This is a genomic window from Mycobacterium gastri (assembly GCF_002102175.1).
In the GTDB taxonomy this organism is placed as follows: domain Bacteria; phylum Actinomycetota; class Actinomycetes; order Mycobacteriales; family Mycobacteriaceae; genus Mycobacterium; species Mycobacterium gastri.
The window spans coordinates 1-57,671 of record NZ_LQOX01000116.1; the positions used below are offsets into that span (position 1 = coordinate 1).

At 65.1% G+C, this 57,671-nt stretch carries 34 protein-coding genes, 1 other RNA gene and 3 pseudogenes (1 of these 38 running past the window's edge); 17 read left to right on the forward strand and 21 right to left on the reverse strand.

All coding sequences use genetic code 11. The features are described 5' to 3' along the window. Positions 1 to 82: 82 nt before the first annotated feature. The 5 genes and pseudogenes from AWC07_RS15560 to AWC07_RS15580 all read right to left on the reverse strand — a co-directional run. Positions 83 to 1,243: pseudogene (locus tag AWC07_RS15560) on the reverse strand (type II toxin-antitoxin system RelE family toxin); the annotation flags it as partial. A 112-nt stretch (positions 1,244 to 1,355) separates the two neighbouring features. Then, on the reverse strand, positions 1,356 to 4,817 hold the full coding sequence (locus AWC07_RS15565) for an SIR2 family protein (protein WP_167380086.1): 3,462 nt from the start codon (positions 4,815 to 4,817) through the stop codon (positions 1,356 to 1,358). Between the two features lie 102 nt (positions 4,818 to 4,919). After that, positions 4,920 to 9,032, reverse strand: coding sequence for an Eco57I restriction-modification methylase domain-containing protein (locus AWC07_RS15570; protein ID WP_036412889.1), 4,113 nt, complete (start codon positions 9,030 to 9,032; stop codon positions 4,920 to 4,922). Then, positions 9,029 to 11,908: a helicase-related protein gene (locus AWC07_RS15575; protein WP_085105132.1), complete on the reverse strand. Its 2,880-nt coding sequence runs from the start codon at positions 11,906 to 11,908 to the stop codon at positions 9,029 to 9,031. The genes AWC07_RS15570 and AWC07_RS15575 overlap by 4 nt, the downstream gene beginning before the upstream one ends. Further along, on the reverse strand, positions 11,905 to 17,058 hold the full coding sequence (locus AWC07_RS15580; protein ID WP_085105133.1) for a DEAD/DEAH box helicase: 5,154 nt from the start codon (positions 17,056 to 17,058) through the stop codon (positions 11,905 to 11,907). Before AWC07_RS15580 ends, AWC07_RS15575 begins: the two co-directional genes overlap by 4 nt. Positions 17,059 to 17,401: 343 nt before the next feature. Between AWC07_RS15580 and AWC07_RS15585 the strand changes: the two genes are divergently transcribed. From AWC07_RS15585 to AWC07_RS15595, 3 genes are read left to right on the forward strand one after another with little or no spacing between them, the layout of a single operon-like run. Continuing rightward, positions 17,402 to 18,127: a hypothetical protein gene (locus AWC07_RS15585; RefSeq protein ID WP_036412986.1), complete on the forward strand. Its 726-nt coding sequence runs from the start codon at positions 17,402 to 17,404 to the stop codon at positions 18,125 to 18,127. Continuing rightward, positions 18,120 to 19,256 carry an ImmA/IrrE family metallo-endopeptidase gene (locus AWC07_RS15590; RefSeq protein ID WP_036412988.1) on the forward strand — a complete coding sequence of 379 codons (1,137 nt, stop codon included), beginning with the start codon at positions 18,120 to 18,122 and terminating at the stop codon, positions 19,254 to 19,256. Before AWC07_RS15585 ends, AWC07_RS15590 begins: the two co-directional genes overlap by 8 nt. Continuing rightward, complete coding sequence (locus tag AWC07_RS15595) at positions 19,253 to 20,323, forward strand: DUF3644 domain-containing protein (protein ID WP_036412990.1); 1,071 nt, start codon at positions 19,253 to 19,255, stop codon at positions 20,321 to 20,323. The genes AWC07_RS15590 and AWC07_RS15595 overlap by 4 nt, the downstream gene beginning before the upstream one ends. Positions 20,324 to 20,552: 229 nt before the next feature. Here AWC07_RS15595 and AWC07_RS15600 read toward each other — a convergent pair whose 3' ends face one another. The 6 genes from AWC07_RS15600 to AWC07_RS15625 form a co-directional block, all read right to left on the reverse strand. Beyond that, positions 20,553 to 20,861 carry a helix-turn-helix domain-containing protein gene (locus tag AWC07_RS15600; RefSeq protein WP_036412992.1) on the reverse strand — a complete coding sequence of 103 codons (309 nt, stop codon included), beginning with the start codon at positions 20,859 to 20,861 and terminating at the stop codon, positions 20,553 to 20,555. Continuing rightward, complete coding sequence (locus AWC07_RS15605) at positions 20,858 to 21,268, reverse strand: type II toxin-antitoxin system RelE/ParE family toxin (RefSeq protein WP_036412996.1); 411 nt, start codon at positions 21,266 to 21,268, stop codon at positions 20,858 to 20,860. The genes AWC07_RS15600 and AWC07_RS15605 overlap by 4 nt, the downstream gene beginning before the upstream one ends. Before the next feature lie 579 nt (positions 21,269 to 21,847). Continuing rightward, complete coding sequence (locus tag AWC07_RS15610; protein ID WP_085105134.1) at positions 21,848 to 24,223, reverse strand: DEAD/DEAH box helicase; 2,376 nt, start codon at positions 24,221 to 24,223, stop codon at positions 21,848 to 21,850. A 280-nt stretch (positions 24,224 to 24,503) separates the two neighbouring features. After that, positions 24,504 to 24,944, reverse strand: a complete 441-nt coding sequence (locus AWC07_RS15615; RefSeq protein WP_244187602.1) for a DUF6036 family nucleotidyltransferase — start codon at positions 24,942 to 24,944, stop codon at positions 24,504 to 24,506. Continuing rightward, on the reverse strand, positions 24,944 to 25,462 hold the full coding sequence (locus tag AWC07_RS15620) for a helix-turn-helix domain-containing protein (RefSeq protein WP_244187603.1): 519 nt from the start codon (positions 25,460 to 25,462) through the stop codon (positions 24,944 to 24,946). The genes AWC07_RS15615 and AWC07_RS15620 overlap by 1 nt, the downstream gene beginning before the upstream one ends. Before the next feature lie 518 nt (positions 25,463 to 25,980). Continuing rightward, positions 25,981 to 27,024 (reverse strand): DUF732 domain-containing protein, encoded by a 1,044-nt coding sequence (locus AWC07_RS15625; protein ID WP_036416058.1) that lies wholly within the window; start codon positions 27,022 to 27,024, stop codon positions 25,981 to 25,983. Between the two features lie 500 nt (positions 27,025 to 27,524). Here AWC07_RS15625 and AWC07_RS15630 point away from each other — a divergent pair, with 500 nt between their 5' ends. Together AWC07_RS15630 and AWC07_RS26975 are read left to right on the forward strand one after the other, a co-directional pair. Beyond that, the gene (locus AWC07_RS15630; protein ID WP_036416056.1) at positions 27,525 to 27,986 is read left to right on the forward strand and encodes a heavy metal-responsive transcriptional regulator; all 462 of its coding nucleotides are present in this window, start codon (positions 27,525 to 27,527) and stop codon (positions 27,984 to 27,986) included. A 681-nt stretch (positions 27,987 to 28,667) separates the two neighbouring features. Beyond that, positions 28,668 to 29,684 (forward strand): annotated as a pseudogene (locus tag AWC07_RS26975) (IS3 family transposase); the annotation flags it as partial. Positions 29,685 to 29,772: 88 nt separating this feature from the next. Here AWC07_RS26975 and AWC07_RS15655 read toward each other — a convergent pair. Further along, positions 29,773 to 31,278 (reverse strand): aldehyde dehydrogenase family protein, encoded by a 1,506-nt coding sequence (locus AWC07_RS15655; RefSeq protein WP_051508109.1) that lies wholly within the window; start codon positions 31,276 to 31,278, stop codon positions 29,773 to 29,775. A 102-nt stretch (positions 31,279 to 31,380) separates the two neighbouring features. Between AWC07_RS15655 and AWC07_RS15660 the strand changes: the two genes are divergently transcribed. Together AWC07_RS15660 and AWC07_RS15665 are read left to right on the forward strand one after the other, a co-directional pair. Further along, positions 31,381 to 32,472, forward strand: coding sequence for a Zn-dependent alcohol dehydrogenase (locus tag AWC07_RS15660; RefSeq protein WP_036416052.1), 1,092 nt, complete (start codon positions 31,381 to 31,383; stop codon positions 32,470 to 32,472). Positions 32,473 to 32,630: 158 nt separating this feature from the next. Beyond that, entirely contained in the window at positions 32,631 to 33,284 is a 654-nt protein-coding gene (locus AWC07_RS15665; RefSeq protein WP_085105135.1) for a TetR/AcrR family transcriptional regulator, read from the forward strand. Positions 33,285 to 33,318: 34 nt separating this feature from the next. Here the strand turns inward: AWC07_RS15665 and AWC07_RS15670 are convergent, their stop codons facing one another. The 6 genes and pseudogenes from AWC07_RS15670 to AWC07_RS15695 all read right to left on the reverse strand — a co-directional run bounded on the left by AWC07_RS15670 (position 33,319) and on the right by AWC07_RS15695 (position 40,439). Further along, positions 33,319 to 34,368, reverse strand: coding sequence for an alpha/beta fold hydrolase (locus AWC07_RS15670; RefSeq protein ID WP_084293604.1), 1,050 nt, complete (start codon positions 34,366 to 34,368; stop codon positions 33,319 to 33,321). Then, positions 34,365 to 36,011, reverse strand: coding sequence for an MFS transporter (locus AWC07_RS15675; protein ID WP_051508081.1), 1,647 nt, complete (start codon positions 36,009 to 36,011; stop codon positions 34,365 to 34,367). The genes AWC07_RS15670 and AWC07_RS15675 overlap by 4 nt, the downstream gene beginning before the upstream one ends. Before the next feature lie 2 nt (positions 36,012 to 36,013). After that, positions 36,014 to 37,567: a bifunctional 3-(3-hydroxy-phenyl)propionate/3-hydroxycinnamic acid hydroxylase MhpA gene (gene mhpA, locus AWC07_RS15680; protein WP_051508084.1), complete on the reverse strand. Its 1,554-nt coding sequence runs from the start codon at positions 37,565 to 37,567 to the stop codon at positions 36,014 to 36,016. Further along, positions 37,567 to 38,505, reverse strand: coding sequence for a fumarylacetoacetate hydrolase family protein (locus AWC07_RS15685; protein ID WP_036415553.1), 939 nt, complete (start codon positions 38,503 to 38,505; stop codon positions 37,567 to 37,569). The genes mhpA and AWC07_RS15685 overlap by 1 nt, the downstream gene beginning before the upstream one ends. Then, complete coding sequence (locus tag AWC07_RS15690) at positions 38,502 to 39,632, reverse strand: VOC family protein (RefSeq protein WP_036415550.1); 1,131 nt, start codon at positions 39,630 to 39,632, stop codon at positions 38,502 to 38,504. Before AWC07_RS15690 ends, AWC07_RS15685 begins: the two co-directional genes overlap by 4 nt. 146 nt (positions 39,633 to 39,778) lie before the next feature. Further along, positions 39,779 to 40,439, reverse strand: a pseudogene (locus tag AWC07_RS15695) (2OG-Fe(II) oxygenase). An 82-nt stretch (positions 40,440 to 40,521) separates the two neighbouring features. Here AWC07_RS15695 and rnpB point away from each other — a divergent pair. Next, an RNA gene (gene rnpB / locus AWC07_RS15700) (RNase P RNA component class A) lies at positions 40,522 to 40,939 on the forward strand. A gap of 35 nt (positions 40,940 to 40,974) precedes the next feature. Here the strand turns inward: rnpB and AWC07_RS15705 are convergent. After that, complete coding sequence (locus AWC07_RS15705; protein WP_036415548.1) at positions 40,975 to 42,546, reverse strand: CYTH and CHAD domain-containing protein; 1,572 nt, start codon at positions 42,544 to 42,546, stop codon at positions 40,975 to 40,977. A gap of 223 nt (positions 42,547 to 42,769) precedes the next feature. Between AWC07_RS15705 and AWC07_RS15710 the strand changes: the two genes are divergently transcribed. After that, complete coding sequence (locus tag AWC07_RS15710; protein ID WP_051508083.1) at positions 42,770 to 43,135, forward strand: heme-binding protein; 366 nt, start codon at positions 42,770 to 42,772, stop codon at positions 43,133 to 43,135. Between the two features lie 22 nt (positions 43,136 to 43,157). On the opposite strand, the gene panB is transcribed toward AWC07_RS15710, so the two are convergent. Then, positions 43,158 to 44,012, reverse strand: a complete 855-nt coding sequence (gene panB, locus AWC07_RS15715; RefSeq protein WP_036415546.1) for a 3-methyl-2-oxobutanoate hydroxymethyltransferase — start codon at positions 44,010 to 44,012, stop codon at positions 43,158 to 43,160. Between the two features lie 194 nt (positions 44,013 to 44,206). Here panB and AWC07_RS15720 point away from each other — a divergent pair, with 194 nt between their 5' ends. The 8 genes from AWC07_RS15720 (at position 44,207) to AWC07_RS15755 (ending at position 56,670) form a co-directional block, all read left to right on the forward strand. Further along, entirely contained in the window at positions 44,207 to 45,538 is a 1,332-nt protein-coding gene (locus tag AWC07_RS15720) for a WS/DGAT/MGAT family O-acyltransferase (RefSeq protein WP_425271252.1), read from the forward strand. A gap of 59 nt (positions 45,539 to 45,597) precedes the next feature. Further along, positions 45,598 to 47,154, forward strand: coding sequence for an alpha/beta hydrolase (locus AWC07_RS15725; RefSeq protein WP_036418076.1), 1,557 nt, complete (start codon positions 45,598 to 45,600; stop codon positions 47,152 to 47,154). A 161-nt stretch (positions 47,155 to 47,315) separates the two neighbouring features. Further along, positions 47,316 to 49,043: an aa3-type cytochrome oxidase subunit I gene (gene ctaD, locus AWC07_RS15730; RefSeq protein WP_036418074.1), complete on the forward strand. Its 1,728-nt coding sequence runs from the start codon at positions 47,316 to 47,318 to the stop codon at positions 49,041 to 49,043. Between the two features lie 88 nt (positions 49,044 to 49,131). Continuing rightward, a complete protein-coding gene (locus AWC07_RS15735) occupies positions 49,132 to 50,691 on the forward strand; it encodes an alpha/beta hydrolase (RefSeq protein ID WP_139829725.1) in 1,560 nt (519 codons plus the stop codon). A gap of 71 nt (positions 50,692 to 50,762) precedes the next feature. Next, the gene (glnA, locus tag AWC07_RS15740) at positions 50,763 to 52,103 is read left to right on the forward strand and encodes a type I glutamate--ammonia ligase (protein ID WP_036418998.1); all 1,341 of its coding nucleotides are present in this window, start codon (positions 50,763 to 50,765) and stop codon (positions 52,101 to 52,103) included. A gap of 28 nt (positions 52,104 to 52,131) precedes the next feature. Next, positions 52,132 to 55,161 carry a bifunctional [glutamine synthetase] adenylyltransferase/[glutamine synthetase]-adenylyl-L-tyrosine phosphorylase gene (locus tag AWC07_RS15745; RefSeq protein ID WP_051508247.1) on the forward strand — a complete coding sequence of 1,010 codons (3,030 nt, stop codon included), beginning with the start codon at positions 52,132 to 52,134 and terminating at the stop codon, positions 55,159 to 55,161. 16 nt (positions 55,162 to 55,177) lie between these two features. Then, entirely contained in the window at positions 55,178 to 55,813 is a 636-nt protein-coding gene (locus AWC07_RS15750; protein WP_036419010.1) for a PaaI family thioesterase, read from the forward strand. Continuing rightward, positions 55,810 to 56,670 (forward strand): TIGR03619 family F420-dependent LLM class oxidoreductase, encoded by an 861-nt coding sequence (locus AWC07_RS15755; RefSeq protein ID WP_036419005.1) that lies wholly within the window; start codon positions 55,810 to 55,812, stop codon positions 56,668 to 56,670. The genes AWC07_RS15750 and AWC07_RS15755 overlap by 4 nt, the downstream gene beginning before the upstream one ends. A gap of 168 nt (positions 56,671 to 56,838) precedes the next feature. Here AWC07_RS15755 and glnA (AWC07_RS15760) read toward each other — a convergent pair whose 3' ends face one another. Continuing rightward, positions 56,839 to 57,671, reverse strand: partial view of a type I glutamate--ammonia ligase gene (glnA, locus tag AWC07_RS15760; protein WP_075512445.1) — the 3' portion only. It continues 604 nt past the right edge of the window; 833 of the gene's 1,437 nt are visible here — the last part of the coding sequence; the start codon falls outside the window, past its right edge; the stop codon is at positions 56,839 to 56,841.

Genomic DNA, 57,671 nt, shown 5'->3' on the forward strand with positions numbered 1-57,671 from the left:
CGTAATCCCTTGCACCACAACATCATCACACGCCACACCGCGCACAGCCGTCAGACACGACCAACAATGGACAGGTTATTCAGCGCGTTCCTAGGTAGGCATCGGCGGTGCTGATGCGCCGGGCAAGGACCACCTGTCGCCATTCTTCGGACAGAAAGACCGCGGTGAAGGTGAGCCCCAGTTCGTCGATCAGCCCAGCCCACAACACTTTCTCGTCTGCGGAGCCGAGCAGATGTGGTGCGCCGTGGGTTCTTCGGAAGACGCGGTGGGCGATCCGGTCGACGTGTGATACCTCGATGCGGCTTTCGGCTTCCTCGTCGTCGACGAGCATGTCGAGGCCGGATTGCAGAGTCTCGGACAGCGTTGAGGTGAAGGTGGTGACGAGCACCTTGCCGTCTCCGCGCTTGGCGAGCATGTGGGCACGGTGCAGGGCGACGACGGTCTTGCCGGTGCCCGGGCCGCCGGTGACGCGGGCCGGGCCTTTGTAGGCGGCGTCGACGACGGCTCGCTGGGTGGGGTGCAGATACACCCGCCAGGTGGCGAACGGGTAAGCGAAGACGTCCATCAGTTCGTCGGGGCCGCTGACGAGGACGACGCGGTCGCTGCTGCGCAGGATGGCGGCGTCGATATCCTCGGTGTCGACGGGGTCGTTCAGAATCTGCGCACCGAGATCTGCCCACACCTCCTCAGGGGAGAAACCCGCGGCGAGACCAAACAACACATCCCACTGTGTCTCGGGCAGAAAGGATTTCGCCGCGTCGAGTTGGGCGGCGTCGGTGACGGTCCGCGCGAACGCGAGCACTTTCTCGTCGATGCCGAGCATGGTTAGCTCGCCATCCTTGATTTGGGCGAAGATCGGGGTGCCCGCGTTCTTGGCGGCATGTTCCCGCTCGGGGATCTGGCGGTCGAGTTCGGCTTCATCGCGGATCTCGATGCCGCCCGTGGCCGAGTTCACTGACACATTGCTGCGCTGCGCCCACGCGTAGGCGTCGTCATGGTGCAACACTTTGAGCAGTGTGTAGACGTCGCCGGTGACGGGGGCGAGCACGATGCCCCGCCAGGCCTGGTCGATGCGGATGGACCGGAACCGCGGGTTGCGGGCGTTGGCGATCTTCTCCAAGTGCAGGCCGGTGTGTGTGGCAGTGTCGAACTCGTCGAAGACCTCGGTCACCCGCTTGACGACAGGCTTTTCCATTTTGGCTAGGTCGGTGATGAATCCCTTGTCGATGGCTAATGTTGGCATTCAGCACTCCCACACAGTTTCCGAGTTCGAAACTTGAGAAACCGGTCCGTCGACGCTGGCGTGGTCATGACGCACGTCATCGAGAACACCGACCCAAAGCGCCGACTCATTTTCACTCCACCTGAAATCCCAATGCCAAGGCAGCCTCGGCAATTTCCCGCAGGGCACCGGGTGAGATGCCGCAATCCTTGAGCTTTCGATAAACGCGCTGGACGTCAAGAGCGCCGTAGAATTGACCCGTCGTGGCCCCTAGTAGCGAACCGACCAACCGAGCAAGGCTCTCCGGCTCACATTCCATCAGCTCGTCTCGAAGTTCGTGCAGGAACAGATTGTGCATATCCAACCCAGCCGATGGCACTCGAAGGAGTAAGTCGATGGCGGCACCCATCGAGTCAGATAGGAACAACACCCAGACCGCAATAGCTGACACTTCTTCAGGTGCAAGCGCTTTAGGAATGCTGCTGATGCGATCAGTAAGGTAGTCGCGAATCCAGCGACCCCATTGGGCATCGGAAACAGCCGGGTAGAGCGCTCCGAGTTCATGGCCGACGTCTTGGGCCCATTCGACCAGGTCCGTGCGAGAACCGGCCGCGACGAAGCTGTTGATCCACGTACCAGGGTCGACACCAGATTCCACCGCAATCTTGGCAAGGAGCAGAGGCAGGTTGCGTGAGGCCCGAGGAATAAGTTCGTGACGATGACCGAGTGCCTGTATCAGTAGGTCAAGGAACCCATCCGCCAAGAGTTCATCGCTCCCTCGCCCATGCGAAAGGTAACCCGTCCAAGCCATCCGAGCGATGCTTGGGTCGCTCCAGTCCAGCATCGGCATCAAGAATTGCTTGCACCATTCTTTATCTGCGGCGTGGAAGAACGCCAAGTAGGCGCTGAAGACGGTTCTCACGGCTTCGCTTCGGCTGTCGCCGTGCGAACTCAGCTCCACGAGATAATCAGCCAAGTCGGGTGGGATGCCGTTCCAGCTATCGGCAGCATCTCGCCAGAGATGACTGACTCTGTCCACCCAGTATGTTGCCAACTGGCCTGCAGGGTGGTTGATCGCGTTGGTCAGGAAGTCATTGCCATCCGAAAATGCGCTGGCGGTTTGAGGATCAGTTGCTTCCCAGCACATCTGGGCGAGTTCGACACTCTCGTCGAATCGGTGCCAGCCGAGTGGTTGACTCTGAGAGCCGAAGCCGCCGAGCATTGCGGTAACCTGCCTGAGGATCGGCTCAAGTTCGAGATGCGATATTTGCGTGAGTATTTGGGGAGCGATGGACTCATCAGCTGTTTGAGCCCAACCACGGACAACCGCATTCGAAATCTCCTCGTGTCCCAATCCGATCGAATCAAGCAGCACGAAGCCATCTTCTGGGTATTGCTGGGTGAGAGCGCTAATCGCGCCAGCGAGCTGCTCCCAACGTCTCTGATTCTCCCACTTAGCAGTCTCTGCCTCGCAGGCGATCAACGCGCCCACCGTTGCGGCGGGCTCTTCACCGAGTTGTTGGTGCAGCTGTTCGGTCTCCATGGGCGGTGACATGTCCCATGCCGATGGTTCCTGCGAACTGCTGCCATCGTCTTGTTCGGCGATCTCAGGATGAGACGCCGCAAGGGTCGCTAGTGCTTCGTCTATCCCTGCCAGGCTTGGGTTGGCCTGCTTAATGGAGGTTAACAAGGCAGCAGCGCGCCACGGCCCATACATGTCATTCCCAGAATGTGCCAGAAGATCATCGATTAGTGCTGTCACGGATTGGTGATCCGCTGAACCGACTGCATCGGTGATAAGCGGGGACGCCTCGGAGCGTAGATCGAGAGAGTGTAGCCATCCAGTGCTGAGGAACCATTGCAGCTTCTCTGACGAAGTCTTGTCACTGCGGCACGTCCAGCCATGTATTGCTAAGCGGCGCAACAACACTACATCGCTGTCGGCCCACGATTCGAGGTATCTATCGGCTTCTGCATTCTGTGCTGCAAGAAGTGACTCAAGGGATTCTCGTGCGGCATCGATGAGAAACCCCAGCGGTGTGCCCGGTTGGTGGTCCTCCGCAATGGAAATGGCCGGACGCCATAGACTTGGGCGCTGACGATCAGACTCGCCTGCGAGGGTGAGTTGCAAATCTGCCCGGCGAAGGTGGCGATCCATAATCGCAAGAAACTGGCTAGCGTATTGATCGAGGAAGGGCCGGTACACCGTGTCCCAACTCAAGCGAAGTAGAGAGTGGTTCTCTCGGGTGGTTGCTTCGAAGGTCGCCCCAAAGTGTCTTCCGGAGGCTACAACCAGGGGTTCGGCCAGGTAGTCGAAGAGGAACAACGCTGTCTTTGGGTCGCTAGCCAGAGTTGTGTCGTCAAGTATCGATGCGAGAAGGGTTACCTGAGAACGGTTTTCGTGCCGTCCTGTGACGAGAAGGAGCCAGCGGCGCATACGTTGTGAGAGCGGGCCTTTGTGAAGTGAAAGCTGTCGGCATATCGCAAACACAAAGTCGTCAACTAGATGCGGGCCGGACTCGGCAACTAGATGGAACGCGACGTCCGATACGTCGTCGTCGTTGACGTAGTTGTCGGCGAACCACTTTGCAAGAGCGTGCGTGACATCCGGGTCCACGGTTGGTGCCGGCCAGAACAACGTAGCGAACTCAGGTCTCCCGGAAACCCATTGAAGCCACGATTGGCCTCGCGCGAACTCCGTAAAGAATCGTACGGTGTTCTTGTCTCCAAGCACTGTTTCGAGATATGAGACGGCATCGGGAATAGGTGATAGATCTTGTTCGGCCACCAGAGCTTTGACACGAGCGCGGTGACCCAGCAGCCCTTCCGAAGCCCGCGCAGCCCAGTCGTTGAGGACCACCGGCTGATCGTCGTAGGAACACTCGATTGGTGTGATGCCAAGTTGCTTCCAGAGTGGAGAATTCACGTCGGCGGTTAATGCGTAGCGATTGTGCGATCTGCCGCCGAGTCCTCGCGCGAGGTACTTCATGATTGTGTCGTTGTGGCTATAGCCCACGAACAGGACTGGGTGCTTAGCGAACATGCGGTCGAGGAATCGGGCAGCCCACGCGTCGGTCAAGTAGGCCTTTCCGAAATCCTCGTCGGTGGCGACCAAGCGGCGGCTGTCCTGATCTAACCGACCGTGGATATATACGATGCCGGTGAAGTCATCGCCCATGGGGAGTGCGGGAGCGAGGTACCCCGTCGCTTCGTCGCCTAGTTGCGTAGAAAGGTGATGGTCGTAGTTCGTCGTGACAATGCGGATGGTCGACGCGGATGCGAATCGAACAATCGCTTCGTGTAACGGGCTCGGCTGCGAGCCTGCTTTCGAAGTCAGTTCGTGTATGCGCTGGTGTACGTCGACCCCGTGGTCGTCGTTGATCTTGCCGAGGATTTCGTCGAGAGGTTGGTTGTCAAGATCCTCGTCGGTGAATCGGGTCTGGAGCTTGCTGGTGTCCCGGATTTCCCTGACCAAGTCTTTGAAGCTCGGCAATGCCGACGGCGGCGGGATCGATGCACCCGCCCCGACGAAGATGACTAACTCGCCCGACGCGTGCGCCTCGATGAGACCGGCCGGAAGATCAGTGCCACTCACGTACATCGTGCCCGACCTACATGCTCGACGCAGTTGAGGTCAAGTAAGAACTCGGTTCGCTCCGCCATATAACGGGCAGTCTGATGTCCTATCAAGCGCGTTTCACACATGATGTCGCGTACCTTGCCCTGCGGGGATTTCGGCCAGCGACTTCCAGCCCCTGCCCCCGTTGGTAATCGCCGTTGCCATGCGGTCGTAGGCTTCCAGAACAAGGCGTTTGGTGCGGAACTCGCCGAAGTCGCGCTCCTCGTACTTGCGGACGACCGGGAAGGAGTCCAGCACGTGTTCGGCTTCGTCGCGGCCAAGGCCGTAGATGTGGAGGAAGCCGGCATCGAGGTCGGCGCGGAGCAGAGCACGACGTTCGGGGTCCCAACGGAAAGGTGTGCCGTCGTCATCGAGGTCTTGGGCGTACGGCTTCAGGCGATGTGATGTGTAGGTCAGTTCGAGAACGTAGGGCTTCAACCATGTTTCGAGGTATTCACTGTGGCGCCAAGGGGCTCGCGTTTGGAATTGTTCAGGGGATGGGCATGCAATTTGCTTCACAATGTTGTAAGTCATGTGGGTTCCGCTGAGCTTTTGTCGTGCAACAAAGTCGAACACGTAACTCGACCAGACTCCGTGAAGTCGGAACGTGAGCGTGGAATCATGCGGGAACGCGACTGGAAATACATGGCCTACTGCTGAGACCGGAAACACCGTGGGCACAAACGTCCGTGAGTCACTGGCGCGCGCGATATCTCGCCATCCCAGTAGCCACTGGCGATCCCAGCGGTCTTCAAACTTGGCGTCCACTTCGGTTCGCTCAACCCAATACCGAGCCAGCGGCTCTTGCTCCGGATCGTCATGCTGCTCATCGGTCAGCCGTGGAAGAGAGCCAACGTTCAACTGCGCTTGCGTCGCCCCTTTGTACGTCGAGAATCGATAGTCGAAATGGCTGAGCATCTTCGCCTCGTACAGGGGCACATACTCCTTGTTGCCGCGTGTGTAGGACCAGCCATTGAACTTTGCGTCGGCGAGGTCGTCGGCTGTGTGGAACAGCCCTGAGTCGTTGGCCATGTGGAACAACGTCGCGAATGACAGCCCCCATGGGTTGCCCCCAGGGTCGTCGTCTCGGATAAGCACGGGATGGCGCGAGTAGATACCGAGGGTGATGTCCGCGTCCTTGCGGCTGCGGAACATCGGCAGCGTCCCGGTATTCGGATTGAGCGCGAGAACTTCCTTGGCCGCCAACTGGAATCGCTTCTCGGGCACATCGGAAATGTGGCGATTGAGGAACGCGAACTTGGTGCGCCGCACCGTGCGCTGCGTTCCCGTCATCGTCGTGACCGCGAACCGGTACGCGTGGTGCACGTCGCGGAAGATCTTGGCTTCGTTGTCGAAGTCGTAAAACCCATACAGCCGGTGGTTGCTCAAGGTGTCGGCGAAGAACGGTGCGGTGGTCTTGTCCGTGGCCAGTCCGGTGGGGGTGATGATCCCGGCCATACCGTCAGGGTTGATGACGGTGCGCATGGTCTCTGCGAACACGCTGTAGGTGTTGACGTCGCCTTGCCCGGTGAAGGGGGAGCGGCCGCTCTTCAGCAACAGGTGTGCGGTGCCGTCTGATTGTCGCAGTGCCGCGAGGTAGGCCTGATGCAGGTCGGGGTCGCCGTCGGCGAGCTTGGCGATCATCTTCTTGCGGATCGCAGCGGTGCCTGCGCCTTCAATGTCGGGGCGGCCGGCGTTGCCGAAGAATTCCTTGTCCTGGATCTTCACCCGCTCCCATGGCGGGTTGCCGACAACGCAGGAGAACCCGCCGGTCCATCCGGTTCCGGCGTCGGCGCTACCGTCGTCGGGCACGGTGAAGATGCCGGGAAACTCTAAGTGCCAGTGGAAGAACCGATACTGGCGGGCCAGCGTATTGACCTGTGTGATGATGGTGTCGGGCACCGACTCCGGGGCTTCGAATAAGGCGCGTACGGTCGAATAAGTGATGCCCTGGCCTGAGCTCGTTGCTCCGGTCTTCGGTTGCACGAACGCCGCGCACCACGCATCGGCCACCAGTTTGGCGGCCACCAAGTCGGGGTCGGCTTCCAGTCGTCGCCAGGCGTCGGCGCGGGCGCGCAGGGCGGCCACCGACGCCACGGTGCCGGTGTCGGCTTCGCGCGCCGCCTTTGTGAACTGGCTGGTTTCGACGTTGAGGGTTTCGGGGCCGAAGCTTAGCATCAGCTGGTCTTGGTCGGCTTGGCGTTCGGACTTGTTGCGGGCCTTGAGCTTGGATGTCCACGTCTTGTCGTCGTCACCCAGCGGCACGAATGCCGCGTCGGGGACATTGTGGCGCAACAGCTCCGGGCTGGTGCCCAGCAGTGCGTTGCCGACCCGGAAGTGCGCGTCGAGGAACGGGAACGGGCGGTCGGCGTCGAACGCCTCCAGCCACAACGCCACCTTGGTGATCTCGATGGCCAGATCGTTGAGGTCCACGCCGTAGACGCAGCGTTCAATGACATCGGCGGTGGCCGCCCTAAGCGCTGCGGGGGTGGGCTCGCTTTCCCCGGTGCGCACGGTGGCCAAGGCGGAGGCTATACGCCGGGCAGCGGCGACAACGAAATGGCCGCTGCCGCAGGCCGGATCGACGACAGTAAGATCCAGCAGCGCCTGCTCGGGGTCGGACTCCCGAATCGCCTCGTCGAGCAACGGGTCCAGCGCCTCGTCCAGCACCAACGCGATCAGATCCGAGGGGGTGTAGTAGGAGCCGGACTTCTTGCGTTCGTTGCCGGTGGACACGTCCAGGGTGAAGGCCCGTTCGTCGGCGTGGTAGCGCGGCGTGTACGCCAGCAGCCCCTCATACATGCCGCCGAGTTCTTCGCTGTCGAGGTTGCGGTAGTCGACCGGACGCGGCAGGCCGGTCACCGGGTCGTCGATCTGGGCGAGTGCGCGCACCGCGGCCAGCAGCGCCCGGTTGGGCAGCTGGGCGCCGTCGAGGATGCTCAGCGCATCGCGCGAAAACAGGCTGGCGCCAAGGCCGCTCAGGCCAAGTGCGGGCAGTCCGTCGCCGGCGAGTGCGTCGGTGACGATCTGATGCGCGTGCCACAGGTCGGTATGCCAGCCGCCGATCGGTTCGGTGGCCAGGCGGCGCAGCCGTGCGGTGGAGAAGTAGTCCGCATACAGGGTGCGGGCGCTTTCCGGGATGTCGGAGCGGTGCAGCAGATCGCGGTCCTCGACCACGAACAGCACGATCAGCCGGTAGGCGATGCGCAGTAGCGCGCGTTGCAGGTCGCGGTCGGCGTCGGTGGCCGCGGCCAGCGCTTCACGCAGCGCGATATTGGCCGGGTGCGCGACAAACCCGGTGCCGAGCTCCTGCAGGGCGGCCGCGATGCCGTGTTGCAGGTTCAGCAGGGCGCGGGCGCCGTCGTCGATGGCGGTGGTGCGCCAGCGTTCCAGCCAGCAGTTGTCGAGCTTGGTTTCGGCCTGCTCGACTTCGGCGTCCTCACCGGAATCCTCGCTGTCGGCAGTGGCTTTGGCGGCTTTGGCGACCTTGTCGTCCAGTCGGGGCGCGAAGCGGCTGGCGTGGACGGTCAGGAACAGGATGCGGAAGTCGGCGTAGAGCTGGTCGCTGAAAATCGCGTCGAGATCGAACTCGACGAAGGACTGCCGGGTGAGGCTGGAGGCGTCGCGCAGCAGCCGCAGCTGATGGCCGTTGGACAGGATCGCCCACAGCGCGTGGTCTTCGCGGTTGAGGTAGTCCTGCAGCATGGCCTGGGGGGCCCGGGCGGTCACCCCGGCGGTCTTGGTGTCCAGGTCGATGCCAGCGCCCACCAGGTGCAGCGGGACCCAGGCCGAGGCGTTCGCGGCGTCGGGCCAGGTGACGCGGTGGGAGACGGGGAAGTGCGGCGCCTCGGTCTCGCCGAGTCCGGGGGGTACGGCCAGCCCGGCGCTGACGACATCGGGCCGGCCCCAGCCGAGTTCGTAGAGCAGGGGCAGCAGCCACTTGTCCCTAGTGAGTTTGGTAGCGGCGTCACCTTCGGGTAGCCGCTCCAGCGCGGTGCGCCAGGCGCGGTGCGCGGCGAGCATGGCCTCCCACGCGCGGGCGATGGCACCGTTGACCGCCATTCCCGGTGACAGCTGGTAGGCGTCGGCGGTTTGGCCGGGCATGCGTAGTTCGTTGGCCCGCGGGACGGCTTCGGCGGGCAGCGCGGTGCCGACAGTGCGCACGGCGCGAAAGACGGTCAGCGCGCTCATCGGGCACCCGATTCCGGCAGGAACACGTACACGCCGAGCACGTCGGCCGGTGGCAGGAACCGAACGGTAGGTGCGCGTCCACCGGCCTTGGAGGCGCTGCGCACCGCCTGATGTTCGACCACCAGGTCCTTCGCCGCGTCCGTACCGGCGGTGGTCAGATGCTGGGCGAGCGCGTCCACGCGCCCCAGCGCTCGGCCTAACTGCATTCGGGCCAGCGCGTCGTCGACATTGCCCGACGGCGTCACGGACAGCAAGGCGTCTACCTCGGCCTGCGGCAACCAGGTCAGGGCGTCGCCGCTAGCGGCGAAGGCGAGGAACTTGGCTTCCTCGGCGACCTGCGTGACGGTGCCGGCCGAGCCGGGGATGGTGATCTCCAGCCGATGGCGCACCATGAGCAAGGTGGTCACCTTGCTGACCTCTCGGGTGCGCATCACGCCGGCGCGGCGTGCGGGCCGGGCCGCCGGGTCGAGCCGGGAATCCAGTGCCGCGTCAAGGACATAGCGTGACAGCGCGTCCACCGTGGCGTCGGTGCGGGTGAGCACGCTGTGCCCGGCCGGGACGGGCAGCGAGCGGTGAAACTGCAGTCGCCCGTTCTTGGTTGGCGGGAGTTGATCGCGCACCGCGGCGGGAAGCGCAGTGATGATCGCGGTGAACCCGTCGTCGGTGTCGCTGACCGGAGCACCCATAATGGATAGCGCAGTGCGGGTGAAGCTTTCGACATCAGCTGGCCCGCCGAGGGCGCGGCGCACTTCGGTCAGCGCGCGTTCGACGGTGTCGGGTTTGAGTCCGGCCTGTCTAAACCGGGTACGCGACGCCTTCTCCCGTTCGGCCGCGTTGATCCATTCGACCTCCACTTGTTCGGCCAGGGACTTGGAGGTGGCATCGGCGAAGTCGAGGGTCAACTGTTCGGCTTCCTTGCCGCGCAACAGCAGCGATTCCCAGATTGCCTTCATCACGGTGGTGGAATCGACCGGGATCGGAACCGAAACGCCGATGCTGCGTTTGATGTGCTCGTGGCGGCGGATGAGGACCTGCAGCACGATGCCGTCGATACCGTTGTCCTCGCCGTAGTAGGTCACGGTGCGAACTGTGTCGGCTTGTTGGCCAAACCGGTCGACCCGGCCTTCGCGTTGTTCGTGGCGGGTGGGGTTCCAGGCGAGATCGTAGTGGACGACGGCGGTGAAGCCGTCCTGCAGGTTGATGCCCTCCGACAGGCAGTCGGTCGCGATTAGCAGACGGGGGCCGTCGTGGGCGCTGAGGGTATCGACGCGGGATTCGCGTTCCTCCGGTGGGAGAGTTCCGGTGACCGCGTCGATTTTGAGGTCCTTGACCTTAGACAAGGCTGAACTCAGGTGTTCGGCGAGATAGTCGGCCGTGGGGATGTAGCGGCAGAAGACAATCGGATGGTAGCCCTCGTCGAGGAGTTCCTTCAGCAGCGGGATGAGCCGCTTGAGCTTCGCATCAGACCGCTGGCCCTTTAGTGCCGCCGCGGCAGACGCCAACTCGCGCAGGCGCTTTCGGCTCTTCGTGTCGGGTGTGTCGGACTCCCCGGTGTCGGCGCCGACGGTGACGTCCTCAGCCTCGAGGGTGTCGTCCAGATCGGTGTCCAGCACCCGGGATTCGGCGTAGGCGTCCACTTCGGCTTCGTCGTCGGCGGCTGCGACCGCAGAACGGTTGAGCAGGGTCTGTTCGGCCGCGGCCGGACTGGAGGCCAGGCACCGCAGCAGCGCGATCGCCGACCACCACCGGACGCGTTGCCGCACCGCACTGAGCTTGGGGTCGGCGACCTGTTCGCGGACGTAGTCCATCACGTCGTCGAACAGTTGGCGGTATCCCGCGGTGAGTTTGTATGCGGTCTCGGTGGTTTCGCGATCGGGGAATGGGGTGTCCTCCCGAAACTCGCCGCGAAGGTACTCGCGGATATCGGCGCGTTGGCGCTGGATCATGAACTTGGCCAGCAGTTTGCGGTCGTCTTCGCGGTCGCGGCCGGAAAGGTCGGCCGGCAGATCACCCAGGCGGTCGTCGAGCAAGCCGATCAGCGACTGCCAGGCGGTGTCGTCGCCGCTGTGCGGTGTCGCGGTCAGCAGCAGCAGGTGGCGCCGCTGGTCGTCGGCGAGTTTGCGCAGCAACGCATATCTCAGATGCGCCTGGGAGGACTTGCCGACGCCAGCAGGCGCTACGCAGGTATGCGCCTCATCCACGATCACCAATCCCGGGCACAGCAAGGCGAATTCGTCACGGCGCGACTTCTGCTTGATGAAATCGGTGGAGATCACCAGATACGGGTAGTGCTGATAGACGTTGGATCCGAACGGGACGCCGCGCATCAGCCGGTTGACCGTGGACGGCAACAGAAGTTGCGCGTCGATACCGAACTTATGCCGAAGCTCGCCCTGCCATTGCGGGGCCAGCTGGGGTGAGCACAGCACTGCCAGGCGCTGCGCTTCCCCGGTGGCCAGCAGTTCGGCGGCGATGAGTCCCGCCTCGACCGTCTTGCCGATACCTACACCGTCGGCGATCAGCAGCCGGGTGACATCCTGATTGGCCGCCATCATCAGCGGAACCAGTTGGTAGTTGCGGGGCGTGACAGCCAGGCGCGCGAATGAACGGAACGGGCCGCCGCTGGCGCGAAACGAGAGCCTGAGCGCGTCGCGAAGCAGACGGGCCCGGCCGGCGTCCCCACGGTCATCGACCGTCGGTGGTTCGAATGTGGCTGCCGCGAAGTCGTCGATCTCGGGCAGCAGCACGGTGGTCTCGTGCTCGTGCCCCCCGAGCGGGCGCACCAGCAGCGTGCCCTTGGGGGAGCCGGGGAGAACGAGCCAGTCCCGGCCGCGGGCATTGACCAGGCTGCCGGCGGGATAGTCGACCGTCGTCATGCGTGCGCCTTCGCCTTGCCGAACACACCGCTGTGTTCGGCGATGGTCTTGAGCCAGTTGGTCTCTGCTTCGTCATAGTGAAAGCGCAGTACCAGCCACCCCGCCTCATCTTCGAGCTTCGTGCGTGCCTGCTCGTCCTTCTCCTGCTGATGCGCGGTGTTGTGCACTGGGCCGTCGACAAAGATTGCCACGTCCATACCGTCGGTGTGGTACGCGAAATCCGGCCGGACGTAATATCCGTCGACTAGCTTCTGGGCATCGTCAGGCAGCCGGAAGCCGTGCTGTTCCAGCATGGCGAGGAACTCCTTCTCCAGCTCACTGTCGCAGGCCTTGGTCAGGCGTTCGAGTTGTGCCGCCCGCTCCTCACCGCCCGCTCCGACCGCCACACTGGATGCGGCAAGTCGTCCGAGCAGGTCGACGACGTTGTGGCGGTCCAGGTGCTGGTGATCCCATTGGTTGCTGTAGGACAGCAGGCAGTCGTAGCAGGCCTGTGCACAGTCCTCGATCGCATGCGGTGCGTGATGGAGGTCTTCGCCGGTGTCGGGGTCGAAGTGCAGAATTTCCAACGCTTTTCGCGCTACCTGGGTGAGCTGGCCGTCTTCGGTGGCAAGTCGACGCAGCACGCCGGCGCCGCCCTCGGCGGCTTCGAAGAACAACAACCGCGACCAGGCGTGGTCACCGGTATTGCTGGGAAGCGCTTCCACTGCAAGTTCGGAGCCTTCCAACTGGTAGACGGCCTCGATGCCGCGTTTGAGCGCATACATTGCGGCCATCCGCTGATCCGCACCGATCGATGGGTCCAGATGCAGCAGCAGCGCGTTGCGGTGATCCTCGACGTGGGGGATCACTCGCTGATACCTCGGGGCCTCACCGTGCACGTTCTTGGCCAGGTCTGCCTCTTTGCACCAACGCCCCTCCACGGTGTCCAGCACGTACCCGCGGACGTCCTTGTCCTTGCGGCGGCGCAGACCGACGTTCATCCGGCGGATCAATGCGGTGTCGCCGTAGGTCATGGTGCCGAGCTCTTGTCCGCCTTCGGTGATCGTGCTGGTGAGTTGCCCGGCCCGAACTCCATGCGGGACAAAGCGAATGGTCGTGACGATCTCATGCCCGGCGCGCTGGCGTTCCTCTTCGTCGGCGCTGATCCGGTCGCGGCGACGAGTCTTGACCGACAGCAGCCGCATCAAGTTGGCCATCGTGGCGTCCGGGGCGAACGGCGCACCGCAGTGTTGGCAGAGGTCGGGGTCGGTGGATTCATGGAGGTACCCGCAGGCGCTGCAGCGCTTGATCTCGGTGATGTTGACGCCAGTGCCGTCGTCCCGGGCGGGCAGGCTGACCCGGTTGACCTCGTAACGCGCCCCCTCGTGGTAGATGAACGCACCAGGGCCGAACTCGCTGATCGCCATGAACCGGGGCCGCTGAATGAACTCTCCTTCCCCGCCGCTGCGGGTGCGCCGTTCCGCCGGGATGAACGCCGACAGCGGCAGCCGTGGGAAGGAATAGCCGGGCAGAAAGCCTTCCGAGGCGAAATAGCGGTAGGTGTAGAAATCGCCCTGAAGCACATCGTCGACCTGGCCCTTGAGGAGGTCGAGCGCAGCACGCGCCTCTGAAATGCGGCCGCGGGCACGTTGTTTCGAGCTTTCGGACGCGCCAATGGTTTTCAGCGTCGCGTTGGCCTGGTCCAGCTCCGTCTGCGCCTCGTTGTACAGCCCACGCCACCGATCCGCAGCGTGGTTGAACCGAGTCGGCGCCTGATCGACGGTGTCAGCTATCCAGGTCTCCGTCCACCACGGCGCCGACGTCACTTCGGTGGTCGCCGTCAAGACTTCGGTGATCGCGGCGATGGCGGCGCTGCGACTCGACGGGGATTCGATCGTGGTGAGTACCTCGGTGCGCAAAGGCTGGCCGGGCTGGTCGATCTCCAGCAGGTCTACCATGCTGGCTTTGAGGTCCAGGCCGCATTTCACCAGCCAGATCGAGTGCGCGTGGGCGCGTACCAGATCCTGGTTGCCCAGTTCCAACCGCGGCGGGGCGACCGCTCCGGCGACCATGTCCTGACTGCGCCGGAAATAGTAGGCGTCGTGCGCGTTGCCGGTAGCGCAGTAGGTCAGGGCGATCGCCGGCTGTCCGGACCGTCCGGCACGTCCCGAACGCTGCGCATAGTTGGCCGGCGTGGGTGGGACATTGCGCATGCCAACGACGTTGAGGCTCTTGATGTCGACGCCGAGTTCCATCGTGGGGGAGCAGTACAGCACGGGTAGCCTGGCGGCGCTGAATTCTTCTTCCCGTCTTTGGCGCTTGGACGGTTCAACCTGAGCAGTGTGTTCGCGGGCCTCCAATCCCACCAGCTTTCTTGCAGTTTCGGCGTAGAGCGCGCGGAAGTACGGGTTGACCCTGCCCTCAGTCTGATTACTGCGGATGGGATCGGGCGCACGATGCTCGCCCGCACCGGGATGCCAGGCGATCAGGTCGGCACGCAACTGGTAGCCCGTGGGCCGCTTGGGAACCGGGATGCGCACCAAGATCCCGGCGCCGGCCATGACGTCCATCAGGCTCTCTATGATCACCTGGGCGTCGGCAGTCTTGAGCGCATGTTGGAAGCTGGGGAAGCGATTGGGGCGCCGCAGCCAACGTCCGTATGCGCCCAACCCGGACAGGTAGAGGTCGGCGCCGATCCCGGCTACGCCCTTTGGCCGGCCACCGGGGTAGGCCAGGCCGCTGTAGGTTCCGGCGTCATCGGAGATGGCCCAGGGGTCTTTCAGCCACTCCTTGCTGGCGCGCCGGACGGCGTCGAACTTCTCGTCGGTGAGGAACTCGGTGTCGATGCAGAGGTTTCGGCGGAGTTCGTCGAGAAGGACATGCATCACCTCCCGCCGCGTGTCGGCGCTGGCGCTCGCGAGAGGCTCTCCGCAGCTTGACCATTTGTCGTTGTTGGTTGCAAGTTCGTCCACACCCTCATAGGCCAGGCGCAGCTGTCCGGTCTGTTCCAGGTTGGGCATGGTGATACGCCAGCCACGCTTGAGGTCAGCCCACAAGCGATAGGTGACGACATCGCGCAGCGCGCGGGCGATCTTCTTGCGCGGGATGTGCTCGTCGGCGGTTTCTTCGTCGCGGGCGAAGAACTTCAGGCTCTTCCCGCTGAGCGCTTTGACCACTTCGGGTCCGAGGTTCTCGTCGGTGAGCGGGTCTCCGGGGTTCTGTTCCTGGTGATCGCAGGCGGCTTGGTACAGGGCTGAGCGGATCAGCCCGACCAGCACGAAGTCGTTAAAGTGGCCGGCCTGCAAACTTGCGTCCTGGCGGTTATCGCTGAACGCCAGAAACTTTCGTGCCTCGTCGTCGAGGTCGGACTCGCCTCTGAGGGCTCTGACAATTGACTGCGAGAGAACCGTCACTGCACTCGCGCGACCTTCGGTGCCAAGACTGGCCACGCGGGAGAACTGAGACTGGCGGGTGCTCTCGTAGCTCGTCTTGCACGATGGGCAGAATTCGAGTCGCTCGAAGAACGCCACCGGCATACCGTCATCGGTGATCGTACCGAATTCGTCGACACGTAATGAGTTGGGCAGCTTCGGGATACGAGCGTTGTCGAGAACCTGTCCGGACCCGCTGGACACCAGCCAGTCCTCAGGGACAAGTTCGAGCAATGCAGGGTCGTGGGGATCGGGCCAGGGTTTCTCTGTCAGGAGCAGCAGACCGTCGGCGTCGGGATGTTCGACAAGGTCGGAATTCGGGATGCGGGGGCTGAAGCTCTCGCCGCCGCGCTCCAGGTTCACGACGAGAAAGTCTTGGCCGCACTCACGACAGAATGCCAGTGGGAACAGCGGCTGCCCCGAGGGCCTGTTTGGCGCGCTGCGTTGGTACTGGGTGGTGAGGAAGCGCTTCGCCGGGGGTTCCAGGGTGGTGTAGACGGTGTCGCCCTTGCCGATGAACTGGTGCAGCTTGAAGGCGAACAGCGAACGGCCCTGCGGGTCGCGGGCCCGCGAGCCGGCAAGCAGTAGCTCCTGCAGCTTCTCCCGGCAGACCGACTCGTCCACGCCGGTCTCGCCGTGCAGCTTCGTGGCGGCATCGCTGAGCTTGGAAGGCGGCCGTCGGGCCAGCTTGCCCTCATCGTCGGCATGTAGACCGAAATGCCGTTCGATCCAGACGGCCAGTGGGTCGGCCTTGAGTTCTTCCCACTCTGCAGGCGCTTGTGCTGCTAGCCGTGCCGTCAACGCGGCCGGGTCGGCCTCGCCCGTCGTCGCACGTCGTAAGGTTTCCCCGACGATGTTGGCCACGGGGATCTCGACGCCGAAGATCCGGGTCGCCAGTTCGGCGACCTGCTGGCGTTGCTCAGCCTTGGTGCCCGGACCGGCGAGTGTTGCACTGGTCCCGATGCACTGGACGTCATTCGACTTGACGGCACCGCGCAACCGGCGGACCAGCATCGCCACATCGGCCCCTTGTCGGCCGCGATAGGTATGCAGCTCGTCGAGAACCAGAAATGACAGGTTCTCGGCGCTGCTGATGAGGTTCTTGCGCTCTTTCGGGCGGGTGAGCATCAGCTCCAACATGACGTAGTTGGTCAGCAGGATGTCCGGGGGAGAGGCGAGGGTCTGCTCGCGCTCCTCGCGGTTCTCCTGCCCCGTGTACCGCGCGAAGGTGACCTTCGGCTTCGTCTTCCCGAGGAACTTCTCCAGTTCGTTGCGCTGGCTGTTGGCCAGGGCGTTCATCGGATAAACGATGATGGCTCGCACGCCTTTGCCGGAGCCTTCGCGCAGCACCCGGTCGACGATCGGCACGATGTAGGACATTGACTTGCCCGAGCCAGTGCCGGTGGTGAGCACGTAGGACTCGCGGCGGTTGGCGATCTCGAAGGCGTCGGTCTGATGGCGATGGAAGGCGATCTCCTGGCCGAGCGGGTCTTGCTCGGTTCGTGCCCGGAAGATCTGGATCGCATCCGGGTGCAGGAGTTGGTGTTGGACCAGTTCGCTGACTGCTCCGCCAGACTCGAACGCCGGGTTCAGCGCAAGCCAGGGCTCCGGCCACAGCAGACCGTCGGCGATCTCCTTTTCGACCTTGCTGCGAATCTGGTCGTCTTTGATCTCCAGGAAGCCCTTGACGAAGTTCTCGTAGTCGCCCAGAACCTCGTCGAGGACACCGAACGCATCCATGCGGCGGCCCCTCTTCCGTCTGCGTCAAGCACCAAACAAACCTGACCCTACTTTGCAGGGCCGACAGTGACGGTGATTGTCTTCGGCCACCATTACTCCGGTGGCGGTGGGAGGTCGCGAGTGGCATTCCGCGCAATAGTGCGGTTCTTTGCTCCGGGGGGATCTCCTATTGCATGCACCTGGAAGCTCGACGGCCGCGGGCCCGAAAAATGGCTCATAGACCACACCATGTGTCCCCGACGATGCGTGCTCAGGCGACACGCCCTAAAGCCCAATGACGTTTTTCGGTGCAATTCTGAAGTATTTTGTCCCAGAGCGAACCCCCTACTGAAGGATCGAGCGCGTGGTGAAGAGCGATGAACGGACTCGGTGCCTCGAACTATTTGGCGCAGACGGCCCGCTGATCCGTGACCAGATTCCCGATCTATTTGCCAATTTGCACGCACGCATGGCGGACGCGCAGGAGGTATCGGGACAGATCTCGCGAGGTGTTTACGGGCAGATCTGGCGCGGCGCGTTCGAGGAATTGCAGAAGGCTTTTGGTCATCTCCAGGGAGCGATCATGTTCACGCCGCAAGGTGCCAACTATCGCGTCGTGATCGTCAACGGGGTGGCCATCTTTGCCTGGCGTTACTCCCTTGGCCACGCGTCATCAGCGGATACTGAGCGATTCGCCACTTCGGGCGCACGGCTCGCCTTGTTTGAGCAGACTCGACCCGAGCTGCCGCAGCAGTTCGACTTCGGGATCGAGCGATCGCACCTCATTGACGAGGATGTTGAAATTTTGAATAGCAGAGCTGCCAACCTCGCTCAGGTGCTAGCGGACGCGAAGTCAACAGTCGTGATCGCGTATGCCAGCTCAGTAGATGGGCTGCACTCGCTTGAGTGGGGACTGGTCAGCCACATTGACAAGCGCGGTTACCTGCACTGGGGCGACTTTCACGAGAAGCTCAACATAGGGGAAGGTGAGCTTTTCGTCGTCGGTACTCACGAGCCCGGTGATTTCGCGTCCGGCGAGGTTCCGTCGCGAGTCGTAAAACTGAGGGAAACCGAGTCTTGCGATGCCTGACGACGTCCAGCTCGACCTCTTCTGTGGCTCCGGTGTGGTCAAGTCGTTCGAAGCGTCTCGGCTTCGACAAGCGCGGGTTCTCAAAGCGTGGACGAAAGCTCACCTTGCCAAGGAGGTGGGTGTGTCAGCTGCGCTGATCGGTCAGTACGAGGCGCGCGTAACGAAGCCGGGGCCGGACGTTCTGGAACGCCTCGCGCGGAAACTTGAGGTGCCGGTCAACTTTTTCGCTACCGGTCGGCCACTGGCCGAGCTTGACGCCGGGAACGCGCACTTTCGGAGCCTTCGTGCGACGCGCGCGATTGACCGAAGTCGGGCAGCGGCTTACGTCGAGCAGGTCTGGGAGCTCGCTCACGCTCTGGAGAAGCGCGTCCGATTTCCCGACCTCGATTTGCCCGAGGTTCCCGTAGGTATGAGTTCAGTCGGTGCTGCCAAACTGCTTCGACGTCACTGGGGGATTGGGTCGGGGCCGGTAAGGCACTTGGCCGCGACGATGGAAAGTCGCGGGATCATCGTCACGATCATCGCGTTGAGTCGGTCAGAAGTCGCGACAGTCGATGCATTTTCAACCAGTTGGTTAGGCGAGCGTCCGATCGTCGTGGTGACTCCCGAGCGGTCGAGCACCATCTACCGGTACAGGTTCACCTGCGCCCACGAATTGGGGCACCTACTGTTGCATCGTGACCTCGCTCCTGGCGACGTGCGCCGTGAGCGAGAAGCAGATCAGTTTGCAGCAGAGTTCCTTACTCCGGCTGAACAGATTTCACCGCACTTGCCACGATCAATGGATCTCGCGGCCCTCGACCGCCTTGGCCGAACGTGGGGGGTTTCCATCGAGTCATTGGTCCGGCGGATGGGCGAACTTCGTACCGTCTCTGAGTCGTCGGTCCAACGTGCCTATCGGCGACTGAGGGTCCTTCAGCCTTTCGCCGCCGCCGAGCCGGTCGCCTCGTACCCGGGCGAATTGCCGATGCTTCTGCAGGAAGCCCAACGAGTTGCCGAGAACTCAGGCTTCTCGATTGGCGACCTCGCCCGTGAGTTGCAGTGGAAGCCCGCCCATGTCCGCGAGATGCTCGGAATGTGTGATCCGCGACCAACGCTCTCGCTGGTTCGGGGTGCGGAGACCTCGTGAAGAAGGAGGCGAAACTCCTTAAGGACAAAGGTATCTCATCAATTCTGCTCTCGATCGACCATTTCAACCGAGTCTCCGAAGTAGGCCGGAGCCAGGCGGTCTTAATCTTCCTCGATCATTCCTTCGAAATGCTGCTCAAGGCAGGCATTTTGGCAAAGGGAGGCAAGATCCGTGAACGCCGAGAGCCAAACACCATCGGGTTCGACAAGTGCGTCCGACAGGCTCTGTCTAACACTCCGTTTCTGACGGAAGAGCAGGCGCTGGTCCTCCAAGCGATCAACGGCCTCCGAGACGCAGCTCAGCACCACCTCTTGGACCTCTCCGAGGGGCAGCTCTACTTCCACGCCCAGTCCGGAGTGACGCTCTTTCGCGACGTACTGAAGGACGTCTTTGCGGAGGACCTCGCGAACTCGCTTCCATCCCGCGTGCTTCCGGTGTCGACGATCGTGCCGGTGGACCCGCTGGAAATGTTTGCGACCGAGCTGGACACGGTGAAGCAGCTCCTCGCCCCGGGAAGACGACACAGGCCGGAGGCAGAGGCAAAGTTGCGTGGCCTCGCGATCATCGATGGCGCACTGCAAGGGCAATTCGTGCAGCCGAGCGAATCCGAACTGCGGAAGTTGGGTTTGCGATTGACAGGCGGGGAGACGTTCGACCAGCTCTTCCCCGGGCTCGCTGCGGTGACCTTCCAGACAGACGGGGTGGGTCCTGCATTGAGCCTCCGCATCGCGAAGAAGGAGGGTATCCCGGTCACGGTCGTGCCCGAAGGCACCCCGGGAGCTGGCGTAATCGCTCTAAAGCGGGTTGACGAACTCGGCTTCTACAACCTCGGGCACCACGAACTCGCGAAGAAGGTAGGGCTGACGACTAACAAGACGACTGCCGCCATCCGGATACTGGGGATCAAGGACGATCCAGACTGCTACAAAGAAGTCGCGATCGGCAAGGTCAAGTACCAGCGGTACTCGCAAAACGCGATCCGGCGAATCAAGGATCTCTTGAGCATCAAGACCGCCGACGAGATTTGGGCCGAGTACCGGGCGCTTCCGGCGACGGGAAAGAAGTAGACCGTGGCCGGTCCCGAGCGGGTGCGGGCGCGACACCGCGCATCGCCCGCCGGCGAACATGTTGCGCCGCAATCAGATCTGTGCGCTGGGGCCGGTGCCTCAACGATGTCCAGCTACTGGTTAAACGTCACGTTGGCGCTACCACTGCCCTGTGCCCAATTTTGGCAGAGAGTTACAGTATCTGGATGCTGCGAGCGGACCACGGTTTACCTTGAATTCCCCGGCGATATCAGAGGCTCAATAAGACGCGAGACCCGTCTGGGCGCTTCACCGCAACTTCTAGCTCACCGCCGGTCGCCTCAACGTACTTGCGGAGGGTGTCGACCCGGCTGGTGCCCAGATTGCCGTGCTCCATCTGGGAAACGCGGTTCTGTCCGACGCCGATGGCTGCTGCGAGGGAGGTCTGGGTGTAACCAGCTTCTTCGCGCAGCTCGCGGAGGCGGTACTGGGCAACCTCGCGATCCATCTCGTCCTTGATTGCGTCAATGCGGGCACGGTTGCCCGGACGGCGACGTCGAAGATCATCAAGCGAGGTCATCGTTTCTTCCCCTTTCTTGTCTTCGGCTTGGCGGCTTTGGCCGCTTCAGCCTCCTTTATTAGCTTCTGTTGGTGTTCGGTGAACAGGCGATCGGCGGTGGGGATGTTCGTCGCGTACCACTTTGTCCAATTTCCTGCCTTGTCTCCGGCGACCAGCATGATCGCCCGAGATTGGATGTCGAAGGCGAAGAGCACTCGTATGTGCGCTCCGCCTTTCGTGGCGCGAGGCCGAAGCTCCTTCATGTTCGGGTGCTCTGATCCTTCGAGCGTGTCTACGAACGGTCGGCGCGTGACCGGTCCGTATTCCTCCAATTGCTCAAGAGCCGCAATCACGTTGTCGTATTCCTCGTCATCGAGGGTGTCGATCCATGCTTCGATGAGGGTCAGATCGACCTCCCATCTCCGCACCATGGCATATTATCAGCTTTAACTGATATCAGTTAGAGATGATTCCCTTAGGCAGCCGGGGGTCCCGCTGGGACCACCCAGGGACCACGCGCCATGCGCGATGCTGAACGACCTGCGCGTCTGTGCACGTTATGCACGGTCGGCTTTCAGCAAGTTATGGGCGCTGAGCTGGGCAAATGCGTTGCCCCAATTTACTGGGGGTCAAGTGGTCGCAGGTTCAAATCCTGTCAGCGCGACTCATGTTTTTGCAGGTCAAGCACTATTTTTGCTTGTTACCGGGCAGCTGCCGTGTTGATCACTCGATCGCACCATCAAATGCAGGCTTGATTGACAGCTTGATTGACAGTTGCCGTGCGCGCGCCGTGGCTGGATTGAGCTGCGCCGCTAGGACCCAATTCGTTTGCCCGGCCCGGCCGGTAGTTCTGGTTGAGTTGTGACACTGGCGCCACCGAAATCAAGTTCGCGGGGTATCAAAGACTGTGCACTGGGAGTTCGCCGGACATCGCAGCTTGGCGGCGGCCCCGCTGATTGTCACGGTGCGGACGAATGGGTTGAGCCCGAATCGGTGAGGTGGTGCGTTCAGGTCTGTCGGCGTGGGTCGGGGAATCCCATCTTGACGTAACCGGGCGCGCGCTTCTTCAGTGATGAGGCGATGACGGGTGTGAGTTCGTCGTGGTAGTCGTGCACGGTGGCAGAGGCCTTCGCCGGGTAGGGCCGAACGATGCGCCCGATGTACTGGACCAGTCGGTTCTTGAACGTGATTGGCGCCGCGAGAAATAGCGTGTCCAGGGCCGGACAGTCGAATCCTTCGCCGATGAACGAGCTGGTGCCGACGATCAGAAGTGGTCCAGACTCGGGCGTGTGGTTGGCGAGTTCGTCGGTGATCTGGCGGCGTTCGCGTGCCTTCATGCCGCCGCTAAGGATGGTGACGGTCTTGCCGGCTGCTCGGAGCCGTTGGGCGATCGCGTTGAGGTGTTCCACCCATGTGGTGAGAACCAGGATGTTGGCTCCTTCGCCGGCGGCGCTCATGACGTCGCCGACAACCTGGTCGAGTCGATCTTGATCGGCGACGAGCGCGCGGTAGATCCCGGCCATTCCGCCTGGTGCGCTTGGGTCAGCGTCGCCGGAGTACCGGAATCGGGTCGGATGCAGATGCAGAACGGGGTGCGGTGTCAGGAGATCGGAGCCGTCTACCGGTAGTTGGCCGGTGCTCGGGCCGTCAATGGTGACGTGGTGTGAACCGAGTTGGTGATAGATCAGGTCTTCGAGTCCGTCGCGGCGTTCGGGTGTGGCGGTAAGACCCAGCCAGTTGCGTGCGGGGATTCTGCTCAGAACAGCGAAGAAGGCGCTGGCCGCGACGTGGTGGCATTCGTCGACGATGACGAATCCGTAGTTGGCGGTGAGTTCTTCGATGTTGTCTCGGCGGGCAAGGGTGGGTAGCAGGGCGATGTCCAAAACTCCGGTTGTTTTCGATCGTCCGCCGCCGATCTGGCCGCATTTGAAGTCAAGGTGCCTGTGTATGCGGTCGCGCCATTGGTCGGCCAGGGCCTTGCGGTCGACAAGGACAACAGTGGAAGTTGCGCGCGATTCGATCGCAGCGCAGGCGATTACGGTCTTGCCCGTGCCTGGTGGCGCGACCAGGACTCCGGTGTCCTCGGCGAGAAGCTCCCGCAGTGCTGCGGATTGTGTGGCGCGGAGTGTGGTGGCGCAGGTGAAGTGGTGGTGCGCGCCGAGTTGGCGTTTGTCGTCGATGCGCAGTGTGCTGTCGGCGGAGTCGACGAGTTCGGTCAGCAGAGCATGGAGACCTCGGGGGAGGACGAGGTCGCCGTCGGCGGTTTCGTCGTAGCTGTAGAGGAAACGCGGGGTGTCCCAGGTGCTTCGTCGGGCGCGTTGGCGCGCATCGAATTCGGGGTTGCGTATCGAGGCGGCATGCTTGACGGCGGAGATCATTGCTGGGCCAAGGTCGTTGGCGGTCAGGGTGATTCGTGATGCAAACGTGGCGCGGATGATCGCTGCCGGGCGGGGGACAATTTTCGATGAGATCGGTAGCTGCAATCGGCGCACGTTGTGGCCGAACTGTGGATCTGGCAGGTCGCGGGCCCGCGCTGTCACGTCGTTGGCGGACAGCCGCGCGATGCTGGAGAGATAGGCCCACTGGTCGTCATACGGTTCAAGGGTTCCTGGGTCAAGAAAGACGGTTGTGCCGTGTTGGCGGCGCTTGCCGTTCAACGGTGCGGCGATGAGATTGCCCAGGCCGCGGCCGATGTGTACGTCTTGCGATGGGAATAGGCGGTCATAGCTGCTCAAGCGCATGCTGCCCCGCAGGCGAAATGCTTCGCCCAGCAGGCTTGTCGCGATGCCCCGCGCAACCGATGCCGATGTGGACTGAGCGAAGAAAATCCAGACGTGAGCGCCCCGGCCGGATTGCGATACCTCTAGCGCTGCCGGGATCTGATGTGAGCGTGCGGCTTTCAGGTAGGCCAGCGCGTCGAGCATCGCCGCTTCTTTGTCGAAGTCGGCCGCCACCCACCAACAGGTGTCATCATCGCCGAGTGGATACAAGCCGATGTGGACCTCGCCCCGCAGGTGGGCGCCGACGACCTCTGGGGTTAGCGGTAGGTACGGCGCGTCGGCGCGGTTCATGCCTTTGCGCCAGTAGCCTTTGATCGCTGGCATCCAGCCCGATCGGCCATCCCGTCGATCCTCCCAGCGCAGTGCGTAAACGTCAGTGCGACAACGGAACAGATCGAAGAAGAACCGCACCTTGTCGGTGGGGCTCGAGGCCATGCTCACCGGAGCTTGTGGCGCACCGGTCAGGGTCGCCTGATCACCGGCAGCCGCACGTGCCTGCTCCTCGCTCAACCGCAGCAAACGCCGCAACCGCACGTTGTCCGCGCGCAACGTGTCGAGTTCGCCAGGAAATTGTTCGGTGGCGCTAACGGCCGGCCTCCTCAAGCGGTGTTAGGAAGTGAAACCCCAATGTCGACGCCACTCATGGCTGGCCTGGGATCCCACCACGAAGCGATCGTCTTTGTGTTCCGGCATTACAAGTGTCATCTCGACCGCTTCTGTACTCATCGTCGCCGGCGATGGCGTCACTGTCATTGATCGGACTGCGTACGGTGCGCGAGCCAGGAGGTTGCACGCTCGATCCTAGAGGCATAGCGCGCTGGGACGGTCGCGATGCGGGCGGCGATTAACTGCGGGTCAACCAGGCCGTCAGCGATGAGGGCGTCTACGAAGTTGCGGTCCTTTTCCCTGAAGGCACACAGCTTTGCGACACAGAGGTCTTCTTTGTCCAGGCACCAGCCGATGTACTGGGGTTGACCGGATGGTGCGGCCGTGTTTCGTTTTGTACCTTCACTAGTCGCGTTCGCCAGCCTTCGGGGAGCGCTGATGTTGTTAGATCGACGCCGTCGATGCTGAAACCGTGTAGTTGCTCGAATGTGGAAAACTCACCGGCAGCGCCGACGATGAGGTCGGCCAAGCGGATAGTCTCGTTATTGTCGTCGGTAATGGGCAGGACGTCGATTTCGAGGGATCTTGTCGCGAGCCTTGGAAGTTCGTCCTCGGGATAGGTACCGAGTATGGCCTGTGACCCGACGATGATGACCTCGAGTTGGCGAGCGATCTGGCAGGCGGCGCGGATCGCGTGTTCCAATTGGTCGCGCCGCATTAACTGATTTCCTGCAAAACTTGAATGCGCTCTGCTTCGGGGAGCAGTCCGCTCATGGGTGTGACTTCGCGCATCTCGATCGAGTCGCGGTCGAGTCCGGTCAGAACACGATGCAAGCCGCTGAGGTCCCCGTGGTCCAGCAATGTCTTCCATCGGTCGAGGTTGCGGATGTGTGGTTGCCCTCGTACACCAAGGGTCAGCCGGTCCAGGTTGGCAACGATAGTTGGCCGCCATTGGGCGAGGGTGGACCGCGTTAGGCGTCGCGACAGTTGTCGGTGCAATTTCCATGACCGCCATTCAGAGCGGGTTAGCTCAGGAACGACGGTTCGTCGGACTACTTCGAGGCGATAACCCATGCACGACACCAGGCGATCAAGTTGATCGTCACTGAGATCGACCTTGCCGGAAAGAAATTGGCTAATACTCGGTTGATGCACGCCGCTCAGCCGCGCGAGCTCCGATTGGGTAGTCGCCGTCTCGGACATCGCTCGGCGCAGTAGCTCACCGTGGTCGCGCATAACGCTGATTATAGCAATAGTTACTATAAAACCTCGTAAGTGCGGCTTGGGGCCTGCGCGTGTCGCGCGGCTCGTACAAGTCGGAGTTCCCTTGGCGAGCGCTGCAATGGCACCACGCCAGCAGACGGCGGGTGATCGCCGGTGCGAAATACCAGCGGCCCAAGAGCCGAGACGCAGGCTGTCACGACAATGTCACAAGACCCCTGAATCACTCTGGGACTGCATGCGATGGCGGGGGAGCGTTCTCTCAGCTACGCGCCATTTCAGACACGATCTGAGACAGCTCGAAACCCGTTCTGCCGGACTGGGGGTCGTGTGGTCGCAGGTTCAAATCCTGTCAGCCCGACCAGGAGGAACAGCAGGTCAGAGGTGGTTATTATCTCTCGGCCGATACACAAAGGGCCGGTTCCCTCAACCCGTACCGAGCGCGGGGCAACCCGCTCGCTCGGTTCTGAGGGGCCCCGGCGTAGCAATGCGCCGGGGCTACCCGACTGCTCGCCGGCGGCTGAGTTCTTGTCTCACGGCAAGACCCTGATAATGCCTGGCGGCATGGGTCGTGTCGGCGACGGCGCTGCCGGGCCGCCACCGCCACCGCTGCCACCGCCACCGCTGCCACCGCCACCGCTGCCGCTACCACCGCCGCCGGCGCCGCCATCACCGCCGCCGCCACCGCCAGCAGTGCCTCCCGGCTGGGGCGCAACAACGGGAGGCTCTACCTGTTGTGGTGGGGGCGGCGGCTCCTGAGGCGGAGGCGCCGGCTCCTGTGGTGATGGCGGCTGCTGAGGCAGTGGCGGCGGCTGCCGCGGTGGCTGCGACGGCGCGGGCGCCCGTGGTGGTATGAGGATGTTCGCTGGTGGAGGTGGCGCCGGAATCTGCGGCGGCTTCGGCGCGATGGTCTCCCCGGCGGGAATGGTTTCGATCAGCGGGGCCGGATCATCGCGCTGCGCGGTGCAGTCCGATCGGCCGCCCCAGGTGTGGCTCGTAACAAAGACGCCGCCGACGATCGAGTGCGGCGGTCGCGCCACACCGATGGGCGTCCGTACCTGCCATGCCGCCGGCGTACTGGTGTTGTCCGGGGCCGGCGGTCGGTGCCGCACATCGCATTCCGAAGTAATTGCGTTGCGCGGGTATGCAGCGACCCGGTGCGGAGGTTCGGTTGTTCGCGGCACGGGATTAGCGCTGAACGACGCGATCTGGTCCTGGTGGAAGGGGCAGTAGACCTGCACGGCCGTACTGACGAAGCGGGAGAAGGTGCGCGTGAGGCGGTCACGAGGGTATCGGCGCAGACTCGGGTCATTGTTGACCGCAAAGGTCGTCATCGACTCGACGACTCCATCCACCGGCATGCCGCTGTCGAGTCGGCCACAAATTTGACGGGCTGTGACGATCAGGCTTGGCGGGTTCGCGAGGGCGGGGATGCCACGTTGATCAAGCAATGCCAGAAACTGGTCGTCCTGGTTCGGGTCGGCCGCTGCTGGGCTGCCGCGCAGGATTGCGGCGCCGATGAGTATCACGCTGGCGGTAGCCATGGCTCCCGCGCGGCGAGCGGTGCCGGTGAACATGACAGTGGTTTCCGTTCTCTAGGGCCGTCGGGTTTGCGTGGTGATCGATGGCACGGTGATGGGCATCGCGGCGCCGGCCGCCAGGTTGAGGACTGCAAGCACGCCTCGGCGTCGAAGACTTGTCATCGTCGTTTCGTGATCGCTTTCCGCAGGCCGCAATCCAGCGGTTGGAGCTGGTTGAGGCGGGTTGCGGGCACCAGCAGCAGGCGAAATGAGTGTCGCGGTGTGTCGGGTGCTGTATCGCTTCGCGGCCGCGCTGCTTGGCCTCGGGTGCTGATGCGCTTGACTCGGGCGGGCACTGTGCCGCAGTCAGGGGCCTCGACGGCGGGCATAGCACGCCCTCAACCGCGGCCTTGCAGGCCTGGCAACAGATTTCGGATACCGAAACGACCTCTATGCTCACCGCGACTACCTCCGATGCTGGCCGCGCCCTACGGCCGCCACCTAACACCAACTCAAGTGTTATCCTTCCAGTACGCTGGAATGTCAAGGAGGGATGTATGCGCATTGGTGAGCTGGCGCAACTCGCCAACACCAGCACCAAGACCATTCGCTTCTATGAGGATTCGGGCCTGCTGCCGCAGCCCCCACGCCGCGCATCCGGGTATCGCGACTATGGACCCGAGATGGTGGATCGGCTGCGATTTATCCGTCGCGGCCAAGCGGCCGGACTGACCCTGCACAAGGTGCGCCAGGTCCTGGCGATCCACGATCGTGGCGAGGTGCCGTGCGGACACGTTCGGCAGGTCCTCAACACCCGCCTCGACCAGGTCCGAGCGCAGATCGCCGAACTCGTCGCCCTTGAAGGCCACCTGCAAACCCTGCTCGACCGCGCATCGCATGAAGCGGCCACCGAACACGACCAGTCCACGGTCTGCTGGATTTTAGAATCCGACTCCGACGCGCCCGCCGCCAGCGAGTTCATCGACTCCCACGACCCAAACCGGCCATGTGCCACGTAGCGGACGGTACGTCGCGTGTATCGAGCTGAGTAGCGAAAGCTGTTCGCTCCCAAGCCCCCAGCTACAGCTGGCCGCGGCATGCTCGGGGCCTCGAAGGAGCCGGTGCTGACAACGGTGGTCGATCGCGTCGAGCTCTCCAGGCTCAGAGTGAAGGGATATGCCACCCCGGGTGGGGTGGAATCTCATGGCGAACCGATAAGGAGCCGGCGACAGCGGGTGGCCTGGCATGAGGACTGCCAGATTCTCGGTGCCAGCCATGGGCTCGGTTTCAGGGTGGCGTGGCGGCGCTGCCGAGTGCAGGCCGCGACCACGCACGGCCCGCACGGCGGCAGTGGGCGAGTTTGCCGGTGAGCACAGAATTCGTCGACATCGCCAACCGGCAAGGCGCGCAATCGTTCTGCATGCGCGCGACACAACCCGGCGCTCGCCGATTCCCACTCCCGTCGACCACCATCCACGACACAGCCATTCCGCGCCCCGATCGTTGGCGAGCGCGCGGGGGAAGCGAGGCGATCTCATCGTCACCAAGCCCGCTCGGTGAGCCGACGCCGGCACGAGAAGCAGATCAGCGACCGAGGCCGGCGCGGTCGTCGAACAGCCCGATCACCCGCATATCCTTGCGCTGTTGGAGACGCTCTCCGAGAGCGCGGATACCGAGCCGAGGTCGACGCGATGACCGATCAGGCCGTCACACAGTTGGTCCCGCAGCTGGGCGTACGAGCTGCCTGCGAGGCGGTGGGTGCCGCGCAGGCCAGCTACTACCGGCGCCATCGGCAAAGCCCGGCAGCGCAGTGCCCAGAGCCCATCCCGCACCGGCAACGGCGGCAGCCGCGGGCGCTGAGCGCCGCCGAGCAGTAGGCCATCCTCGACGTGCTGCGCAGCGACCGATTCGTCGACGTCGCACCGGCTGAGGTGTGGGCCACCCTGCTCGACGAAGGCGTCTACCTGGGCTCGCAGTCGACGTTCTACCGGCTGCTGCGCCAAGCCGGTGAGGTACGCGAACGCCGCCGGCAGGCAAGCCACGCAGCCTGCCAAGGTGGAACCCGAACTCGTCGCTAACGGCCCAAATATGGTGTCGTCGTGGGATATAACGAAATTGCGTGGCCCAGGGAAGTGGACTTGTTACTACCTGTACGTGATTTTGGACATCTTCTCGCGCTACGTCGTTGGCTGGATGGTCGCCAGCTGTGAATCAGCGGCCCTGGCAGAGGTGCTGATTCGCCAGACCTGCGCCAAGCAAGGGCTTGACCGTGACCAGTTGACGATCCACGCCGACCGCGGCAGTTCCATGACCAGCAAGCCGGTGGCGTTCCTGCTCGCCGATCTCGGTGTCACTCAGTCACATTCGCGACCACATCTCCAATGACAACCCCTACAGCGAGGCCCCAGTTCAAGACGATGAAGTACCGGCCCGACTTTCCCGGCCGGTTCGGCTCGATCGAAGATGCCCGATTACACTGCCAGGTTTTCTTCGCCTGGTACAACGATGAACATCGCCATACCGGGCTGGGCCTGCATACCCCCGCCGACGTCCACTACGGGCTGGCCGAGGCAGTCCGCGACAAGCGGGCCGGCGTACTCGACGCCGCCTACGCCGCACACCCCGAACGGTTTGTCCGCAAACCACCCCAACCGCCGAAGATCCCCAAGACTTCGTGGATCAATCGACCCGACCAACCACAGGAGGACACTCAGTAAATACCGCACACCGGTGCCTCATTCAGGTTGACAGGTTCCGTGGCCCGGACAAGACAAAAGAGAGGCTGCTGTAGCGCTTCGGTTAGCGTTAGCGAGGCACCGGATGCCGCACGTATGCCCGCGGCTGAGTGAAAGCTCGAATCCCCTCGACACCGAGTTCACGGCCAAGGCCGGACTGGCCGCAGCCGCCGAACGGCAGCCGCGGGTCCTGGGCGGCCAGGCCGTGGCAATTGACGCTGACCGTGCCCGCCACCAGCTGCGACGCAACCTGGCCCGCGAGCGCATCGTCGCCGGTCCACACCGACGCGGTAAGGCCGAATTCGGTTGCGTTCGCCGCGGTTACGGCCTCGTCGAGGTCGTCGTAACCGAAGACCGGCAATACCGGGCCGAACTGCTCCTCGGTGGCCAGCGCCGAGTCGGAGGCCAGATCGGTGACGACGGTGGGCAGTACGAAGTATCCCGCCGCGTCGGCGTCGGCCTCGCGGATCCGCCCCGCGGTCCGCACCGACGCGCCGCGCGCCTCGGCGTCGCCGACCAGCGCGGTCACCCGGTTGCGCCCCGCTGCGGTGTGCAGCGGGCCCAGTGTCGTCTCCTCCGCGAGGCCGTCGCCGACCACCTCCCGCTCGCAGCGGGCCAGCACCGCCTCGGCCAGCTCACCCACTCGTTGCACCGGAGCGTAGAGCCGCTTGATCGCCATACAGACCTGACCGGCGGTGGTGTAGGTCGCCGTCACCAGCCGCTCCACCAGCTCGTCGCTGACCGCGAGGTCGGGGGCGATGATCGCCGCGTCGTTGCCGCCCAGCTCGAGCAACACCGGAGTCAGCCGCGTCGCCGCCGCGGCCATGACGGCGCGGCCGGTGGCCACGCCGCCGGTCAGCGAGATGAGGTCGATGCCGGGGTGGGTGACCAACGCCTGGGCAAGGTCGCTGCCCGGGCCGGCGAGCACGTTCACCACTCCCGGCGGCAGCGCCGCGGCCAGCGCCCCGGCAAGCTCGAGCGCGGCAAGTGGACACGTCGGCGGCACCTTGACGACGGCGGTGTTACCCGCGGTCAGGGCCGACGTCAGTTTCGTCATCGTCAGCGCCAGCGGCCAGTTGAACGGCAGCACCAGCGCGGCCACGCCGAACGGCTCCCGCTGGAGGCGCGGGTAGGCCGACCGCGGGTCGAGCTGCTCCGGTGCCAGCGCCGCCTCGGCCATCGACCCGATCAGCGCCGCCAGGCCCGGGCCGGTGCTGATCTCAAAGTTGGCCTCACTGAGGACTTTTCCGTGCTCACGGGTGTACAGCCGCGCGCCGTCTCGGGCAGCCAGCTGTTCGGCGGCCGTGGTCGCCGCGGACCCGAGCGCGGCGACCCGCTCGGCGACGCTGAGCGCTCGCCAGGCTGGCGCTGCCCGCCGCGCCGCCGACACCGCGGCGTCGAGCTGGGCCCGGTCTGCCGCCGGTGCGTGGCCGACGATCTCGGCCGGCCGGGCCGGATTGTGTACCGGATAAGTCCCCGCGGCCCCGGGCTGTGGTTCCCCGCCGATCGTCAAGACCGGTCCCTCGCCAGCAATGTGGCTGTCCTGCGTGATCACCGTTGATCCCGTCTTGCTCATTTTGGGGCCCCGTCTCCTCACCCGACTCCCGAGGCAACCTTGACCCGGTGCGGTTATCTCGCCATCGTAAGTCGATATGACACCGATCACAGGTCCGGTCCCATGAGGGCGGTGGTGCTGCGTGACGTCGGGCAGCCCACCGCGGTCGAGGACCTCGCGCTGCGCCGGATCGGCGACCAGGAAGTGCGGGTGCGACTTCAGGCCAGCGGTGTGTGCCACACCGACCTGTCGGTGCGCGACGGCTCCATGCCGGCGCTGCTGCCCTGCACGCTGGGTCATGAGGGCGCTGGGATCGTGACTGAGGTGGGCGGCGCCGTCACCGCGGTCAGCACCGGCGACCATGTGGTGCTGACCTGGAACGTGCCCTGCCGGCGCTGCCCGCACTGTCTGCGCGGCGAGACCCAACTCTGCCCACACGGCCTCAAGCACGCCTTCGGCGGGCCGTATGCCGAGAGTCCGACCGGCCCGGTGTGGCCGGAGATGGGCGCCGGGACGCTGGCCGAAGAGACGCTGCTGCCGGCCGCCGCCGTCGTGCCGGTGGACCAGTCACTGCCCCTGGACCACGCCGCGCTGCTTGGTTGCGGGGTCACCACCGGGGTGGGCGCGGTGCTGCGCACCGCAGCGGTCCGCCCCGGTGAGAGTGTGCTGGTCATCGGGTGCGGCGGGGTGGGACTGGCCGCGATCCAGGGCGCCCGGCTGGCCGGGGCGGCGCGGATCATCGCTGCCGACCGCAACGCCGCGCAACTCCCGGCCGCAACCGCCAGCGGCGCCACCGACACGGTCGACGTCGGTGATGCCGACCTCGTCGGCGCGGTCCGCGACCTTACCGGCGGCGCCGGCGTCGACCACGGGATCGAGGTTGTCGGCAAGCCGGCCACGATCCGCGCCGCCTTCGACGCCACCCGCCGGGGGGGAGCGGTCACGCTGGTGGGTGCCGCCGGGTTCACCGAGTCGGTGACGTTACCCGCCCTGATGCTGATGGCCGACGGCAAGAAGATCCAGGGCAGCGTCTACGGCGCCAGCGACCCGGCCCGCGATATCCCGGTGCTCGCCGAGCTTGCCCTGCGTGGCCGGCTCGACATCGAAGCGCTGGTGACCCGACGCATCGGCATCGACGACGTCGAAGCGGCGTTTACCGACATGGTCGCCGGGCGGGGGGCACGCAGCGTGGTCTGCTTCGGCCCGCCAAGCTGATTCGCTCTTGGCCGGCCCCGGATTCCGGCCAGCGCCCATTTCGGCCCCGCTGTGACTGCGAGCAGCGCGGACACGGCCGTGACCCGTATTCTGAGTGTATCGTCACTATTGAGGCATTGAGGTAAAAGCCATATCGGGTGCGACGAGGAGACAGCTGCGTGGACGATTCCGTCAGGCCCACCAACCGTCAGGAACGTCGAAAGCAGCGCACCCGCGCCGCGCTCATCAAAGCCGCACAACAGTTCATTGCCGCCGGCAAGGTCAACGTCCCGGTGCAGGACATCAGCCACGCCGCCGACGTCGGCGTCGGGTCGTTCTACAACCACTTCGACAGCAAGGAGGAACTGTTTCAGGCGGCCGTCAACGAGGTGCTCGACGCTCACGGGGCGTTGTTGGACGCCATCGCGGAGCTGTCCGAGGATCCCGCGGAAACCTTCGCGCGCAGCTTTCGGTTGACCGGCCGAATGTTTCGCCGGCGCCCGGAGGAGAGCAGTATCGTACTTTCCCACGGGCTGGATTTGATTACCTCGGATCGTGGCCTGGCCCCGCGTAGCAGGAGGGACATCGCCGCGGCCGCAGCGGCCGGTCGGTTCGACGTGGAAGACCCGCAACTGGCGATGGCGGTGGCCGCCGGCGCGCTGTTGGGACTCGGTCAACTGTTGTGCGATCAGCCTGAGCGGGACGCCGCCCAAGCCACCGACGAAGTCGCAGAAAACCTACTGCGGCTGTTCGGCATGCCCGCCGACGAGGCGCATCGGCTTTGCCTGCGGCCGTTGCCCTTTCTGGACGACGGCGCGGACGCGGTGGTCTGAGCGCAGGCGGTCGCATCCGGGAAGCGGCCCGGCACTATGCCGGCGTGCCGCTGCTTACCGGCGACGATTTCGGGGCCACGCGGTCGCAGAATTCGGTGAGGACGCCGACCGTCGCCTGGGGCGCCTCGAATGGCCAGAAGTGACCGGTGTCGAACAGGTGCACGGCGCTGCCCGGCGGTAGCATCGCCAAAAGCTCTGGCTCCCGGTAGAACTCGCGTGGCTGCAGCGGATCATGAGCGCCCTGCAGCAGCAGCACCGGAGCCGTCCAGGCCCGGATGAGCCGGGTTCGCCGATCCACCCACTCCTGCCGAAACGACGACGAGTGGAAGTAGCGGGGCACCGCGGTGGCGATCCCCGGGTGGCTGAACTCCTCGATGGTGCGAATCAGGTCTTGGCGAGCCACGGGCCGCTCGGTAAGCCAGGTATAGGCGGTCGTGACGAACCGCCGGGCCTCGCGCAGCATGGCCGGCGCCTCCGCCGAGAGCATCAGCTGTTCCTGGGGATGCAGTCGCGGGTGCAGATGCCAAAGATGTTGCTGGCCGCGGCCGTATCCGCGCACCCGCTCACCCAGGGCCGCGACCAGATGGTCACCGACCGGGCTGCCGCGGTCGTGGGTGATCAGTATGAATCCGCCGATGCCGAGCTGGTCGAGCAGCGCGCCGAGCTGCGCGGCGACACCGGCCTGCCGGTAATCGCCGCTGCGCTTGTCGGATTGGCCGTAGCCCTTGAGGTCGATGGCCAGGCAGTGATAGCGCGGGCCGAGACCTTGCAGCGCATAGTGCCATTGCCACCAGGAGTCGGGCAGCCCATGCAGGAAGACCACCGTCGGGTCCGACGCGGCGCCGGATTCCACGAAGTGCCACCTGACGGTTTCGCTGTCGCCCGGTGCGTCGACGAAGCGGTGCACGGCCGCTACGGCGCCGAGGTGCTCGACCTCACCGTCGTGGTGAGCCCGGGCAGCCGTGTCGGGCAACCCGGCCACGATCTCCTCGGCGGACCGAACGGCGTGCGCCAGCCCGTCCTCGAGGGCTTCCGTCACGCGTGGCAGCGGCTCGGTATAGGACAAGTCAATCGGTGCTGTCATTGTCGTCCCTTTCGTGAAGTCTGTGTAGGCAGGTCCGCCGATCGCACTGGTGCGGTCAGCTTGGCTGTCTTGGGAATTCTCGGCAGCTGGCCGCGCATCAGCGGTAGCCACCACGACGGGGTCGGCGGCGCGGGCAGGCGCCGTGCCTTGCGGTGCCGTCCGCGTCGCGGCAGCGGGAACACCAGCAGCAGAACGAGCGTCAGGCCGGTGATGGCGGCGCCTGCGGTGAAGGCGTGCGACAGGCCGGTGACGAAGGCATCGCGGACAGCGTCGTTGACGCTGGGGCCGAGTGCGCCCAGTTGCGGGTCGGCGGCGACGTGCATACCCGCCGCGGGTGATTCGCGGATGGTGCCGGCCGCTTGCTGCGGAACTGCCGCGGGCAGCCTGAGGTGGTTGCGGTAACCGGCGCTGAACAGCGAGCCGAGCAGCGCGATGCCCAGGGCAGCGCCCAGTTCGCGAGTGACGTCGTTCATCGCCGAGGCGACGCCTTGTTTGTCCGGCGGCAGCGAGTCCACGATGGTGTTGGTCGCCGGGGTGGCCGACAACGCCAGGCCGCCGCTGAAGACCAGCATGCCGATCAGCAGATCGGTGTAGGTGGATGTGGTGCCGAGGCGGGCCAGCAGGGCGAAGCCGGCGACCATGCACGCCAGGCCCGCGCCGATCACTAGCCGATTGCCAAGGCGCTCACCCAGTTTCGGGGCTATCGCGGAAACCGGAAGGACGACTGCGGCCATCGGCAGCATCGCCAGGGAGGATTTCAAAGGTCCGTAGCCGAGCATCAGCTGGATGTACTGCAGCCCGACGTAGAAGAAGCCGAAGGTGCCGAGGAATTGGATGATCAGTGCTGCCGTTCCGGAACTGAAGCCGCCGTCGGCGAACAGGCGCGGATCCAGCATCGGGCGCGCAACGCGCAGCTCGTGGACAACGAACAGGGTCATCGCCGACACCGCGGCGGCAAAGGCGGCGACCACCGTGGAATGGGTCCAGCCATGGTCGGCGCCTTCGATGATGCCGTACACCAGCGCGCCGATCCCGATCGCGCTCAAACCTGCCCCGGGGAAGTCGGGCGCGGGTTCTTCCGCGCTCTTGGTGTTGGGCACCAGCGCCACGGTGACGAGCAGCGATACCGCGGCCATCGCGGCGGTGCCGATGAAGGTGGAGCGCCATGAGTAGTGCTCGAGCAACAGGCCACTGATGAGCAGCCCCATAATCGATCCCGCACTGGCGAATCCGGCCCAGATGCCGACGGCGCGGCCTTTATGGTCGGGGTGCACGACGGCAGTGATCGTCGACAACGTGCTGGGCATGATCAGCGCGGCGCCGATGCCCATGATCACCCGGGCGATGATGATCGTGTGGGGTGAGCCGGCGGCGGCGGCCAACACGTTGGCCAGTCCGAACAGCAGGGTGCCGCCGATGAGGGTGCGCCGCCGGCCGAAGTCGTCACCGATCGCTCCGGCCGGCAGCACCAGCGCGGCGAGCGCCACCGTATAGGCGTCGGCGATCCAGGTCAGATCGGTCGCGCTGGCCCCCTGGTCCAACGCGATGTCGGGCAGCGCCACGTTGACGCCGGCGACCGCCGACATGACCACCACCAAGGCGCCGCAGCAGGCCAGCACGACACCACGGGGATCGTTGCGCATCGTCATCTCCTCTCGTTATCGGCGCTATCGCCGTTGCCGGACAACACAAATCGGGGCGCCGCGTCACACAACACGGACAGCCGCCGGCCGGCGCGCAGCACGGTGCGATCGGGCCGGAGGACGGCCGCCGTCACCCCGCCGCGCCGTAACCAGCGGGCAAGGTCGCTGCCCGGCGGCGCATCGACTACCACGGCCCCGTGTCGCCGAAGTCTCTCGCGTTGCCCGGTATCGGGTGCCTGGGTGGTGACGAGTACGAACCTGGTGCCGAGGACGGTGTCGACCCGCTCGCCCGTAGGAAGGATTACGTTGGGGCACAACGCTCCTGCGCGTCGCCAGCCGACAAACGTCTTGTGTACCAAGGCGCTGCTGTGTAACGCCGGCGTTCGGCTGTTGGTGAACAGCGACCGCAGCCCCGGGACGAGATGTAGCCGCGGAACCAGGGCACGGCGCACGGCGTCGCCCGCCCGCCCGCCGGCTGTCATGGACCATCCCATGGCCAACGCGAGTCTGATCATGTGCTGCGCGTGCGGCTTTCGCTCGTGTTCGTAGGTGTCGAGAACGGCGGCGGGCAGGTTCTCGGTCAGCACGCCGGCCAGTTTCCACGCCAGATTCGCCGCGTCGCGTATTCCGGCGCCCATGCCCTGGCCGATGAACGGCGGAGTCAGATGAGCGGCGTCGCCGAGCAAAAAGACGTTCCCCTGGCGCCACGTGTTGGCGACGGCGGCCCGAAATGTGTATTCGGCGACCCGCACCACCGACAGCTCGTCGGCCGGTACTCCGTTGACCCACGGCGATAGCAGTGGATACAGGCTCGCCATGGCGGCGAAGTCAGCGGCGGTCTCGTTGGCCCGCAGCTGAAATTCCCAGCGGTACCGGCTTTCACCGATGCGCATGTAGGTGGCGGCCCGATGCGGACTGCAGACCTGATGTACCCCGTCCCACTGGTTGATCGCGGCCTCGGTCGCCACGTCGACGACCAGCCAGCGTTGCGCGAAACGAAGGCTGCGCAGTACACCGCCTATCGAGTTGCGTACGACGCTGTTGGCGCCGTCGCAGCCCAGGACGTAGCCGGTGTCGACCGCGTGCTGCTCACCGCTGACTCGATCGGTGTATTCGACCAGCACCCGGCCGGGCTCAGGCTGGCTGACCGCACTGACCTCGACGTTGCCGCAGAACCGAACGAGGTTGTGCTTCTTGAGGTTTGCCCGCAGCAGTTGTTCCAGCTCGGGTTGGTCGAACATGTTGGCTTGCGGGAAGCCGTGGGCGCTGAGCGCCGGATCGCGGTGAAACTGAGCAAGTGTACGCAGATCCGGGTCGACCAGCCGCAGTCCCAGGGCCGGGCGCGAGATCGCGGCGAACTCGTCACCGATACCCAGCCAGGTGATGATCCGCCTGATCTCGTCGTCGAGATGTACCGCCCGGGGTTGGGGATAGACGGTTTCCCATCTGTCCAGCAGCAAGCAGGGTATGCCGTACTGGGCCAGCAGGGTGGCCGCGGTGACCCCGGTAGGCCCGGCGCCGACGACGACGACCGGCACAGATTCGGGCGGAGTGATCACTTGTATCGCACCACCGTGCGTTGGGTGCCGAGGTCGATCGCGCCGTCGTCGGTGCCGACGGTGGCCTCGACGACGTCGCCGTCGTGCAGGTACTTGGCATTGCCGAGTTGGCTTTTGAAGAAGGCTTTCCACTTGACCGCGGGCGGCAATAGCGAACTGACGATCTGGACGGGTTTCGCCGGGGCGGACAGCGCGGTGCCCACCGGGGTGCCGGTCAGCACGAGATCTCCGGGCTGCAGCTGCTGAAACCGTGCCAACCCCTGCAGGGCTTGCAGCGGTGAATAGATCATGTCGCCGGCCACCCGCATGTCCTGGCGCAGTTCGCCGTTGACCCGCAGCCGCAGCCGCAGTTCGCCGAAGCGCCCGAGCTCGCCGGCATCCAGCAGCACCAGCGCGGGTCCCACCGGGGTGAACGTCGGATACGACTTGGCTTCGTAGAACTGGGTTTTGGGGAGCTGAATGTCGCGCGCCGACACGTCATTGGTCACCACCAGGCCGGCGACATAGTCGGTCCAGGTGGCGGCGGTGACGACGGCGCCGACGGGCAATTCCCGTCCGATGACCAACCCGATCTCGACCTCGTAGTCCAAGAATTTGACGTGCGCCGGCTTGACGATGTCGTCGAACGGCCCGCTGATCGAACCCGACGCCTTCCGAAAGAAGGTCAGCGGAGTCGAATTCGGTTCCATACCCGAGTCTTTGACGTGTGATGCGTAGTTGGTCATCTGCGCCACCACCCGGCAGGGCGTCGTCACCGGCGAAATCAGTCGCAGGCCGTCCATCGGTACCACCTCACCGCCGGCGGCTGCGGCGTCGATGGCCGCGCGGTCGGCCAGCAACTCGCCGGTGCTTGCCGCGCGGGTATCGATTTTGGTTGCGCCGTCGGCGGTTTGCACCCACCAGGTGTCTGCGGTGCGCAGGATGGAGACGCTCATGAGTTAGCCGCTTTCATCAGGCCGATCAGCCGGCGGGAATCGAATTCGTTGTTGCCGCGCAAGCCGCGGATCACCGATAACGCTTCTCCCGGTAGGGATTTGAGGTCGGCACCGAGGAAGTCTTTGGTCGCGCGCGGGCCCCATTGGGCAAGGCCCGAAGCCGAGAACGGCGCCCAGCCGGCTTCGAGCGTGCAGTCGAACATGTCTCCGTCGGTGAAGTGCTCGACGAGGAGCCCGTCGGGGTCACGCCAGTAGTCGAAGAGCTGGCTGCCCTGGATGTGGCGGCCGATTCCCCATGACCGGCGATAACCGCAGTCGGCCAGGTATTGCCCGCCGGCGGCCAACGAATCCAGATCGCAGACCTGATAGGCAGAATGCACGTAGCGGTTGGCCGGACCCAATGCGAGCGCCAGCGTGTGGTGGTCTGTGGGAGTCATGCCGCGATCGCAGCGGATGAAGCTCATGGTCGGTCCGCGGTCGCGTTGACCCGGGTAGAACAGGAAGTCGCTGACGATCATCCCGAGCGTGTCGAGGTACCAGTTGAGTGTCTGCAGGTAGGTGGTGGTCTGCAGGACCAGGTGCCCGAGCCGCTGCACGGTGGCCGGGCGTCGCGGCGGCCGTTGGGTGGCGTTGATGCGCTGCACTTCGTGCCCGGTGTTGAAGGTGTGCGGCGGCGGCGACGGCAGCGGTTCCAACGGGTGGGTGCCTGCCACCACGCGGACCGTGAGCCCGCCCGGATCGGTCAGGTCGACGGAGACGCCGCCGAGCGTGTGGGGCAGTCGCTGCGGGGTCAGTCCGGTCGCGTCGGACAGCCGCAGCAGGTCGTCTTTGTCCTGGGCGGTGAATGCCGCGCCGACGAGTCGGGACCGGTGGCCGCGACGGATGAGGATGCATGGCGATGCCGCGTCGGCCCCACGCAGCTGCAACTCGTCGGGGGTGCGCGCGGCGACGGCGAAGCCGAACGCCTGGGCGAACGCCCCGGCGCGGTCCAGATCGGGCTTCTCGAACTCCAGCCAGGCGATGTCGTGAACCTTGATCACCGGGTTGCGCGAGCGTCCTGGGTGCTCGCCTTCGCGAGCGCCCTGCTCGCTGTGCAAGTTGTTGTGGGCGGCCAGATCGTACGTCACCAGACATCCTCCAGAATTAGTAAACTGACGATATCTTCACTCACGAAGCTATCATCAGTCAAGGGGTTCTGAAGAAAAGTTCAAAACTGTGTTTGACCGCGGTGGATTGCGCGGCGCCGTACCCGCGGCCGGCAGAACCCAGCGGTTCAGGCGGCGTCGTGAAAGATCAGTCCCAACGCGTAGCGTTCCCCCGAATGCACCACCGAGATGCCGTGCCGTACCGGTGCGGCCGACCACCCGCGAGCCGAGGGCACCGGGCGGTCCCGCGTGTCGGTGCCGCTGCTCTACCAGGAGGAACTCGCCGCCGGTGTAATCGGTGGCGGGGTCGCTGAGGTTGATCACCACCTGAAGCGGAAAAACCAGGTCGCCGTAGAGGTCACGGTGCAGGGCGTTCCAATCCCCGGCGCGATATCGCAACAGCAGTGCGGTGGGCTTGGTCTGGCCGGCGGCATGGCACATCTGCAGCCATTCGTCCAAGGTGTCCGGCCAGGGGCTGTCTCGGCCCAGTTTGGCCCACCAGTCCCGGGCGATGGTCAGCAGCCGCGGATACAAGGCGTGCTTGAGCTGCTCGAGTGGCTCCGGGTAGGGCTGTCGAAAGTTGCGGTATTCGCCGGCGCCATAGCGGTGGCTCTCCATGTCGACGGTCTTGCGGAACAGGTCATCTTGGGCGTACAGCGTGCGGAGGCGCGCCGCTTCGGCGGCCGTGAGCAGCCTGGGCAGCAAAGCGCCGCCGTGTGCGCTGATCTGTGCGGCGATGGCGTCCCAGTCGCCGGAGTCGGCGCGGGTTTGCCACCGGGTCGACGACATCTCCGGCCGCTACTGATGGAATCGCGGCGACCAGCGCTTGCTGGCCTGGAATATCCGCAGGAGGTACGGTGTTGGTCGCGGACGAGTTGGCCGGGCGGCCGCGGCTCGAGTCGGTTCGCAAGGACCGGCGCCGAGTCGAGGAAAGTCCGGACTTCACAGAGCAGGGTGATTGCTAACGGCAATCCGAGGTGACTCGCGGGAAAGTGCCACAGAAAACAAACCGCCACCCTCGCGGTGGTAAGGGTGAAACGGTGCGGTAAGAGCGCACCAGCATCCCGGGTGACCGGGGTGGCTAGGCAAACCCCACCCGAAGCAAGGCCAAGAAGGCCGCACCGAAGGTGCGGCCGCGCAGACGATCGAGGGTTGCTCGCCCGAGTCTGCGGGTAGGCCGCTTGAGGCACCCGGTGACGGTGTGTCCAGATGGATGGTCGCCGCCGTGCCGCCGTTGGTTCAGCCGCGGCGGCAGGGAACAGAATCCGGCTTACAGGCCAACTCGCCCGCACTCGCGGCCCCACCAGGATTTGCCTCGGGCGGCTCAAGCTCGTGCTTTGCGCACCGCTTTGTCGAGTTTGCGCAGCGCCGCGCCGAGCTGTGCCCGGCAGCTTTGCGCCAGATCGCTTTCCTGCTGATAGAGCAGGCCGTAGGTGAAGGTGTCCTCGCCCGCGGCATGTGCGGCTTCGGTCTGCTCGAGAAGGTGTTCCCGGCTGACGACACTGTCCTGATGATCTCCGAGCAACGTCTGGACGGCCTTCGCCTGCTGGGCCACCCCGTCCGCTCCGGTAGCCGCCGCGGTATAGCGTAATCGCTTGGCGCGCTTGCGGATTCGATGCAGCGCCGCGTTGGGTTGGAGTACCGGGCCCGGGCCGCCTTCGGCCTGGCCGGCCGGGGCGACTGCCGCGTGGGCGGCCCGCGCCGCCTTGGCAGCCTTGGCGGCTTTCTTGACACGGCGGTAGGCCGCGTCGATGTTCGGCGGGGTCACCGGCCCGGGCCCGGGCCCGAACGTTGTCACGGGATATTCCGCCACCATCGCGTCGAGAGCGTCCAATAGGCGGAAGTATCGCTTCGAGCGCATCGCGATCAGCGACCGTCGCAATCCGGTCTGATATCGCCGACGGGCGCCCTCGACGAGGCGTTCGCGCACGGGGCCGCGCACCAGCTCCGGGTCCAGCCCGTCCAGTTCGCGTTGATAGCGCTCGGCGAGCACCTCGGCGTCACGCGCCACCCCTAAAACGCCGGCGAGCTCACGCAGTTCGTCGAGAACCCACGCGCCGTCAGGCAATCCGAACGAATCCGGAGCCTCCCGCAGCAGGCTGCGGATCTTGCGGGTGGTCACCCGCATCTGGTGCACCGAGTCGTCGACGTCGGCGCGCACCGCGCGATCCCACGTCAGCAGCTCTTCCACATGCTGGGCCACCGCCCGGTGGACCGGATCCACCGGCGCCGGCCCGCGCGCCGACGGCGACGTCCTGCCCAGCACGCGGGCCAGCTTGGAGCCGTGCCCGGCGGGGGCGGCCCCGGCGTCGAGCAACCGGTTGCTCAGCCGGTTGAGCAGCTCGTGACCGGCGGTGCCGGTCACGTCGATGAGCTCGAGTTCCCATTCCCGCCACTGCTGTTCGGCGGGCTCGGCAGCGGAGCCGTCGGCCTGTCCGGCCGACCACGCGGTGACGTGGTCATTGCAGAATTCGGCCAACGCGGCGCCGTCGGCGCCGTAGAGAAACTGGCTTTCCCGTCGGGTTGTGATCCGTGCGACCGGCTCGACGGGACGATCCCGGACGATCGCCAGCACCACATCCAGCAACTCGGCCGGCACGGCGTCCCCGCCCGTGATCGGGGCATGGATCTCGGTTCGGGCGTCCGGCCCGGCCGGTAACTTCAGATGCCAGCCGGCGTCCAGGCCGCCGGTTCGCCGTCGCAGGGTGATGCGGTTGCGGGCCAGATCCTGCGCAGGGGTGTCGAAGTACACCGCGTCGAGCTGCTGGGGCGGCTTCTTCTCGACCCGGGCCACGGCCGCGATGCCGTCGAACGACGGCGACACCGTCGACTCGACGACGTCGAACTTGCGCTCGACCTCCAGCTGACGCGCCATCTTCGGCGCAGGTACGGGCATTTCCGCCTCCGGTGACAGCGCATCGTCGCGGTCGTTTCATCGTGGATAGGCCTCATAGAGAGTGCCACACGCGGGGTTGGGCGCCCGGCCCAGGCTCCGGTCACGAGGCATACGGCATGTTGGTCGGTGCGTGTCGCCGGCACCACCTATCGTTTGCGGTGCGGGCCACCGCTGCGGCTTGGCTGTGTCAGGCCGATCGGATCCCCTGATGAAGGAGTTGTCGATGTTGTTCTTGGGTTGTGCCCCGTCCCGGGTGGTCGCCGGCGGGTTGGGTGCCGGTGCGATCAGCGCCGCGATGCTGTTGGGCGGCATCGGGCCGGCCTGGGCGGATCCGGGCGACCCCGCGCCGACGCCGCCGAATTGCACCGCGGCCGACCTGGCCGGGGTGTCCGCGGGGGTGGCGGCGGCGACCTCCGCTTATCTGTTCACCCATCCAGACGTCAACGACTACTTCACCAGCCTGAAGGGTCAGCCCCGCGAGGACATCCGTGACCAGCTGCAGCAGTACATGGATGCCAACCCGGCGGTTCATGCCGAACTGCAAGGCATTCGCCAGCCGCTGACCGACTTCCGGAACCGGTGTCAGTGACGACGTAGACGGTCTAGACGACCTAGAAGCAGTGCTCCTCGGCGGGGAACAGCCCGCCGGCCACCTCGTCAGCGTATTGCATTGCGGCGCGGCGTAATTCGCCCGCAACGTCGGCGTAGCGCTTGACGAAGCGGGCGGCTTTGCCGCTGCTGAGGCCGGCCATGTCCTGCCAGACCAGGACCTGGCCGTCGCAGTTGGGCCCGGCTCCGATGCCGACCGTCGGAATGGTCAGCTTGCCGGTGATCTGGGTGGCCAGCTCAGCCGGCACCATCTCCATCACCACCGCGAAGGCTCCGGCTTCGGCGACGGCGATCGCGTCCGCCACGGTCCGCTCGGCGGCGTCACCGCGGCCCTGCACCCGGAACCCGCCCAAAGTGTTGACGCTTTGCGGGGTGAAGCCGATGTGGGCCATCACCGGGATGCCCGCCGCGGTCAGGCAGGCGATCTGCTCGGCCACCCGCTCGCCGCCTTCGAGCTTGACCGCGTGCGCGCCGCCTTCCTTCATGAACCGGGTGGCCACGGCCAGCGCGGCGCTGGGTCCGGCCTCGTAGCTGCCGAACGGCAGGTCGGCGACCACCAACGCGTGCGGGGCACCCCGCGCGACGCCGCGGACCAGCGGAATCAGCTCGTCGACCGAGATCGGCACCGTGGTGTCGTAGCCGTAGACGACGTTGGCGGCCGAATCACCGATCAGCAGCACCGGGATGCCGGCGTCGTCGAAGACGCGCGCGGTCGAGTAGTCGTAGGCCGTGAGCATGGCCCACTTGTGGCCTTCGGCCTTCCATTTCTGCAGGTGGTGGGTGCGGATCCGGATTCGGGGCGCGACCGGGTTGACCGCCGGCGACGCACTGGCCCCATAGACATTCTGCTCAGACATCACTGTCCCTAGGTGTTGGTCGGGTCGATCCTCGTGGCCCAGCATGGGGTCCCCGGGTTCGTCTGACACCGACAGTCTGCCATGTCTTCCGCGCGGATTCACCGTGGCCCCCGGAATCGGCTTACCATCGGCGGATGCAGCGGCTCAGTGGCCTCGACGCCAGCTTCTTGTACCTGGAAACCTCGTCCCAGCCGATGCACGTGTGCTCGATCATGGACTTGGACACCTCGACGATGCCGGGCGGCTACACCTTTGACCGGCTGCGCGAGGCATTGTCGCTTCGCGTCAAAGCGCTGCCGGAGTTCCGGGAAAAGCTCGCGAGCAGTCCGTTGAACCTCGACCATCCGGTGTGGGTGGATGACGAGAACTTCGAAATCGATCGTCATTTGCATCGCATCGGGGTGCCGGCACCGGGCGGTCGGACGGAAGTATCGGAAGTTTGCGGTCATATCGCATCGCTGCCGTTGGATCGTAGGCGACCGCTTTGGGAGATGTGGGTCATCGAAGGCGTGGCAGGTACCGATTGCCATCACCGGGGCCGCATCGGGATCATGACCAAGGTGCACCACGCCGCCGTGGACGGCGTGACCGGCGCCAACCTGATGTCGCAGCTGTGCACCACCGAAGCCGACGCGCCCGCACCGGATCCGGTGGACGGAGTCGGCGGTGGCACCGGCTGGCAGATCGCCGCCGGCGGCCTGGTCAGGTTCGCCGCCCGGCCGCTACAGCTGGCCAATGTGATGCCGCAGACGGTGTCCTCGGTGATCTCCACGGTGTTACGGGCCCGCGAGGGCCTGACCATGGCGCGTCCATTCGCCGCGCCGCGTACCGTCTTCAACGCCAGCATCAGCGGCCGCCGCAACATCGGCTACGCCGAACTGGATCTCGAGGACATCAAGACGGTGAAGAACCACTTCGGCGTCAAGGTGAACGACGTGGTGATGGCGCTGGTTTCCGGGGTGCTTCGGCAATATCTCGCCGAACGCAACGCCCTGCCCGACTCGTCGCTGGTGGCATCGGTGCCCGTTTCGGTGCACGGCAAGTCCGATCGTCCCGGTCGTAACCAGGTCTCGGCCATGTTCGCCAGCCTGCACACCGAAATCGCCGACCCGGTGGAGCGTCTGCGGGCCATCGCCCAAGCGAATTCGGCTGCGAAGGGCCATAGTTCGGCCATTGGCGCGACGCTGTTGCAGGATTGGTCACAGTTCGCCGCGCCGGCCGTTTTCGGGATCGCCATGCGTGTCTACGCCAGGACCCGGCTGACCGAGAGCCTGCCGGTGCACAACTTGGTGGTCTCCAACGTGCCGGGGCCGCAGGTTCCGTTGTACCTGCTGGGTTGCCAGGTCAAGTCGATGTATCCGTTGGGCCCGATCTTTCACGGCTCCGGTCTCAACATCACGGTCATGTCGCTCAACGGCAAGTTGGACATCGGGCTCGTCTCGTGTCCGGAACTGCTGCCGGACTTGTGGGAAATGGCCGACGAGTTTGCTATTGCCATGGAAGAACTGCTGGTGGCCGTCGGGTGATTCGTCCCACGACGGTCGTTAGCCAGCATCTTCGGCCGGCTCTGGCACCATAGGTTGCCATGTGCCTGTCTCGCCGCGAAAAGTTCGCGCGCATGTTGCTGATCTGGACCGCGATCGCCACCGTGGCGTTGGTTCTCGCGGGCTGCATCCGCGTGGTCGGCGGGCACGCTCGCATGGCCGAGCCGAAGTTGGGACAGCCCGTGCAGTGGACACCGTGCCGCAGCTCCAATCCGGCGGCGAAGATTCCCGGCGGCGCCCTGTGCGGCAAGCTCGCCGTGCCGGTCGACTACAGCCGTCCCGACGGTGACGTCGCGGCCATCGCCCTGATTCGCTTCCCGGCGACGGGGGACAAGGTCGGTTCGCTGGTCATCAACCCCGGTGGCCCGGGTGAATCGGGTATCGAGGCCGCACTGGGCGTTTTCCAGTCGTTGCCGAAGCGGGTCCACGAACGGTTCGACCTCGTCGGGTTCGATCCGCGTGGCGTGGCGTCTTCGCGTCCCGCACTGTGGTGCAACTCCGACGCCGACAACGACCGGCTGCGGGCGGAGCCGCAGGTCGACTACAGCCCGGCGGGTGTGGCACGCATCGAAGAGGAAACCAGGCAGTTCGTCAGCCGTTGTGTCGCCAAGATGGGCAAGAAGTTCCTGGCGAACGTCGGTACCGTCAATGTCGCCAGGGACCTGGATGCCATCCGCGGGGCACTGGGCGACGACAAACTGACCTACCTCGGCTACTCGTACGGCACCCGGATCGGCTCCGCCTATGCCGAGGCCTACCCCCAGCGGGTGCGAGCGATGATCCTCGACGGCGCTGTGGACCCCAATGCCGATCCCATCGAGGCGGATCTACGTCAGGCCAAGGGATTTCAGGACGCGTTCAACGACTATGCCGCCGACTGCGCCAAGGACGGTAGCTGCCCATTGGGCACCGACCCGGCCAAGGCCGTCGACGTCTACCACAGCCTGGTCGACCCGCTGGTCGACCCCAACAACCTGCAGGTGAGCAGGCCAGCGCACACCAACGACCCGCGGGGACTCAGCTACAGCGACGCGATCGTGGGCACCATCATGGCGCTGTACTCGCCGAATCTGTGGAGTCATCTGACCGACGGCCTTTCGGAGTTGGCCGACCACCGCGGGGATACCCTGCTCGCGCTGGCCGACATGTACATGCGCCGCGACTCGCACGGTCATTACACCAACGCCACCGACGCGCGGGTGGCCATCAATTGCGTTGACCAGCCGCCGATTACCGACCGCGCCAAGATCATCGACGAAGACCGCCGCTCCCGCGAGCTGGCGCCGTTCATGAGCTACGGCAAGTTCACCGGCGACGCGCCACTTGGGACCTGCGCCTTCTGGCCGGTGCCGCCGACCAGCAAGCCGCACGCCGTCTCCGCGCCGGGCCTGGTACCGACGGTCGTGGTGTCGACCACCCACGATCCCGCGACGCCCTACAAAGCCGGAGTTGACCTGGCAAACCAGCTGCACGGCTCGCTGCTGACCTTCAACGGAACCCAGCACACCGTGGTCTTCCAGGGCGACAGCTGCATCGACGACTACGCCACGGCCTACCTGATCGGCGGGACAACCCCGCCGAGCGGCGCAAAGTGCTGACGCCGGCGGGGCCGTTGGTTTCCGGTCACTCCCGCGGAAACTAGGGACGTTTGGCCCTAGGGCGCGGCGGTGGCGCGCCGGAATACTTGGGCGGCTTGTCCGATGCTGTTCTGACGCTGTTCCGTTGCCGCTCCGATCATGAGACCCCATGGAGTCAACCCATGACCACTGAAGCGCCACCCGCCAAAGACCTGGAAGCCCGCCGGCCGTTTCCGGCCCGGCTCGGGCCGAAGGGCAACTTGCTCTACAAGGTCATCACCACGACCGATCACAAGATGATCGGCATCATGTACATGGTCGCCTGCTATATCTTCTTTTTCATTGCCGGCCTGATGGCGTTGCTCATCCGTGGTGAACTCGCCGCGCCGGGCCTGCAATTCCTGTCCAACGAGCAGTACAACCAGTTGTTCACCATGCACGGCACGGCGATGCTGCTGTTCTACGCCACCCCGGTCGTCTTCGGCTTCGCCAACCTGGTGCTGCCGCTGCAGATCGGCGCCCCCGACGTGGCCTTCCCGCGGCTCAACGCGCTGTCGTTCTGGCTGTTCATCTTCGGTGCGCTGATCGCGCTGAGCGGCTTCATCGTCCCGGGCGGCCCGGCCGACTTCGGGTGGACGGCCTACACCCCGCTGTCCAACGCGATCCACAGTCCCGGCCCCGGTGGCGATCTGTGGATCCTGGGTCTGGGTGTCGGTGGCCTGGGCACCATCCTGGGTGGGGTCAACATGCTCACCACCGTGGTGTGCATGCGCGCACCGGGCATGACGATGTTCCGGATGCCGATCTTCACCTGGAACATCATGGTCACCAGCGTGCTGGTGCTGATGATCTTCCCGTTGTTGACCGCCGCGCTGTTCGGCCTGGCCGCCGACCGCCACCTCGGTGCCCACATCTACGACGCGGCCAACGGCGGGGTGATCCTGTTCCAGCATCTGTTCTGGTTCTTCGGACATCCCGAGGTGTACGTGATCGCGCTGCCGTTCTTCGGCATCATCTCCGAGGTGATCCCGGTGTTTGCCCGCAAACCGATTTTCGGTTACACCACGCTGGTTTATGCGACCCTGTCCATCGCGGCCCTGTCGGTGGCGGTGTGGGCCCATCACATGTTCGTCACCGGTGCGGTGCTGCTGCCGTTCTTCTCGTTCATGACGTTTCTGATCGCGGTCCCCACCGGTCTCAAATTCTTCAACTGGATCGGCACCATGTGGCGGGGCCAGTTGACATTCGAGACGCCGATGCTGTTCGCGTTCGGGTTCCTGGTCACCTTCCTGGCCGGCGGCTTGACCGGCGTGATGCTGGCCAGCCCGCCGCTGGACTTCCACGTCAGTGACAGCTACTTCGTGGTGGCGCACTTCCATTACACGCTGTTCGGCACCATCGTCTTCGCCACCTACGCCGGCGTCTACTTCTGGTTCCCGAAGATGACCGGACGTCTGCTCGACGAGCGGCTGGGCAAGCTGCATTTCTGGCTGACGTTCATCGGCTTTCACACCACGTTCCTGGTACAGCACTGGCTGGGCAATGCCGGGATGCCCCGCCGCTACGCGGACTACCTGCCCACCGACGGCTACCAAACGCTGAACGTGGTCTCCACGGTGGGCGCATTCATCCTCGGCATCTCGGTGCTGCCGTTCGCGTGGAACGTATTCAAGAGTTGGCGCTTCGGCGAACCGGTGTTGGTCGACGACCCGTGGGGCCACGGCAATTCACTGGAATGGGCCACCAGCTGCCCGCCGCCGCGGCACAACTTCACCGAGCTGCCCCGAATCCGTTCGGAGCGGCCGGCTTTCGAGCTGCATTACCCGCACATGGTCAAACGCATGCGCGCCGAAGCCCACGTCGGCCGACACGACGAAGTGGCGGAACCAGAGACCGTCGGCGCCGGCTGAGGGCCGCCGCGCGGCCACCGCGCACCACGCCGATGCGAGATCAAGGCGTGACCACTTCGCGCTGCGACAGGTATCCGTGGGTGAGACGATGCTGGCCATGTCGCGTCTGAGGCCGTTCAGCTCGGCGCTGCTGTCATTCGGGCTCGTGCTCGGCGGTCAACTGCCGTCGGCCCGCGCGACTCCCGAGGCCGACACCGGTCAGACCCAAAGCCCGATAACGCCCGCGGCCGCGGCGCAGGAGCAGAACTGGGGCTCGTGTTCCGCCTTCGTCTCCGACACCAGAGACATTCCGACAGCCCGCTGTACGACGGTGTCGGTTCCGGTCGACTACGACCATCCCGGTGCAGCACAAGCCACGCTGGCGATGATCCGGGTTCCCGCGACCGGGCAGCGGATCGGGTCGTTGCTGCTCAACCCTGGCGGGCCCGGGGCGTCCGCGGTCGACATGGTCGCCGGGATGGCGCCCGAACTGAAGGACACCGACATCGCCCGTCACTTCGACTTGGTGGGCTTCGACCCCAGAGGGGTCGGCCACTCGACACCGGCCCTGCGGTGCCGTACCGACGCCGAGTTCGACGCTTACCGGCGCGACCCGATGGTCGATTACAGCCAGGCCGGTGTGGCTCACATCGAGCAGGTGTACCGAGAGCTGGCGCAGCACTGTGCCGACCGGATGGGCCCCGGGTTCCTGGCCAACGTCGGGACCGCGTCGGCGGCGCGTGACATGGACCTGATCCGCCAGGCTCTTGGTGACGACCAGATCAATTACCTCGGCTACAGCTACGGCACCGAGTTGGGCACTGCCTACGTCGAGCGGTTCGGCGCCCACGTCCGGGCGATGGTGCTCGACGGCGCGATCGACCCGACCATCGGCCCCATCGAGGAAAACGTCAAGCAGCTGGCCGGATTTCAGACCGCTTTCAACGACTACGCCGCGGACTGCGCGCGCTCGACGGCCTGCCCGCTGGGCACCGACCCGACGCAGTGGGTCACCCGCTACCACGCGCTGGTCGACCCGCTGGCAGCCAACCCGGGCAAGACCTCGGATCCGCGCGGCCTGAGCTACGCCGACGCCACCACGGGCACCATCAACGCGCTCTACACCCCGCAACATTGGAAGTACCTGACCAGTGGCCTGTTGGGGTTGCAGCGCGGCACCGCCGCCGACGACCTGCTGGCGCTTGCCGACGACTACTACGGCCGCGACCGCGAGGGCCATTACGACAACGACCAGGACGCGTTCAACGCGATTCGCTGTGTCGACGCGCCGGCGCCGACGGATGCCGCGTCCTGGGTGTCGGCCGATCAGCAGTTTCGCCAGGCCGCGCCGTTTCTCAGCTACGGGCAGTTCACCGGCTTCGCGCCGCGCGACCTGTGTGCGCTGTGGCCGGTGCCGGCGACCTCAACACCACACGCCGCCGCACCCGCCAGTCCGGGCAAGGTCGTGGTGGTCTCCACCACCCACGATCCGGCCACCCCGTATCAGGCCGGGGTAGACCTGGCCCGCCAGCTGGGCGCTGCGCTGATCACCTACGACGGGACACAGCACACGGCGGTGTTCGACGGCAACGACTGCGTGGACACCGCGGTGGTGCGCTATTTCCTCGAACTGACGTTGCCGCCGGCGAATCTTCGCTGCGGGTCCTGAGCCGGCTTGGCAACGTGTCTGGCCGGGCATTGGTAACACGGTATTAACAGAGCTTGCATAGTGTTCCCGTTATGGATCGGCAAAAGGAATTCGTCCTGCGCACGCTCGAAGAACGCGACATCCGCTTCGTTCGGCTCTGGTTCACCGACGTGCTCGGCTTCCTCAAGTCGGTCGCCATCGCCCCTGCCGAACTCGAAGGCGCCTTCGAGGAGGGCATCGGCTTCGACGGGTCCTCGATCGAGGGCTTCGCCCGGGTATCGGAATCCGACACCGTGGCCAACCCGGATCCGTCGACGTTCCAGGTGCTGCCGTGGACGACGGGCTCCGGCCACCACCACTCGGCGCGGATCTTCTGCGACATCACGATGCCGGACGGCTCACCGTCGTGGGCTGATCCCCGGCATGTGCTGCGCCGGCAGCTGACCAAGGCCAACGAACTCGGCTTTTCCTGCTACGTGCACCCCGAAATCGAGTTCTTCCTGCTCAAACCCGGTCCCGAAGACGGGTCGGAGCCGGTTCCGATCGACAACGCCGGTTACTTCGACCAGGCGGTGCACGAATCGGCCTCCAAGTTTCGCCGGCACGCGATCGAGGCGCTGGAGTTCATGGGCATCTCGGTGGAGTTCAGTCACCACGAGGGCGCGCCCGGCCAGCAGGAGATCGACCTGCGCTTCGCCGACGCGTTGTCGATGGCCGACAACGTGATGACCTTCCGCTACGTCATCAAAGAAGTCGCGCTGGAAGAGGGAGTGCGTGCGACGTTCATGCCCAAACCGTTCGGGCAGCACCCGGGCTCGGCGATGCATACCCACATGAGCCTGTTCGAGGGCGACGTCAACGCCTTCCACAGCCCCGACGATCCGCTGCAGTTGTCGGACGTCGGCAAGTCGTTCATCGCCGGAATCCTCGAGCACGCCTCCGAGATCAGCGCGGTGACCAACCAATGGGTCAACTCCTACAAGCGGCTCGTGCAGGGCGGTGAGGCGCCGACCGCCGCCTCCTGGGGCGCGGCCAACCGCTCGGCGCTGGTGCGGGTGCCCATGTACACCCCGCACAAGACGTCCTCGCGGCGCGTCGAGGTGCGCAGCCCCGACTCGGCCTGTAACCCCTACCTGACGTTCGCGGTGCTGCTGGCCGCCGGACTGCGCGGGGTGGAAAAGGGCTACGTGCTGGGCCCGCAGGCCGAGGACAACGTCTGGGACCTCACGCCCGAGGAACGCCGCACCATGGGCTACCGGGAGTTGCCGTCCAGTCTGGACAGCGCGCTGCGCGCCATGGAGGCCTCCGAACTGGTCGCGGAGGCCTTGGGGGAGCACGTTTTTGACTTCTTCCTGCGCAACAAGCGCCGCGAATGGGCCACCTACCGCAGCCATGTCACGCCTTACGAACTGCGCACCTACCTGTCGCTGTAACCCGCAGACCTCTTCGATACCCGGTTGAGTGCCCAGCCGGTCGGATCGGCGGCCGGCTTGCGCTACGGTCGAGGTCGTGACGAAGCCTGCGACGCAGCGACCCAAGCTGCCCAGCGTCGGCCGTCTCGGATTGGTCGGCCCCAACGCCGGCGCCCAGCTGGCCAAGCTGGGTTGGACCGACGAAGACGACCAGGCCCACGTCGACCTGCTGTGGTCGTTGTCGCGCGCACCGGACGCCGACGCCGCACTGCGAGCGCTGGTGCGGTTGGCCGAAAACCTCGACACCGGATGGGAAGAGCTGAATACGGCTCTCCTTACCGAACGCAGTCTGCGCGGACGGCTGTTCGCGGTGCTGGGTTCCTCGCTGGCGCTGGGCGACCACATGGTTGCGCACCCGCAGTCCTGGAAGCTGCTGAGGGGCAAGGTCGCGCTGCCATCATGCGACCAGATGCAGCAATCGTTCCTCGCGTGTGTCGAGGAATCCTCGGCTGCGCCGGGCTCGGCGGTACACCGGTTGCGCGCCCTGTACCGGGACCACCTGCTGGTGCTGGCCGCGCTGGACCTGGCCGCGACCGTCGAAGACGAGCCGGTGTTGCCGTTCACCGTGGTGGCTGCCCACTTGGCCGACACCGCCGACGCGGCGCTGGCGTCGGCGCTTCGGGTGGCCGAGAAAACGGTGTGCGGTGCGGCCCCTCCGCCGCGGCTGGCGGTCATCGCGATGGGCAAATGCGGTGCGCGCGAACTGAATTACGTCAGCGACGTCGACGTCATTTTCGTCGGTGAGCGAGCCGACCCGGTCACCACCCGCGTCGCCGGCGAGATGATGCGGGTCGCGTCGTCGGCGTTCTTTCAGGTGGACGCCGGGCTGCGGCCGGAAGGCCGCAGCGGGGAGCTGGTTCGCACGGTCGAATCGCACATCGCCTATTACCAGCGCTGGGCCAAGACCTGGGAGTTCCAGGCGCTGTTGAAGGCCCGCGCGGCGGTCGGCGACGCCGAACTCGGCAAGCGCTATCTGGACGCGCTGCTGCCGATGGTGTGGACCGCCTGCGAGCGTGCGGATTTCGTGGTCGAGGTGCAGGCCATGCGCCGCCGGGTTGAGCATCTGGTGCCGGGCGACATCCGCGGCCGCGAGCTCAAGCTGGGCAGCGGCGGACTGCGGGACGTGGAGTTCGCCGCGCAGCTGCTGCAGCTCGTGCACGGTCGCAGCGACGAGTCACTGCACGTCGCCTCCACCGTGGACGCGTTGTCGGCGTTGGGCGACGGCGGCTACATCGGGCGTGAGGACGCGGCCAACATGATCGCCTCCTACGAGTTCCTGCGGCTACTGGAGCATCGACTGCAGCTGCAGCGGCTCAAGCGTACTCACCTGCTGCCCCCGGCCGACGACGACGAGGCGGTGCGCTGGCTGGCGCGTGCGGCGCACATCCGGCCCGACGGACGACACGATGCCGCAGGGGTGTTGCGCGAGGAGCTCAAGCACCAGAACGTGCGGGTGTCGCGGTTGCACGCCAAGCTCTTCTATCAGCCGCTGCTGGAATCGATCGGCCCGGCCGGGCTGGAGATCGCGGGTCGCGGAATGACGTCCGAAGCCGCCGAGCGGCAGCTGGCGGCATTGGGTTACGAGGGCCCGCAGACCGCGTTGAAGCACATGTCGGCGTTGGTCAACCAGAACGGTCGCCGCGGTCGCGTGCAGTCGGTGCTGTTGCCCAGGCTGCTGGATTGGCTGTCGTATGCCCCGGACCCCGACCGCGGGCTGTTGGCCTACCGGCGGCTCAGCGAGGCGCTGGCCACACAGAGTTGGTACCTGGCCACGCTGCGCGACAAGCCGACCGTGGGCAAGCGGCTGATGCACGTGCTGGGGACGTCGGCCTACGTTCCGGATCTGTTGATGCGAGCGCCCGAGGTGATTAAGAACTACACCGACAGCCCCACCGGGCCCAAGCTGCTCGAGACCGAACCCGCCGCGGTTGCCCGGGCCCTGGTCGCCTCTGCCGGGCGCCACTCCGACCCGGGGCGTGCTATCGCCGCCGCACGCGGCCTGCGCCGCCGGGAGCTGGCCCGCATCGGTTCGGCCGATCTGCTGGGGATGCTCGAGGTCACCGAGGTGTGTCAGGCGCTCACCGCGGTGTGGGTGGCGGTCTTGCAGTCCGCGCTGGAGGCGACCATCCGGGCCAGCCTGCCCGAGAGCGGCCATGCCCCGGCGGCCATAGCCGTCATCGGCATGGGCAGATTGGGCGGCTCGGAACTGGGCTACGGGTCGGATGCCGACGTGATGTTCGTGTGCGAGCCGGCAAGCGGTTTCAGTGACGCGCAAGCCGTCAAGTGGTCGACATCGGTCGCCGAGCAGGTGCGGACGCAGTTGGGGACACCCAGCGTCGACCCGCCGCTGGAGGTCGATGCCAACCTGCGCCCCGAGGGCCGCAGCGGCCCGCTGGTGCGCACCCTGGCCTCGTATGAGGCCTACTACACGCAGTGGGCGCAGCCGTGGGAAATCCAGGCGCTCTTGCGCGCCCACTCGGTGGCCGGCGACGCGGAGTTGGGCCGGCGGTTCCTGCTGATGGCCGACAAGACCCGCTATCCGCCCGACGGCGTGTCGGCCGAGGCGGTGCGCCAGATCCGCCGGATCAAGGCGCGCATCGAGTCCGAGCGCTTGCCCCGCGGGGCCGACCCCAACACCCACACCAAGCTGGGCCGCGGCGGACTCACCGACATCGAGTGGACGGTGCAGCTGCTGCAGCTGCGGCATGCTCACGAGGTGCCGGCCCTGCACAACACGTCGACGCTGGAATCCCTGGACGCGATCGCCGCGGCCGGGCTGGTCCCCGAAGACGAGGTGCACCTGCTGCGGCAGGCCTGGCTGACCGCTACCCGGGCCCGCAACTCGTTGGTGCTGGTTCGCGGAAAGCCCACCGACCAGTTACCCGGGCCGGGACGTCAGCTCAACGCGGTCGCGGTGGCCGCCGGCTGGCACAACGACGACGGTGGCGAGTTCCTGGACAACTATCTGCGGGTGACGCGGCGCGCAAAAGCGGTGGTGCGCAAGGTCTTCGGGAGTTGAGCAGGGGAGGGTGGAGTTGGACGCCGCGTTCGAGGTGTTGAGTGATGCGGAGCACGATCGCGTCACCGCGACGTATGCGCCGTTGGCCGAGGCCGTTCGGGACCTCATCGACGCCACCGTCCGGACCCAGGCCGACGACGACGTCATCGCGCGGGCGCGCACCGCGGTCGAAGCGGTGACGCGGTCGTTGCGCAGTCAGCGGATCCGCCCGTCGGGTATCAGCTACCGGGTCGACGGGCGGCCCGTCCCATTGGGCAACGCCGCTGTGGGCCAGTGCAACCCGATCTCCCCGCCGCTGGTTGTTCACCACGACCCGGATGCCCGGGACGGGCGGTGCTGGAGCGAGTTCGTGCTGGGTGCGGCCTACGAGGGGCCGCCCGGTTTGGCGCACGGGGGCGTGTGCGCCCTGGTGCTGGACCACCTGCTCGGCGAGGCGGCTAGCCAGGGGCTGACCCAGCCGCTGTTCACCGGCACCATCACGGTGAAGTACCTGCGCGGCACGCCGCTGGGACCGCTGCGTTCCGAAGCCTGGATAGACCGCACCGAAGGAGTGAAAGCCTTTGCGCGCGGCTTTATTTCCGACGATGCCGGCGTCACCGTGGAGGCCGAGGGAATCTTCATCAAACCGGCATGGGCACGAGAAGCCGAATGAAGTTCTACATCAGCACCGCCTTCCTGAAAACCGCGGAGATCATCGAGATTGCCAAGGCCGCCGACGATCTGGGCTACGACGGCATCGGTATCCCGGACCACGTCGTCAACCTGGAAACCCTGACCACCCCGTATCCCTACACCAAGGACGGGCAACGACGCTGGCCACCGTTCACCGACTGGCCCGATCCGTGGGTCCTCGTCGGCGCGCTCGCGCCGGTCACGCGACGGCTGAAGTTCGTCACCACGGTCTACATTCCGGCCATGCGAAATCCCTACTCGGCGGCCAAAGCCGTTGGCACCGCAGCCTTTTTGGCTTCCGGCCGGGTGGAGCTGGGCGTGGGGGTCGGCTGGTGCGAAGAGGAGTTCACCCTGATGGGGGAGCAGTTCGCGGTCCGCGGACAGCGCACCGACGAGATGCTCGCGTTGATGCGGGAACTGTGGAAGCCGGGCTGGACGGAATTCGACGGCCGGTTCTACCGAACTCCGCGGCTGGAGATGCAGCCGACGCCCCCGCCGATACCGGTCTATGTCGGCGGGCTCAGCGACATCGCGTTGCGCCGCGCCGCTCGCTACGACGGCTGGATCGGGGACTTGATCAAGACCGACCGCGCGATCGAAGCAGCTGGCCGGCTACGCGAGTTGCGCGTCGAAAACGGCCTGCCCGTTGAGGATTTCACCATTCTGACGCCACTCACCGATGCGTTCACCGCCGCCGATTATCGGCGGGCCGAGGAGGCGGGGATCACCGGGATCCTCACCATGCCGTGGATGTTTTATACCGGGCCGGGTGCCGGTCTGGCCGAAAAGGTGGACGCCATGCGGCGTTTCCGCAAAGATCTGGCGCTGGACGGCTAAGACAGCGCTGCCATCCCGCCTTGCCGCGACACTTGACCAGCTGCGATGACACGCCGAAAACGTGCGCAGTGGCTTATGTTTCGGCGTGCGGCGCGAATACAGACAGCCCGCTTGGCGATCGATGAGGTAATCGCCAAGCGGGCTGCTGTACCCCTGAGTTAAACGTCGCTAAACATCGAAGTAGAGCGCAAACTCGTACGGGTGCGGGCGAATGTTGACCGGCTCGATCTCGTTCTCCCGCTTGAAGCTGATCCACGTTTCGATCAGGTCGGGCGTGAACACGCCGCCTTCGGTGAGGTATTCGTGGTCTTCCTCCAGGCGATCGATCACGTCGGACAGTTGGGTCGGGGTCTGCGGGATACTCGCAGCCTCTTCCGGTGGCAGCTCGTAGAGGTCCTTGTCGACCGGCGCCTGCGGTTCGATCTTGTTCTTGATGCCGTCCAGGCCCGCCATCAGCATGGCCGAGAACGCCAGATATGGGTTGCCCGAGGAGTCGGGGCTCCGGAACTCCAGCCGCTTGGCCTTCGGGTTGCTGCCGGTGATCGGGATTCGCACGCACGCCGACCGGTTGCGTTGGCTGTAGACCAGGTTGATCGGCGCCTCATAGCCGGGAACCAGCCGCTTGTAAGAGTTGACCGTCGGGTTGGTGAAGGCCAGCAGCGACGGCGCATGGTGCAGAAGGCCGCCGATGTAGTGGCGGGCCGTGTCCGACAGACCGGCATACCCGGTCTCGTCGTACATCAGCGGGCTGCCGTCCTTCCACAGCGACTGGTGGGTGTGCATACCCGAGCCGTTGTCGCCGAACAGTGGCTTGGGCATGAACGTCACGGTCTTGCCGGCCTGCCATGCGGTGTTCTTGATGATGTACTTGTACAGCTGCATGTCGTCGGCGGCGTGCAGCAGCGAGTTGAACTGATAGTTGATCTCAGCCTGCCCGCCGCTGCCCACCTCGTGGTGGCCCTTCTCCAGGATGAAGTCGGCGTTGATCAGGTTGGTCAGCA

What these genes read in the sequence shown, in the direction of transcription:
- AWC07_RS15625 (WP_036416058.1), bottom strand. Translation starts at nt 27,024, where the DNA reads ATGTTCACCGGCACCGCTCGCCGCGCGGGAGCCATGGCTACCGCCAGC.
- ctaD (WP_036418074.1), top strand. Translation starts at nt 47,316, where the DNA reads ATGACCACTGAAGCGCCACCCGCCAAAGACCTGGAAGCCCGCCGGCCG.
- AWC07_RS15600 (WP_036412992.1), bottom strand. Translation starts at nt 20,861, where the DNA reads ATGACCTCGCTTGATGATCTTCGACGTCGCCGTCCGGGCAACCGTGCC.
- AWC07_RS15615 (WP_244187602.1), bottom strand. Translation starts at nt 24,944, where the DNA reads ATGCGGCGCGACCAATTGGAACACGCGATCCGCGCCGCCTGCCAGATC.
- AWC07_RS15655 (WP_051508109.1), bottom strand. Translation starts at nt 31,278, where the DNA reads ATGAGCAAGACGGGATCAACGGTGATCACGCAGGACAGCCACATTGCT.
- AWC07_RS15620 (WP_244187603.1), bottom strand. Translation starts at nt 25,462, where the DNA reads ATGCGCGACCACGGTGAGCTACTGCGCCGAGCGATGTCCGAGACGGCG.
- AWC07_RS15630 (WP_036416056.1), top strand. Translation starts at nt 27,525, where the DNA reads ATGCGCATTGGTGAGCTGGCGCAACTCGCCAACACCAGCACCAAGACC.
- AWC07_RS15670 (WP_084293604.1), bottom strand. Translation starts at nt 34,368, where the DNA reads ATGACAGCACCGATTGACTTGTCCTATACCGAGCCGCTGCCACGCGTG.
- panB (WP_036415546.1), bottom strand. Translation starts at nt 44,012, where the DNA reads ATGTCTGAGCAGAATGTCTATGGGGCCAGTGCGTCGCCGGCGGTCAAC.
- AWC07_RS15675 (WP_051508081.1), bottom strand. Translation starts at nt 36,011, where the DNA reads ATGCGCAACGATCCCCGTGGTGTCGTGCTGGCCTGCTGCGGCGCCTTG.
- AWC07_RS15705 (WP_036415548.1), bottom strand. Translation starts at nt 42,546, where the DNA reads ATGCCCGTACCTGCGCCGAAGATGGCGCGTCAGCTGGAGGTCGAGCGC.
- AWC07_RS15570 (WP_036412889.1), bottom strand. Translation starts at nt 9,032, where the DNA reads ATGAGCGCGCTGACCGTCTTTCGCGCCGTGCGCACTGTCGGCACCGCG.
- glnA (WP_036418998.1), top strand. Translation starts at nt 50,763, where the DNA reads ATGGATCGGCAAAAGGAATTCGTCCTGCGCACGCTCGAAGAACGCGAC.
- AWC07_RS15580 (WP_085105133.1), bottom strand. Translation starts at nt 17,058, where the DNA reads ATGGATGCGTTCGGTGTCCTCGACGAGGTTCTGGGCGACTACGAGAAC.
- AWC07_RS15725 (WP_036418076.1), top strand. Translation starts at nt 45,598, where the DNA reads ATGTGCCTGTCTCGCCGCGAAAAGTTCGCGCGCATGTTGCTGATCTGG.
- AWC07_RS15710 (WP_051508083.1), top strand. Translation starts at nt 42,770, where the DNA reads ATGTTGTTCTTGGGTTGTGCCCCGTCCCGGGTGGTCGCCGGCGGGTTG.
- AWC07_RS15660 (WP_036416052.1), top strand. Translation starts at nt 31,381, where the DNA reads ATGAGGGCGGTGGTGCTGCGTGACGTCGGGCAGCCCACCGCGGTCGAG.
- AWC07_RS15685 (WP_036415553.1), bottom strand. Translation starts at nt 38,505, where the DNA reads ATGAGCGTCTCCATCCTGCGCACCGCAGACACCTGGTGGGTGCAAACC.
- AWC07_RS15720 (WP_425271252.1), top strand. Translation starts at nt 44,207, where the DNA reads ATGCACGTGTGCTCGATCATGGACTTGGACACCTCGACGATGCCGGGC.
- AWC07_RS15575 (WP_085105132.1), bottom strand. Translation starts at nt 11,908, where the DNA reads ATGACGACGGTCGACTATCCCGCCGGCAGCCTGGTCAATGCCCGCGGC.
- AWC07_RS15590 (WP_036412988.1), top strand. Translation starts at nt 18,120, where the DNA reads ATGCCTGACGACGTCCAGCTCGACCTCTTCTGTGGCTCCGGTGTGGTC.
- AWC07_RS15735 (WP_139829725.1), top strand. Translation starts at nt 49,132, where the DNA reads ATGCTGGCCATGTCGCGTCTGAGGCCGTTCAGCTCGGCGCTGCTGTCA.
- AWC07_RS15755 (WP_036419005.1), top strand. Translation starts at nt 55,810, where the DNA reads ATGAAGTTCTACATCAGCACCGCCTTCCTGAAAACCGCGGAGATCATC.